At 57.0% G+C, this 57,671-nt stretch carries 38 protein-coding genes; 22 read left to right on the top strand and 16 right to left on the bottom strand.

The features are described from left to right. The first annotated feature begins 382 nt into the window (after positions 1-382). From MWC30_RS13545 to MWC30_RS13565, 5 genes are all read left to right on the top strand, one after another. Entirely contained in the window at positions 383-2,263 is a 1,881-nt protein-coding gene (locus tag MWC30_RS13545) for a GNAT family N-acetyltransferase (RefSeq protein WP_244084729.1), read from the top strand. Positions 2,264-2,339: 76 nt separating this feature from the next. Then, positions 2,340-3,617, top strand: coding sequence for a radical SAM protein (locus MWC30_RS13550; protein ID WP_244084730.1), 1,278 nt, complete (start codon positions 2,340-2,342; stop codon positions 3,615-3,617). Positions 3,618-3,857: 240 nt separating this feature from the next. After that, a complete protein-coding gene (locus tag MWC30_RS13555; protein WP_244084731.1) occupies positions 3,858-4,313 on the top strand; it encodes a hypothetical protein in 456 nt (151 codons plus the stop codon). Positions 4,314-4,652: 339 nt separating this feature from the next. Continuing rightward, a complete protein-coding gene (locus tag MWC30_RS13560; RefSeq protein WP_244084732.1) occupies positions 4,653-5,282 on the top strand; it encodes a DUF47 domain-containing protein in 630 nt (209 codons plus the stop codon). Further along, positions 5,275-6,285: an inorganic phosphate transporter gene (locus MWC30_RS13565; protein ID WP_244084733.1), complete on the top strand. Its 1,011-nt coding sequence runs from the start codon at positions 5,275-5,277 to the stop codon at positions 6,283-6,285. The genes MWC30_RS13560 and MWC30_RS13565 overlap by 8 nt, the downstream gene beginning before the upstream one ends. 38 nt (positions 6,286-6,323) lie before the next feature. Here MWC30_RS13565 and MWC30_RS13570 read toward each other — a convergent pair whose 3' ends face one another. Together MWC30_RS13570 and MWC30_RS13575 are read right to left on the bottom strand one after the other, a co-directional pair. After that, positions 6,324-9,086 (bottom strand): cation-transporting P-type ATPase, encoded by a 2,763-nt coding sequence (locus MWC30_RS13570; RefSeq protein WP_244084734.1) that lies wholly within the window; start codon positions 9,084-9,086, stop codon positions 6,324-6,326. Between the two features lie 73 nt (positions 9,087-9,159). Then, positions 9,160-9,918: a glucose 1-dehydrogenase gene (locus MWC30_RS13575; RefSeq protein WP_244084735.1), complete on the bottom strand. Its 759-nt coding sequence runs from the start codon at positions 9,916-9,918 to the stop codon at positions 9,160-9,162. A 522-nt stretch (positions 9,919-10,440) separates the two neighbouring features. Between MWC30_RS13575 and MWC30_RS13580 the strand changes: the two genes are divergently transcribed. Next, the gene (locus tag MWC30_RS13580) at positions 10,441-13,359 is read left to right on the top strand and encodes an SUMF1/EgtB/PvdO family nonheme iron enzyme (RefSeq protein ID WP_244084736.1); all 2,919 of its coding nucleotides are present in this window, start codon (positions 10,441-10,443) and stop codon (positions 13,357-13,359) included. Between the two features lie 261 nt (positions 13,360-13,620). Here MWC30_RS13580 and MWC30_RS13585 read toward each other — a convergent pair whose 3' ends face one another. Then, a complete protein-coding gene (locus MWC30_RS13585; protein WP_244084737.1) occupies positions 13,621-15,681 on the bottom strand; it encodes a glycoside hydrolase family 15 protein in 2,061 nt (686 codons plus the stop codon). A gap of 386 nt (positions 15,682-16,067) precedes the next feature. Here MWC30_RS13585 and aspS point away from each other — a divergent pair, with 386 nt between their 5' ends. The 6 genes from aspS to MWC30_RS13615 all read left to right on the top strand — a co-directional run bounded on the left by aspS (position 16,068) and on the right by MWC30_RS13615 (position 25,179). Then, complete coding sequence (gene aspS / locus MWC30_RS13590; protein ID WP_244084738.1) at positions 16,068-18,185, top strand: aspartate--tRNA ligase; 2,118 nt, start codon at positions 16,068-16,070, stop codon at positions 18,183-18,185. Positions 18,186-18,229: 44 nt separating this feature from the next. Beyond that, positions 18,230-19,459: an amidase family protein gene (locus MWC30_RS13595; RefSeq protein ID WP_244084739.1), complete on the top strand. Its 1,230-nt coding sequence runs from the start codon at positions 18,230-18,232 to the stop codon at positions 19,457-19,459. Then, complete coding sequence (gene gatB, locus MWC30_RS13600) at positions 19,456-20,889, top strand: Asp-tRNA(Asn)/Glu-tRNA(Gln) amidotransferase subunit GatB (protein ID WP_244084740.1); 1,434 nt, start codon at positions 19,456-19,458, stop codon at positions 20,887-20,889. The genes MWC30_RS13595 and gatB overlap by 4 nt, the downstream gene beginning before the upstream one ends. A gap of 200 nt (positions 20,890-21,089) precedes the next feature. After that, complete coding sequence (gene hisF / locus MWC30_RS13605) at positions 21,090-21,854, top strand: imidazole glycerol phosphate synthase subunit HisF (RefSeq protein WP_244084741.1); 765 nt, start codon at positions 21,090-21,092, stop codon at positions 21,852-21,854. A gap of 520 nt (positions 21,855-22,374) precedes the next feature. Next, positions 22,375-23,778: an amidophosphoribosyltransferase gene (locus MWC30_RS13610; protein ID WP_244084742.1), complete on the top strand. Its 1,404-nt coding sequence runs from the start codon at positions 22,375-22,377 to the stop codon at positions 23,776-23,778. Positions 23,779-23,847: 69 nt separating this feature from the next. Further along, entirely contained in the window at positions 23,848-25,179 is a 1,332-nt protein-coding gene (locus MWC30_RS13615) for a glutamine synthetase family protein (RefSeq protein ID WP_244084743.1), read from the top strand. Between the two features lie 78 nt (positions 25,180-25,257). Here MWC30_RS13615 and MWC30_RS13620 read toward each other — a convergent pair whose 3' ends face one another. The 12 genes from MWC30_RS13620 to MWC30_RS13675 form a co-directional block, all read right to left on the bottom strand. Continuing rightward, on the bottom strand, positions 25,258-25,782 hold the full coding sequence (locus MWC30_RS13620; RefSeq protein WP_244084744.1) for a ferritin family protein: 525 nt from the start codon (positions 25,780-25,782) through the stop codon (positions 25,258-25,260). Between the two features lie 264 nt (positions 25,783-26,046). Continuing rightward, positions 26,047-26,811, bottom strand: coding sequence for a hypothetical protein (locus tag MWC30_RS13625; protein WP_244084745.1), 765 nt, complete (start codon positions 26,809-26,811; stop codon positions 26,047-26,049). Beyond that, positions 26,808-28,814: a BREX-3 system phosphatase PglZ gene (pglZ, locus tag MWC30_RS13630; protein ID WP_244084746.1), complete on the bottom strand. Its 2,007-nt coding sequence runs from the start codon at positions 28,812-28,814 to the stop codon at positions 26,808-26,810. Before pglZ ends, MWC30_RS13625 begins: the two co-directional genes overlap by 4 nt. Further along, positions 28,807-31,701 carry a DEAD/DEAH box helicase gene (locus MWC30_RS13635; protein WP_368860853.1) on the bottom strand — a complete coding sequence of 965 codons (2,895 nt, stop codon included), beginning with the start codon at positions 31,699-31,701 and terminating at the stop codon, positions 28,807-28,809. Before MWC30_RS13635 ends, pglZ begins: the two co-directional genes overlap by 8 nt. A 51-nt stretch (positions 31,702-31,752) precedes the next feature. Then, positions 31,753-34,983, bottom strand: coding sequence for a DEAD/DEAH box helicase (locus MWC30_RS13640; protein ID WP_244084748.1), 3,231 nt, complete (start codon positions 34,981-34,983; stop codon positions 31,753-31,755). Continuing rightward, positions 34,980-35,756, bottom strand: coding sequence for a hypothetical protein (locus MWC30_RS13645; protein WP_244084749.1), 777 nt, complete (start codon positions 35,754-35,756; stop codon positions 34,980-34,982). Before MWC30_RS13645 ends, MWC30_RS13640 begins: the two co-directional genes overlap by 4 nt. A 13-nt stretch (positions 35,757-35,769) precedes the next feature. Then, the gene (locus MWC30_RS13650; protein ID WP_368860854.1) at positions 35,770-38,469 is read right to left on the bottom strand and encodes a DNA methyltransferase; all 2,700 of its coding nucleotides are present in this window, start codon (positions 38,467-38,469) and stop codon (positions 35,770-35,772) included. 128 nt (positions 38,470-38,597) lie between these two features. Further along, positions 38,598-40,622: an ATP-dependent endonuclease gene (locus MWC30_RS13655; protein ID WP_244084751.1), complete on the bottom strand. Its 2,025-nt coding sequence runs from the start codon at positions 40,620-40,622 to the stop codon at positions 38,598-38,600. Between the two features lie 273 nt (positions 40,623-40,895). Beyond that, entirely contained in the window at positions 40,896-41,942 is a 1,047-nt protein-coding gene (locus tag MWC30_RS13660) for a Fic family protein (protein ID WP_244084752.1), read from the bottom strand. A 3-nt stretch (positions 41,943-41,945) separates the two neighbouring features. Continuing rightward, a complete protein-coding gene (locus MWC30_RS13665; RefSeq protein WP_244084753.1) occupies positions 41,946-45,653 on the bottom strand; it encodes a DUF6079 family protein in 3,708 nt (1,235 codons plus the stop codon). 35 nt (positions 45,654-45,688) lie between these two features. After that, a complete protein-coding gene (gene brxF / locus MWC30_RS13670) occupies positions 45,689-46,165 on the bottom strand; it encodes a BREX-3 system P-loop-containing protein BrxF (RefSeq protein ID WP_244084754.1) in 477 nt (158 codons plus the stop codon). After that, complete coding sequence (locus MWC30_RS13675; protein WP_244084755.1) at positions 46,165-46,371, bottom strand: helix-turn-helix domain-containing protein; 207 nt, start codon at positions 46,369-46,371, stop codon at positions 46,165-46,167. Before MWC30_RS13675 ends, brxF begins: the two co-directional genes overlap by 1 nt. Positions 46,372-46,810: 439 nt before the next feature. On the opposite strand from MWC30_RS13675, the gene MWC30_RS13680 reads away from it, so the two are divergent. The 5 genes from MWC30_RS13680 to tpx all read left to right on the top strand — a co-directional run bounded on the left by MWC30_RS13680 (position 46,811) and on the right by tpx (position 50,767). Further along, positions 46,811-47,401: a hypothetical protein gene (locus MWC30_RS13680; protein ID WP_244084756.1), complete on the top strand. Its 591-nt coding sequence runs from the start codon at positions 46,811-46,813 to the stop codon at positions 47,399-47,401. 47 nt (positions 47,402-47,448) lie between these two features. After that, complete coding sequence (locus MWC30_RS13685) at positions 47,449-47,883, top strand: pyridoxamine 5'-phosphate oxidase family protein (protein WP_244084757.1); 435 nt, start codon at positions 47,449-47,451, stop codon at positions 47,881-47,883. A gap of 191 nt (positions 47,884-48,074) precedes the next feature. Continuing rightward, positions 48,075-49,136: a methyltransferase domain-containing protein gene (locus MWC30_RS13690; protein WP_244084758.1), complete on the top strand. Its 1,062-nt coding sequence runs from the start codon at positions 48,075-48,077 to the stop codon at positions 49,134-49,136. 318 nt (positions 49,137-49,454) lie between these two features. After that, positions 49,455-49,964, top strand: coding sequence for a ferritin family protein (locus tag MWC30_RS13695; protein ID WP_244084759.1), 510 nt, complete (start codon positions 49,455-49,457; stop codon positions 49,962-49,964). A 287-nt stretch (positions 49,965-50,251) separates the two neighbouring features. Beyond that, positions 50,252-50,767: a thiol peroxidase gene (gene tpx / locus MWC30_RS13700; RefSeq protein ID WP_244084760.1), complete on the top strand. Its 516-nt coding sequence runs from the start codon at positions 50,252-50,254 to the stop codon at positions 50,765-50,767. 351 nt (positions 50,768-51,118) lie between these two features. Here the strand turns inward: tpx and MWC30_RS13705 are convergent, their stop codons facing one another. Beyond that, positions 51,119-51,406, bottom strand: a complete 288-nt coding sequence (locus MWC30_RS13705) for a hypothetical protein (RefSeq protein WP_244084761.1) — start codon at positions 51,404-51,406, stop codon at positions 51,119-51,121. A gap of 320 nt (positions 51,407-51,726) precedes the next feature. On the opposite strand from MWC30_RS13705, the gene MWC30_RS13710 reads away from it, so the two are divergent. The 5 genes from MWC30_RS13710 to MWC30_RS13730 all read left to right on the top strand — a co-directional run bounded on the left by MWC30_RS13710 (position 51,727) and on the right by MWC30_RS13730 (position 57,360). Further along, positions 51,727-53,637 carry an ATP-binding protein gene (locus MWC30_RS13710; protein ID WP_244084762.1) on the top strand — a complete coding sequence of 637 codons (1,911 nt, stop codon included), beginning with the start codon at positions 51,727-51,729 and terminating at the stop codon, positions 53,635-53,637. Continuing rightward, the gene (locus tag MWC30_RS13715; protein ID WP_244084763.1) at positions 53,615-55,057 is read left to right on the top strand and encodes a sigma-54 dependent transcriptional regulator; all 1,443 of its coding nucleotides are present in this window, start codon (positions 53,615-53,617) and stop codon (positions 55,055-55,057) included. Before MWC30_RS13710 ends, MWC30_RS13715 begins: the two co-directional genes overlap by 23 nt. Positions 55,058-55,367: 310 nt before the next feature. Next, entirely contained in the window at positions 55,368-55,718 is a 351-nt protein-coding gene (locus tag MWC30_RS13720; protein WP_244084764.1) for a hypothetical protein, read from the top strand. A gap of 2 nt (positions 55,719-55,720) precedes the next feature. After that, the gene (locus MWC30_RS13725) at positions 55,721-56,023 is read left to right on the top strand and encodes a hypothetical protein (RefSeq protein ID WP_244084765.1); all 303 of its coding nucleotides are present in this window, start codon (positions 55,721-55,723) and stop codon (positions 56,021-56,023) included. Between the two features lie 77 nt (positions 56,024-56,100). Beyond that, positions 56,101-57,360, top strand: a complete 1,260-nt coding sequence (locus MWC30_RS13730; protein WP_244084766.1) for a Glu/Leu/Phe/Val dehydrogenase — start codon at positions 56,101-56,103, stop codon at positions 57,358-57,360. Positions 57,361-57,671 lie beyond the last annotated feature (311 nt).

Below are 57,671 nucleotides of genomic sequence, written 5' to 3' on the forward strand. Positions count from 1 at the left end.
TGTCAAACAGGGCACGGCCAGGCGCAAAATGCCCTCGCATGAACCGTTTTAGAATGGCAGGAGCATTGCTTCCCAGTGCTGGAGTCAAATACCGGTCAACGGGCGTTCGCCAATTTGGACGCCCTAGCATTAAGTTAGGAGTTTCCTAATTGCAATCGATTGTTGTGATGAGTGTTGAAAGTCTGTTGGTTGACTTTGCATAAGGTATTAGCGAGTAAGGGGGGCAGGGGGGTGTTTTTGGGGTTTGCCAAATCTTGACGCCCCCCTGCCCCCTCGAGGGGAGAATTTTTAGAAAGCATCTAAGTAGCGGGTATTGCTAACAACTAAAGCCTAATAGCTGAACGCTCACTGATTTTGAATCAGCCGGGAAAGGTGAGGTTGAATGAAAAAGTGCATCGAATGGCTGGCTGGATACTGTTCCGAGAAGATCGTGCCCGCCGATAAGGCGGTTTCGGCCATCAAAAAGGGCAGCCGCGTTTTCATCAGCACCGGCTGCGGCGAACCGCAGCAGCTCATCCGGGCCATGGTGAGCGATACGAACCTGACGGACATCCTGATCTACCAGATGATCTCCAAGACCCTCGCGGAGTATGTCGACAATGAGTCTTTCCTCCACCGATTTTCCCTGAAGCTCTTTTTCATCAGCTTTGCCATGCGGCAGGCCGCCTTTGAAGGCAAGATCGACTATGTTCCCGCCTACCTTTCGCAAATCCCCGAGCTTTTTGCGAGCAAAACCATCGGACTGGATGTGGCCCTCATCCAGGTGAGTCCCCCGGACGCATTCGGCTACTGCAGTCTGGGGGTTTCCGTGGACATTACCCGTGCCGCCATCGAGAATTCCAGGCTGGTCATTGCCCAGGTCAATCCACAGATGCCCAGGACGTGGGGCGACAGCTTCGTTCATGTCGATGAAATCGATTACCTGGTGGTCCACGAAGAACCCCTCGTGACCAACATCCCTACCATCGCCGAAAGCGAGGTCACTCAACGCATCGGCCACTATGTCTCCCAGTTGATCCCCGATGGGGCTACTCTTCAGATCGGGTTCGGACAGCTTCCCTATGCCATATTGAAATATCTCGACACGAAGAAGGACCTGGGAATACACACCCAGGTGATTACCGACGGTTTTCTGCCTCTTTTCGAAAAGAAGGTTATCACCAACAAGAGAAAGTCCCTGCTGCCGGGCAAAGTCGTGGCCTCCCTCTGCATGGGGTCTCGAAAGCTCTATGACTACGTCAACGACAATCCCATGTTTATGTTCATGAATTCGAGCTTTGTGAACGACCCGGCCGTCATCGCCCGCAACGACAACCTGGTTTCCCTCAGCTCCGCCCTCGAAGTCGACCTCACAGGGCAGGTCTGCTCGGATTCGGTGGGGTACATGTTCTACAGCGGCATGGGGGACCAGGTGGATTTCATTCGGGGCAGCGCCATGTCCAAAGGCGGTTTCTCCATCATCGCGCTGCCCTCGACCGCGCAGGGCGGCAGCGTATCGCGCATTGTCTCGCATCTCAGCGAGGGGGCCGGGGTGGCGACCACCCGTGGCGATGTCAATTTCATTGTCACCGAGTACGGCATTGCCGAGCTGAAGGGGAAAAGCATCTACCAGCGCGTCATGGAACTGGCCGAGATTGCTCACCCCAAATTTCGGGAAGGATTGATCGAGGAAGCCAAAAAGCACCATTATATTTTTGCGGATCAGCTTCCTCCTCACCAGGAAGATCTCATCTTTCTGGAAGATTACAAATCCACCTTTCAGCTGCCCAATGGCAAAGAAATCGATTTTCGTCCACTCCTGCCGTCGGATGAGTTCGAGTTTCGGAATTTTTTCTATTCGCTCCAGGAGGAGACCATCTATTACAGGTTCTTTTATCACAGGAAGCTGTTCTCGCACGAGGTCATCCAGGAGCAATGGGCCGCCGTGGATTATCGCAAGAACATGTCCATCGTCGGAGTTACCTCCAGTGGAGGACATAAGGAGATCATGGCCATCGGCTCCTATGCCATGGCCGAAGAAGGCAGGGCCGAGGTGGCCTTGATGATCCGGGAGGATTTCCAGGGACAGGGGGTTGGGTCCTATCTCGTCCGGGTCCTCCAGCGGATAGCTTCAGAAAATAATTACAGGGGTTTTACCGCCACCGTGCTGGAAGAGAATGCGGGGATGATTCACGTGTTCAAAAAATTATACCCCCATTCTAAAATGCAGCGCATCGGCAATGAAATCCTCATAGACATGGATTTTGAGGACAGTGCGTCCTGACGGCCCATCTCAAAACCCCTCACATTGTGCGCATCTCTGCTGAGAAAAAGATCAAGCTGGAAAGAAGTGTTTGCTCGTGGAAACGTTTGCATTGGACGGTATTCAGATCGCTTTGGGAAAGGAAGGGGCGCGTGCCTATTCCAAGGTGAGCTATCCTCTCCGGTACGGCCGTTTTGCAGAAATCAAGACGCCGGAGCATGTCTTTCAGTTCAACCTCAATGGGGAGTTGAAATTCATCAGCGGCCGGGGCAGGAACTGGCCCAACCCGTCCGAATGGCTGAAACGAACCATAACCGATGACTGGGTCTATTACTCGACGGGCGGCTACGAAGGGGTCTTTGACTGCCTGGGCGAGTATTACGTCCCATGCCTGTCCTACCCCACCAACAATTTCAGCGCCTGCGACCCCTTCCATGACAATGCGGTGCTTTCCGCCATCCAGGCGTGGGAGCTGTTGCCGGAGAGGCTGACGGGGCTCAAGGGCGGTTCCCTCCCCACAGAACTGGGGGAGTTCCTTGAAGTTGTCATTTCCAACTCACCGGGTGAGCTCCATAAGAAGTCGAGGAGAATACGCGAGATCCTCGGCGACGACATCACCGTCCTTCCTCCCGACGCCAGGCATGTGGATTACGACGTCATCCCCCTCCTCATTGCGGATGGATGCCTGTACCGCTGCCGCTTCTGCCGCGTGAAATCGCGCTTTCATTTCAAAGAGCGATCGAGGGAGGATATCCGGAGGCAGGTGAAGGAACTGAAAGACTTTTTCGGCAGGGATATCTCCAACTACAACTCGTTGTTCCTGGGACAGCACGACGCACTGAACGCTTCGGCGGAGCTGGTGGAATTCGCGGCCCGCTACGCATACGATGCTTTTGAACTGGGGAGCTCTCACCTTGAAGGCCCCTGCCTTTTCCTCTTTGGCAGTGTGGATTCCGTCATCAAATCGGACGACTCCGTATTTGAACGCATCAACAGGCTTCCGTTCAGGACGTACATCAATGTAGGGCTTGAATCTTCGGATGCCAAGACGCTGCATCAACTGGGGAAGGGCATTGCAACGGAAGCCGTCGAACGGGCGTTTGGAAGGATCTTGGAGATCAACAATAGATACGAAAAGGTTGAGATGACCTCGAACTTCGTTTTCGGAGACAACCTTCCCGAAGGGCACATGCAATCCTTTTTCAACTTGATGGAAAAGAATTTTTCTCATCCGTTCCACAAAGGGACCATTTACTTTTCACCGTTGATGGATATTAAAAACGGAGGATGGAAAAAGAACATCAAGAGGGAATTCTTCAAGCTGAAGGTTCGAATCCCCGTTCCGTCCTTTTTGTACCTGATTCAAAGGTTGTAGGCGAATCGGGCGTAGACTGTGAGTGTGACACACGGGAAAGACACGCTCAGGAGCGCCCTGTTGCAACAATGGCTCCGCCTGCCACGCCGGCGGAGGGCCCGGATCCCGCACACAAGGAGGATGACCATGGAACAGATCGAATGGCTGACTTCTTTCGAGGACGGCCTGGCCAGGGCCAAAGCGGAAAACAAGATGGTGTTTCTGGATTTCTTCAACCCCAACTGAATCGGGTGCAAACGCATGGACGCAGTTGCGTACCCCGATTCTGCCGTGGTCAAGTTTGTGAGGGAAAACCTTGTTCCCCTGCGCATCCCCGCCGATGATCCCGAACTGGGCCGGCGATTCAAGGTCAAGTGGACCCCGACTTTACTGATTTTGGAGCCCGACGGGACCGAGCAGTACCGCACGCTGGGGTTCTATCCGCCCGAAGAGCTCATCCCCTCTCTGCTGCTGGGAATGGGCAAGGCCTTTTTCAATCGGCCTGATCGCAAGGCGGCCTGCGGCTGTTTTGAGCGCATCATCAGTGGGTTCCCCAACAGTTCCATGGCCCCGGAGGCGATCTATCTGAATGGCGTTTCCAAATACATCGAGAGTCACGAGGTGAGCAACCTGATCGCTATCTACGACCGGCTGGCGGCCGATTATCCCACCAGTCCCTGGCTGATGAGAGCCGACCCGTACCGGTTCCTCAAGTGACAGATGCGAACAGGTGGGTGAATGACGGGGACACTCCTTCAAAACAGGGAGAGTGCCTTGTTGTTCACCCCTTCCGTTGGGGATCGATCTCCCCGGGAATCCTCCAGTCAAAGCAGCCCCATAGGCTCTGTCCTTCCGCATGGGAGCTCTTCGTCGTTTCCATTGTCCGTGATGTTTGCACAGAATGCGTTGAGCATCGGCCGATCGGTGTGGTAATCTAATAAGTCAAATGTGGAATCTTGAAACTGCCTGCCGCCCGGCGAATCCCGTCGCATGGAACAAGCTCGGGGTGCCGCGGCGGCGGTCCCCATCAACCCATTACTGCATCGAGGATAGGCCATGTCTTTCAGCCTTTTCCCAAAGTCACCCAAGTTTTTCGAAATGTTTCGCGAGCAAAACCGCATCATCTTGAATGCCGCAACGGTGCTTCATAAAATGGCGGAGGATTTCGTCGGTTGTGAGGAAGAATGCCAGCTCATCAACATCCTTGAGGCGGAGGGCGACATCATCAGCCGGACCATCCTCCGGGAGTTGTCGACCACCTTCATAACCCCCATTGATCGCGAGGACATTCACGAGATCAATTCCTCCCAGGAAGCCATCCTCAATCACATCCAGTCTGTTTCCAACCGCATCGGCGTCTACGGACTTTCCCGCATTCGCTTCCCCGCAAAGAAGATGATTGGAGACATCAAAGAGATGGTTGCGGGGGTCGGCGTGATGCTGGGGAAGCTGGGCAGCGGCCAGGAAGTCTCTGAAACCGTCGCCCAGATCAAGCAGCTCAAGAAGGAATGTGAAATGCTCCTGCTGAGCGGCCTGGCCGAGCTCTACGACAATCCGTCCCCCGGGGCGGCTGATGTTCTGGACATCATCAAGTGGACCCACATTTACGACCGAATCGACAAGGCCTACAATAAGACATGGCAACTGGCCAAGGCCATCGAAGGGATCGTCCTCAAAAATGCTTGAAATACCTCTGCTCTTGATAGTCGTCATTGTCGTGGCGCTGGCCTTCGACTTTACCAATGGCGCCCATGATACAGCCAATGCCATTGCGACCGTCGTATCGACCAAGGTGCTGTCGCCGGGAGCGGCGGTGATGATGGCGGCCGTGCTGAACCTCGTAGGGGCTCTCCTGGGCAGCCATGTGGCCCAGACAATCGGCAGCGGCATCGTGCACCCGGAAATGATCAAGGGATGCCAGGCACTGACCCTGGCGGCGCTCTTTGGAGCTATTTTCTGGAACATTCTGACGTGGTACCTGGGGTTGCCGTCCTCTTCCTCCCATGCCCTCATCGGCGGTTTGATCGGTGCGACCCTCGCCTACCGGGGAGTGGATGCTCTCAATTTCCATTCCATCGGATACAAGATCCTGGTGCCGCTTTTCCTTTCGCCCCTGGCCGGTTTTCTGGCCGGCTACCTCGTCATGCTGGCCCTCTCCTGGATCTTCCGAAAGGTTCACCCACGCAAGGCCAACAAGGCATTCCGCAAGCTTCAAATCCTGTCCTCGGCCTTCATGGCCACCAGCCACGGCACAAACGATGCCCAGAAAACCATGGGGATCATCACCCTGGCCCTTTTCATCGGGCACCATATCCCCGACACCCGGGTGCCCCTCTGGGTCCAGATAAGCTGCGCCGTCGTCATGGCCATGGGGACAGCCACAGGCGGGTGGAAGATCATCAAGACCATGGGACACAAGATCTTCAACCTTGAAGCGGTACACGGGTTTTCAGCCGAAACCTCGGCAGCCGGTGTCATTTCGGTGGCATCCTCCCTTGGAGCCCCCATCAGCACCACACACGTCATTTCGGCGGCAATTCTGGGGGTGGGGTCTTCCAAGCGGTTGTCAGCCGTGCGATGGGGAGTTGCCAGGCGAATGGGGGTTGCCTGGATCCTGACCATCCCCGCCGCCGCCACGGTGGCTGCATTCTGCTTCGAGCTTTTGAGCCTCATGGGGTTGGCGCGCTGAGAAGAGGCAGGACAGGGACACCAGGCCCCTTTCGATGCTCAGCCCGCTTCAGAGGGACCTTCCATTTCTTCCTGTATGGTGCCGATCCTGGAGGAAAACCGTCTGGCCAGGAATTTTTCCAGGCCCACTGCCCATAGAGACACGAACCCTGCAGCGATAATGCCCATCCACGACTGGAGACCGATGGGCTCCGTGTGGAAGAGACGGTTCATGAAGGGGAGGTACGTGAAGGCGAGCTGCAGGAGCATCATCATTACAATTCCCAACAGAATCCATGGATTGGAGAAGATTCCGATGCTCCAGAATGAACGGTTCAGAGAACGGCAGTTCAACAGATAGAGAGTGGAGATGACGGCGAAGGCATTGACCGCCACGGTGCGTGCCTGAGCGTGGCTGGCCCCGTTCAGCTCTTCCCACTCAAAAAGTCCGAAGGCTGAGGCCATGAGAAGCAGCCCGGCGAGCAACACCCTCCCCACCAGTTCCCGGGAAAGGAGGGGACTCCGGGGATGACGCGGCGGCCGGCGCATGATGCCGCTCTCTCGAGGCTCGAAGGCGAGCATGAGCCCCAATGAACCGGCCGTCGTCATGTTGATCCACAGACTCTGCACGGGAAGGATCGGCAGGGTGATGCCCGCGAAAACGGCGGTCAGGATGACCAGTCCTTGACCCAGGTTGGTGGGAAGCGCCCAGACGATGAATTTTACGAGGTTGTCGAAAACGCAGCGGCCTTCCTCCACGGCAGCTTCAATGGAGGCGAAATTGTCGTCCGTCAATACCATGTCGGCAGCTTCCTTGGAGACTTCGGTTCCGGTAATCCCCATGGCCACGCCGATGTCGGCCTGCTTCAGGGCGGGTGCGTCGTTGACGCCGTCCCCGGTCATGGCCACGACCTCCCTGCGGCTTTGAAGGGCCTTGACCAGCCGAAGCTTTTGCTCCGGCGTGACGCGCGCAAAGACATGGGTGCGTGCTGCGACCTCCGTCAGGGTTGCATCGTTCATTTGAGCCATCTCCTGCCCCGTTCTAACATTGGATTGGGCGGGGAGATGAGACCGGTTTCCCAGGATGCCGATGTCCCCTGCGATGGAAACGGCCGTGAGGGCGTGATCACCGGTGATCATCTTGACGGTGATGCCGGCTTCCTGGCAGGCTCGGACGGCGGTCATGGCCTCCCGGCGCGGGGGGTCGATCATGCCCTGAAGCCCCAGGAAGGTGAGCCCCTCCGCCACCCCGTCGTGTGTCAGGGGCTCCCCCGTATGGGACCAGGCTTTCCGGGCGAAGGCCAGAACACGCATCCCCCGTCCGCTCATTTCATCCACCCGGTGGCGGACCCTCTCGAGATCGAGGGGCGCCAGGTGTCCATCCGCATCCAGGGTATCCCGGCACCGGGCCAGAATGGACTCCACGGATCCCTTCAGGTAAACCATGGGCGGGGCACCGGCCGGTGACTCATGCAGCGTGGCCATGTACTGGTACTCCGATTCGAAGGGAATCACATCGATTCTCGGGTGGAGCTGAGCCTCCCGGGCTTCGTCGAAGCCGTATTTTCTGGCCGATACAATGAGAGCCCCTTCGGTGGGGTCTCCCTGGATTCCCCATCGGTCCTCGTTCAGGATCAGGCGGGAATCGTTGCACAGCAGGCCGGCCCTGAGGCATTCCATGAGGGCCTCGGAGGGGGCCGATGGAGCCGTGTCGTCGGCCGGTTCCAGGGCTCCCGAAGGATCGTATCCCGAACCGCTCACCAGGTATTTGGCGGGGCCCGCCACAATTTCCCGGACCGTCATCTGGTTTTCCGTAAGAGTCCCGGTCTTGTCCGAACAGATGACCGTCGTGCTTCCCAGGGTTTCGACGGTGGGCAGCCGGCGGATGATGGCTCTGCGCCTGGCCATCCGCGAGACCCCCACGGCCAGGATGATGGTGACTGCCGCCGGCAGCCCTTCGGGGATCGAGCCCACGGTCAAAGCCACGGCAGCCATAAAGATTTCTATGGGGGGACCGCCATGGAGAAAGCCGGCAGCGAAAGTCGCTGCGGCCAGCAGCAGGATGGCGACCATGAGGACGCGGCTGAAGGCCTCGATGCGCCGTGTCAGAGGAGTTTCCACGGACTGTACTTCGGCAATGAGCTCCGAGATGCGGCCCATCTCTGTGTGGTTGCCCGTGGCCACGACGGCACCCCTGTCCTGTCCGTAGGTGACAAGGGTCGAAGCGTAGCTCATGTTCCTGCGTTCGGCCAGGACCGTGTCATGGCCGAGAGTGTCCACGCTCTTGGTGACCGGCAGGGATTCACCCGTCAATACCGATTCGTCGACGCGCAGCTCTTTCGTGCTGAAAAGGCGCATGTCGGCGGGAACCTTGTCGCCGGATTGAAGGAGTACGATGTCCCCGGGCACCAGTTCCGATGAGGAAACCTTCTGGATCTCCCCGCTGCGGAGAACCGTCGCTTCCGTCGTCATGGAGCGGGCGAGGGCCTCGATGGCTCGGACCGCCTTGGACTCCTGCACGAATCCGATGAGGGCATTCACCAGCACCACCCCGAGGATGACACTGGCGTCCACCCACTCGGCGACGAACCCCGTGACAATGCCCGCGGCCATGAGGATGTAGACGAGAGGTTGATGAAACTGGAGGAGGAACCTTACGATGGGGCTCCGCCCCTTTTTCTGGGACAGCAAGTTGGGGCCGAAATGCTCCTGGCGGCTCTGGATTTCAAAAAGATCCAAACCCTTGTCCGACTGGGTTCCCAGTAGATCCACTACCTCTTCCGTGGGAAGATGATGCCAGTGCTTGCCGATGATGGATTCCATATGACCCTCTCACCCTCGATCAGGGGTTCCTGGTTTGTGCGTATGGTGCTCCCGGCGCTCTTCGAAGCTCGGGTCAAATGTAAATCATTTTCCGTGTCATTCCACCGTCCACGACAAAATTTGCGCCGGTGATGAAGGATGCCTCTGGAGAAACGAGAAACGACAACATTGCGGCAATGTCCTCCGGTTTCCCCACGCGGCCGGCGGGGTGCTGCGAGTGATCGTCATGAGTGAGCTTCTCCTTCTGCCTCTCCGAGCGCTTCCGCCATTCGCTCACGTCGATCCACCCCGGGCTGATGCAGTTGACCCGAATTTCAGGACCGAGACTGACGGCCAAAGCGTGAGTCAGCGCCACAACACCCCCTTTGGTAGCGGAGTATGCCTCCGTGTCCTTTTCCGACATGAGCGCCCGGGTGGAGGCGATGTTCAGGATGGAGCCCTTTCTCATGCGAAGGGAGGGGGCGGCATACCTGGAGCAGAGAAAAATACCGGTCAGGTTCGTGGCGAGAGCTCGGTTCCATTCCCCCAGGGACAGATCGAGGATGGGCTTTCTCACCATGATCCCGGCATTGTTGACCAGCAGATCCACACCCCCAAACAGCTCCTCTGTCTTCTCCATGGCAGCCTTCACCATACCCTCATCGCCCACATCCGTGCGGATGAACTGCACCCGGCCGAGGGAATGGAGCTCTGTTTCCGTCTCGTTTCCTGCCTCCTCGTCCCATTCCGCAAGGACGACGGCGAAGCCATCCCTCAACAGCCTCTCCGCGATCCCTTTGCCTATTCCCTGGCCGCCTCCAGTGACGACGGCGACTTTTTCTGCTTCAGCCATGGATTTTACTCCTGTTGTGGGAAGAACATTGACGAGAGGGTGCCTGGAAAAGCCCCATGATGGCGGCAGGCATTCTGACTTGAATCACATTCTACATACCCGCCTATCGTTCAGCAAGGAGGCATAATGTTTGCCATTCCAAGTACTTTGAGCTCTGTGGTATAGTTGCTCTCAGGAGCTGGGGTAGGGTGCATTTCATGCACCATCGGTCTTCGGCACTGAGTAACTGTCTAAAAATTCGTTTGCTCGTCACTCCGGCAGTCTCTTTGTATGAAAATGCCGTGGCCAAGGCTTTTCATCGTTCGTTGTGACCGCCCGGTCATGAGGGTTAGCTGGAATCCACCCCAGCGAAAAACCTACATTCCGGCTTAAGTCCGCTGGAATGACGAAACCAGGTGCATGCCAAGAGTGATGGGCTCATTTTTCAGACAGCTTCTGAGTGGTTACCTTCTCAAGCCTCCGGCTTTGCCGGAAGTAGACGATAGCTTTTCATAAAGTCCCCAACCACAAGGGAAACACACCATGGAGACCCAGCGGACGATTAAAGAGGACCGGCATGCGGCGGCGCGTGCTCAGCCCATTCCGTTCAGAATCTTCCTGGCTTCCCCCGGAGATGTTCAGGATGAGCGAGAGCTTGCGAGGAAAGTCATCGAGTATCTTCAGGGTGAGCGGGCTTTTCGGGGCCGTGTCGACCTGGAGTGCATCGCGTGGGACCAGCCCGGTGTGGAAGTGGCCATGGAGGCAACCCTCACACCGCAGGAGGCGATCAAACGAGGCCTTCCCAGGCCGGCTGAATGCGACCTCGTGGTGGTGATCCTTTGGTCCCGCATGGGCACGCCCCTGCCGGCCGAATACAGAAAGCCAGATGGAACACCTTATTTGTCGGGTACTGAATGGGAGTACCTGGACGCCGTCAGGGGAGCAAGGAGCGGCGAGCGGCCTGCCGTGTGGCTTTACCGACGGACTCATGTTCCGGATCTAAACCTTGAGGACCCGGAGTTTGACGACAAGTGCCGTCAGTGGAAAAAGGTCAAGTCTTTCTTCGAAGCGCTTGTGGGCGAAGACGGGTCTCTGACCGGCGGGATCAACACGTACCGGATGCCCGATGAATTCCGAGGGCAATTCGAGCATCATCTGCGTGACCATCTGACGGCAGTCCTTCAGGAATCGTCGGTTGCGGAACGAAAAGTCGCTCTCACCGAGGGGTCGGAGGTGGAACCGAGCCATCGCTGGACCGGCCCGCCTTATCCCGGCCTTGAAGCATTCAAGCCCGAACAGGCGCCCATCTTTTTTGGGCGGGGGGCGGAAGTCGACCAGCTCCTGGAAATCCTTCGAAACAGGGAAATACGGTTCGTGGGTGTCGTGGGTGCATCCGGTTCGGGGAAGTCCTCCCTCGTGGCGGCCGGTCTCATTCCGCGCTTGCGGGCAGGGGCCCTGCCGGGCAGCGCAGCCTGGGTGGACATCACCTTCAAGCCAGGTGAGCGGGGCGGCGATCCCTTTCTCGCCCTCGCTTACGTCCTCAAGGAAGTCCTTGGTACGACCGGCCTGCGGGAGGTGGATCTGGCCCGCGATCTGCGGGCAATGCCGGACTGTTTCGCTTCCTGTGTGGAAGAGTTGCTGAGGGGCCGCCCGCCGTCCGCGGAGCTGTTGCTGGTCATCGACCAGTTCGAGGAGCTCTTCACCCTGGTTTCCGCCGATGACGGTTCAAAATTCCTCGAGCTCATGGCAACGGCCGTGAGAACACTGAAAGTCCGCGTCATCGTTACGATGCGGGCGGAATTCCTGGCCGACGCGATCGGGAGACCGGTTTTAACCGATCTGTTGCGAGGACGCGGCATTTTCACTGTTGCCGCCCCGGGCGTACTGGCCCTCACCGAGATGATTCAGCGCCCCGCCCGGGCTGCGGAATTGGCGCTCGGGGAGGACCTGTGTGAACGGATCCTGAAGGATACCGGGACGGGGTCCGGGGCTTTGGCGTTGATGGCTTTCGCGCTCCACGAGCTCTACGAGCGCGGCAAGGAGGTGGGGCGGCTCACTCTGCAGGACTATGGATCGCTGGGGGGTGTTACAGGCGCCATTGAAGCGCAGGCGGAAAAGGCGATCCAGCCGTTGGTTGAAAGGGACGATCGCGCGCTGCAGAGGCTGTTTCTGGACCTGATAGAGATCAACGACCAGGGGGTTGCGACGCGGCGGAGAGCGCCCCTCGAACAGATTCGCCAAGATCCGTCCAGGGCGAAGCTGGTGGACGCCTTGGTGGATGCCAGGATCCTCGTCACGGACACGGTGCGTGAAAAGCCCACGGTAGAAATTGCGCACGAGGCGGTCTTCAGCGGATGGGGGCGCCTGTCCCGCTGGATTGATGCACACGAGGGGGAGCTCCGGGTCTGCCGCAGCCTGGCCCGTGCCGCGCGGGATTGGCAGGAGGCTGGGGCGCCGCCCTTCGACCATCTTCCGGATCGAGCCACCCTCAAGCAGTACCGCCGGGTCCGCCCCTCCTGCGCTCTGGGTGAGGATGCTGCGGTCGTCACCCGCTTTATGAGTGCGGCGCGGCGGCGTCAAAAGCTGTGGGGTTCTTTCCTGGCGCTGGTGGTGCTTCTTGTCAGCATCCTGGGTGTGCATATCTGGCTGCAAACGCGGGAGATGAATTGGAACGTGCTGCGCATCTGGACCCTGGCAAGGATGGGATTTTACGGGGGGCCGGAGATGGTGGAGGTGCCCGGGGACAGATTCCTGATGGGGGCGTCCGACTGTCCATCTGATGGGCCACCTACCGATAACAGTGGTATTCTTGACCGGGGGTGCCCGCAGCATCCCGTCGCGGTCAAGCCCTTCCAGCTCGGTAAATATGAGGTCACCTTCGACGAGTACTCCGCATTCGTGCTGGATATGGATGGATTTGAACTTCCCCATGATCAGGGCTGGGGGAGCGGTGCGCGGCCTGTCATCGACGTCAGCTGGGACGATGCCAGGGCTTACGCCGAATGGCTCTCCACAGTGACTGGACAGCCCTTTCGCCTGCCGACGGAGGCCGAATGGGAGTATGCGGCGCGGGCGGGTACTACGACTTCCTACTGGTGGGGCGACGAGGTTCGGAAGGGCGGAAAGGCTTGGGCCAACTGCTCTGGTTGCGGCAGTGAGTGGGGCGGCAAGAGAACCGCGCCGGTGGGCTCTTTTCCTGCAAATGGCCTCGGTCTGCACGACATGCACGGCAACGTCTGGGAGTGGGTAGAGGACGACTGGCATGGCAGTTATGAGGGTGCACCGGATGACGGCAGCGCATGGGTGGATCATCCCAGGGGCTCCGACCGGGTGACGCGCGGCGGCAGCTGGTTCAACGATTCGTCCTACTGCCGGTCGGCGCACCGCAGCTACGACTCGCCGGACGCCCGCAACGACAGTGTGGGCTTTCGCCTCTCCAGGTCCGTTGCCCCTAGCCCTTGAGCCCTTGGACCCTTGGCGCAGGCTTTGTCTTGTGCTGCGGAGTGGAGTGCGCTCCAGGCCGCCGAAGCGTAGCCGGCGGCCTGCAACTACCGGAACGGAGCTGGACTTGCGGGCATGGCTTCGATTTTGCGCTCCCATGCGGGCGTCCTCAGGTGTGACGCAATACGTCAGCCAAAAAGAACATACTGCGAACGGTTGAAAGCTTGGCTTCACGAACGACGACCAGTGCAACCTGAGGATGCCGATTTATTACCTTTCGCCCTAAATTTTGCAGCTGCCGTGGATGGAATCGCACGTCTTGTGAAAAAGGCCGTCGATCCAGTCGGCTGCGGGCGGAGAGGGCAGGTGTGCCGCCCGCCCTTCCACCAGGGTGCCTTTCTCGGTCATCCGCCGCAACAGGCGGTGAATGGTCGTGATGTAGGTGGCATGACTCCAGGTGAGAGGCGACACTGAAAGGGGCTTCTCCGTCACGGGGTTCAACTGCTCGGCCAGAACCCCCGAGGGCAGGGCTTTTTCGGTCACCCAGGCGATGAGCTTCCGCGCCTCGGCGAGATCGTCGTCGGAAGCGGCCCTCTCCAGGTAATAGTCGGCCAGCCAGAGGGTGCAGATGAACCAGGGGTTGCCGGGCACATCTTCGCTCACCCGATGATAGGCGTCGTTTTCATAGCGTGCCATGCCTCCCACGGAGGTTGGAATCCAGAGCTTTTCCTTCAAAGCGGTCATGGTTGCGGCGATCTTCGGATCATCGGGATGGTAAAGCCCAAAGGCAAAAAGGCCCCACAGGCTGGAGTCGCAAGCCGCGTCCACTTCCCAGTTGCCATGGGAGTCGCGATAGAGCATGCGGCAGAACCGCTGCAGGTCTTCTCGCCACAGGTGCCGAGAGGCTGCATCCCGAATTTCAGCGGCAACCTTCTGATAATGGTCCGCTCGATCGTTTTCCCCAAAGACTTTGCAGAACAGGGACGCCGCCGTCAGGCCGCCAAACACCGTGCCCACGGTGAAGCTCAGGATCCCTTTGCGCTCCTCCCAAAGATCGTAGGAAGGAGACGGCAGCCCCGTCTCGGGGTCCCGATACCGGCACATGAAGTCTGCGGCCTGCTTGACCAGGGGCCGGTAGAGATCCCTGATCAAGTCCAGGTCACGGTACAGGGAAAAGTGCTGCCAGAGGGCCCAGACCACCAGGGCGGTGGAATCCTCCTGGATCGGCAACTGTGCCTCCCCGGCGTCATACCAGGGATGCCAGGAAGAAGCCAGCGTCCCGTCCGGGTTGAACTTGTGCAGCAGGCAACCTTCAGGCTGAAGCAGCTGCGCAACGAACTGGAAAAAATTGCGGGGAGCGGTGGGGTGGCCGGCCAGGTCCAGCGCATGGGCCACCAGGGCGGCATCGCGCGGCCAGACGTAAGAGTAGGTGTCCCGGTTGTAATGGACGACGTCCGAGTCATTGGCGGCGATGATCCCCCCCTGCCAGTCGACCTGGCTCCTCACCACGATGAGGCTGCGGCGAAAGAGCTCACCGATCTCGTGGGGCAGCTTCTGGAGGGGCGGAGATTCCTTCCGGACCCACAAACGCCAGTAATCTTCGGCGCGTTGGATCAACCCGCGGGGATGTTTGTGCTTCACCAGGGAATTGAGACGCTCCACGTCGAACCAGTTGGAGCCGACAGCGATCCAGAAATAGGCCGTGGCCTCCGACTGAGGCTCCAGGGTCATGTGAACGGCGATGACCGAATCCACCGATCCCTGGGCCATGGGATTGCCGGATAGCCGGCCGTCCTCTGCGTCGCGGAAGGTGCCTTCCATACCCGCCATGCCCTTCTGGCCGACGGCGTATTGGCTCAAACCCTGCGCATCCGGGCCGAATCCACCGGCAAGGAGGTAGCGTGCCCCTTTATAGTGAATGACGGACCCCGTCTTCGGATCGTAACCGGCGGTGTCGCCGATGTCGTTGCCGGAAATACCCAGGTCGAGACTGGAAAAAAGACGCACCTCCCGTTTCCGTGAAGCCGTGTTTTCCACAGTGATTTCCTTTAAGTAGACATTTTCATGGAAATCCACCGCGTCATGGCAACGCAGCCTGATTTCGAGGCCTGGATGATGCAGGGTTACCGCCGTCACCATGGTGTCATCGAGGTAGCCCAGGTGCTTCTGCCAATCCGCTCCGACCCAGGAGAACTGCTCATCCACCCAGATCCCCAGGCGGCAGAACCGGCCCAGGACATGGTTCTCCTGGCCGACGTGCGGATAGTAGAGCTCCCGCATGGAGTAGTCTCGATCGAAACAAATCATGAGTCTGCCGTTGCTGATGGGGATGTCTCTGGGCATGATGGCTCATCCTTGTCTTGAAAGGCCCTGGGATTTCATGGGGATCATCGGTGATCGGTTGTGACGACGATTCTACACACACGGGAACGACCCCGCAAGAGAGCATAAGATTTGTTGTTCTAAAGTGATTACGTGCGATAACCCTCCCTCAGCAGCGATCCACGCTTTCATTTTGTTTTAGTTTCACTTATATTCTCCTACTTGTATTAGTTTTACTACCTGGAAATGCCATGGAGATTGCCTGCACATGGGAAGGCTTCCCCCACGACAGGGGGAGGTGCCTCCATGTCGTGGGCTTGAAACGGAGCCTGTGGCAGCGCCCGCCGGACCATCGTGCCGCGGGAGGCTGCCGAAATCGGTAGCTTCAATAGAAGGGCAGACAGAGCATGATGCAGAATGGGCGATGGGATTGTGGCAACGTGAGCATGGCGGATGCGGGCAAAGAGATCCACCTGGCCGGCTGGGTGGATGCTCTGAGGGACCACGGCGAAGTGCTGTTCATGCACCTGCGGGACCGTTCGGGGATTGTGCAGGTGGTTTTCAGCCCGGAGTTTACGCCTCCGGAGGTTTGTGAACGGGCGAGGGCTCTCCGGAGCGAATACTGCGTGGCGTTGAACGGCCGCGTCGCCGAACGTGCCCCGGGGACGGAAAACCCGCACATCGAGACGGGCACCCTGGAAGTCCTGGTTCAGGACCTGTCCATCTTGAGCCGTGCCGCAGCCCTGCCGTTCGGCATTTCGGAAAAGGCCATGGTGGCCGGGGGTGCCGGGGGAGGAGTTGACTCCGTCGCGGAAGAGCTGCGGCTCCAGTATCGCTACCTGGACCTGCGCCGGCCGAGCATGCAGCAGAACCTTGCCAAACGCTACCGCATCATCAAGACCGCCCGCGACTTCCTGGACGAAAAGGGATTTCTCGAGATCGAGACCCCGCTCCTCACCAAGAGCACGCCCGAAGGGGCTCGCGACTACCTGGTGCCCAGCCGCCACTATCCCAAACACTTTTATGCGCTCCCCCAGTCGCCGCAGCTTTTCAAGCAGCTGCTCATGGTGGCGGGGTTCGAACGGTACTTCCAGGTGGTGCGGTGCTTTCGCGATGAAGACCTGCGCCCCAACCGGCAGCCGGAATTCACACAGCTGGACCTGGAAGCGTCCTTCATCGATGAAGAATTCATCTACGAGCTGGTGGAGGAGCTCGTGTCCCGGATGTTCGCCGTGGGGGGCGTCACCCTGCCGCGGCCTTTTCCCCGCATGACCCACCGGGATGCCATGGACTTCTACGGCACCGACCGCCCCGACACGCGCTTCGCTCTCCGATTTGTCGAAGCCACGGATATCTTCGCCGACACACAATACAGCATCTTCAAGCAGATCCTTCAGCGCGGCGGGCGCATCAAGGGGATCAATGTCCGGGGCCAGTCGGAAAAGCTCAGCAAAAATGTCCTCCAGAACGAGTATGCCAAGGAGATCGTGCCCTCCTTCGGGGCCAAGGGAATGACCTGGATGCGGGTGATGGACGGCGGCTTGGAATCCAATATCGTGCAGTTCTTCAGCGAACAGGAAAGGCATGCCGTCCTGGAGCGCTTCGGGGCGCAGGATGGCGATGTCATCCTCATGATCGCCGATTCATCCTACGAACTGGTGGTGTCGGCCCTTGGGCAGCTGCGGCTGCACCTTGCCGAAAGGCTGGGGCTCGTGCCGAGCGGTGTCTTCGCGCCTCTGTGGGTCACCGATTTTCCATTGTTCGAAGCCACCGAGGACGGTGTGACCTCCAACCATCATCCCTTCACCGCTCCCCACCGCGAAGATTTCAACCCCTCCGACCGGGAGGGGCTCCTCGATCTGCGCTCCCGCGCCTATGACGTGGTGGTGAACGGTGAGGAGCTGGGCGGTGGCAGCATCCGCATCAACTCCAAAGAGCTGCAGATGAAGATTTTCCAGGCGCTGGGGCTCTCCCGCGAGGAGATCGAGGAGAAATTCGGCTTTTTTGTCCGGGCACTGGACTACGGTGCGCCGCCTCACGGAGGCCTGGCCCTCGGCATGGACCGCGTGGCTTCCATGATTCTCGGCACCTCCTCCATTCGCGAAGTCACCGCTTTTCCCAAGAACCGCAGCGCCTACTGCCCCCTCACTCAGGCGCCTTCGGAAGTCAGCCTGGCACAGCTTGAAGAGCTGGGGCTGCTGCAGTTGGGAGAAGCCAAGCCGATTCCCGGGGTCCAGGAGCAGCAGGAGCTCATCGAAACACTGTCCTGGGTTTCTCGCATTGGACTGGAGACCGATGAACGGCCTGCTATCCTTTCCGCCCTGGCGGATGCCAGGAAATTGGCGGAAATCGTCGAGAGCAGGGCGGGCCGGGAGGAGCCGCTCTTTGCGCCTCTTCCGGTGGCCAACCGCATGCGGGAAAAAGGCCCGGCCGTCAACTCGCCCCTGGCCGCCGGCGGTGAGCTGCTGAAGAATGCTCCTGCCGTGAAGGGGAATTACTTCAAAGTGGCGAGCATCCTGGATTAGTACGGGACTAATGAAGATAACGAGCGTGTGAGGGAGTGCATCGCGTGGATTCAAAAATTTTTTCCTATATCGACCCATCTCCGCCGGCCCCTGCCGATGGTGGGGCGCTGTCGGGTAAAAGGGCAGCCGTTCAGAGCAGTATTTCGGTCAAAGGGTGGCCCACCGAGGCGGGCTCCCGTGCGTTGGAAGGGTTTATCGCCCTGGAAGATGCCACCGTTGTCGAGCGCCTGAGAGCGGCGGGCGCAATCCTGGCGGGGAATACCCATACCGGCGAGCTGGGGTTCGGCCTGGCTGGAGATACTGCGTCCCAGGCACTCAAGAACGGCCTGGTCGATGTGACCCTCATGACGGATACTCTCGGTGAAGGGCGCGTGGCGGCGGCTTCAGCCGGGGTTTTCGGATTCAAGCCGAGCTACGGCAGAGTGTCCCGCTTCGGGCTGGTGGGCCTGGTTCCCTCCATGGATTGCTGCAGCATCCTGGGGAAGAGCCTCGATGATTTGGCTGCCTTCCTGGAAGCTGTCGAGGGGCATGACGACCGCGATCCGTCCATGGGCGACACCCCTCTGGAAGCTTTCAGGATGGGGCGGGGCTCGAGCCCCGGGAGTGAGAGGTCGAGCCTTTCAGCGGGCGTCGTTGTCCAAAGCCTCGAATCCCTAAACGCCGGCGGACGCAAGGTCTTCGAAGAAGCCCTTCGGAGAGTGGAGAAAGCCGGCATCGCGCTGCGTGAAGTGCAATGTGAGGATTTCGACCTTTTCCGCATTGTCCACAATGTGATCGGGTCCGTGGAAGCGTCGTCCAGCTGCGGAAAATTTGATGGGGTCCGATATGGTCACTGCGCGGCCGGCGCAAAAAACTGGAACGAAATGTACCTGCGGTCCCGGGGTGAGTCGTTCGGGCGGGTCTTGAAGGCTTATCTCTTCCAGGGGGCTTATTTCCAGTTTGAAAATTACCCGGCTTTCGAGCGGGCGTGCAGCCTGCGCGCAAAACTTGCCCAAGCCGGCAGGAAATGGCTCGATGGGGTGGACATGATGATTCTGCCCACGCGATGCGCAGCCGCCCACGACCGTCCGGCGGAAACGGTGGAGCAGGTCTATGACATATTCCCTCTCACCCTCCCGGCCAATGTCACGGGCCAGCCCGCCCTGACGCTCCCCGGTTTCCTGCCGACTTCGGCCGGCGACCTGGGTCTGCAGCTGGTGGGCCCCGCCGGGGGTGACAGGCTGCTCCTGGAAGCCGCCGGGCGGTTGTATCCACGGACGGAGGAAGCCAGATGACGACGGATCATGAAGCGGTAATAGGGCTTGAAATACACGTTCAATTGAATTGCCCGACGAAAATGTTCTGCGACTGTCCCAACCGGGCCGGGGACGAGCCCAATCAAAACACCTGCCCCATTTGCCTCTGGCTGCCGGGCAACCTCCCGCGGTTCAGCCGGGAAGCTCTGGAAAAGGCAACCCTGGCGTGCCTGGCCCTCAACTGCGACATTCAAAAGGAAAGCGCCTTTGACCAGAAGGTCTACTATTATCCCGATCTGCCCAAGGGATACCAGCTGTCGCAGTTTCATCACCCTCTTGCCAAAAACGGGTGGCTGAACATCACCGATGCGGACGGCGGCACCAAAAAGATCCGCATCCAAAAAATCCACATGGAGGAAGATGTCGCGCGCCTGGTTCACGAAAAGGAAGGCAGGACGTCCGTGAGCCTGGTGGATTTCAACCGGGCCGGGGCGCCGCTGGTGGAAATCGTGACTCAGCCCGACGTGAGAACCCCTCACCAGGCCATGGAATTTCTGCGGTGCCTCAGAAGCCAGCTGCGCTACTCGGGGAGCTCCGATTGCAGCATGGAGCAGGGAACCATGCGCGTGGACGCCAATGTCTCCCTTCGCCCCCGGGGAAGCGACCAGATGAACACCAAGGTCGAAATCAAGAACATGAATTCCATCCGCCATGTCGGCGACGCCATTGCCTACGAGATCACCCGCCAGGCAAACAGCTTGAAGGCGGGCGAGCCCATCGTGCTCCATACCCGCCTCTGGGATCCCGACAATCGGGTGACGACGGCCATGCGGGGAAAATTCGAAGGACCCTGCGTTCCCGATCCCTCCGTGCCGCGGATTGTCGTCGACGATGCCTGGCTCGAGGAGATGCGGCGCGCTCTTCCCGAAATGCCGGACAAGAAGGCGGCGCGCTTTATGGAGCAGTATGGATTGACCGCTGAAGAAGCCTCCATGATGAGCGCCGAGCGCGAATTGTCCGAATATTTCGAGGCGGTGGTCGAGCACAAGACTTCTCCGCGGCTGGCCGCCCAATGGATCTCCGGGCAGCTGCTGCCCCTGTTGAAAGAACGCAATGCGGTGCTCCCGGAAAGCGCCGTGACCCCGGAGTGTTTTGCAGGCCTTCTGCTCATGCTGGCACGGGAAGAAATCAATGCCAACGCGGCCAAGGAGGTTTTGAAGAGGCTCCAGGAAAGCGGCGACACCCCTGAAGAGATTGTTGCCCAGTGCGGTTTTCGCCAGGTTTCCGAGGCCGGCGAGCTGGAAGCCCTCGTGGACCGGGTGCTGGCGGAAAATCCATCCGCAGTGGAGAATTTCCGGAAGGGAGCCTCCAAAGCCATGGGCTTTCTCATGGGGCAGGCCATGCAGGCATCGGGAGGGAAAGCCAATCCGCGGCTTCTGAAGGAAATCATGACACGGAAGCTTCAGTGACACATGCTTTTCCGTGGCGCCGGAGACAACGACCCTGCACAAAATATGCGCATTGAGGATTGAAAACTTCATTTTTGTAGGAGCGGCATCCTGCCGCGACAGTAAGCCGGTCGCGGCAGGATGCCGCTCCTACAAAAAGCAGGGAACCATCAGATCGAAGGTTTTGCACCTCATCGAGTATCGATTCCACAGGAGGTTTCATGGAAGCCGTCAAGATCATGCCATGCCTGGATATGAAGAATGGTCGCGTCGTCAAGGGGATCAATTTCGTCAACCTGAAGGACGCCGGCGACCCCGTGGAGAACGCCGCCTTCTACGAGAAGGAGGGGGCCGACGAACTGGCCATGCTCGATATCGCCGCAACGGTGGAAGACCGCAAGACCATGCTGGAGTGGGTGAAGAACGTGTCTTCAGTCATCAAGATTCCCCTCACGGTGGGGGGAGGCATTGCCTCCCTGGAGGATATCGAGAAGGTCCTCGGCGCCGGCGCCCACAAGGTGTCCATGAACAGTGCCGCCGTCAAGAACCCCGACCTTGTGCGGGAGGCGGCCCGGGCTTTCGGTTCCGGAAAGGTGACCGTGGCGGTGGACGGCAAGCGGAATGCGTCCATGCCTTCGGGGTTTGAACTGGTCATCGCCGGCGGCACGAAACCCGTGGGGAAGGACGCCGTGGTGTGGGCCAGAGAATGCCAGGAGCTCGGAGCGGGAGCCATTCTGCCCACGAGCATGGACGGTGACGGCACTCAAGCCGGTTATGACCTGGAATTCACCAGGGCCATCTCCGATGCCGTGACCCTGCCCGTCATTGCTTCCGGGGGAGCGGGACAGCTGGAGCACTTCTACGAGGGAGTGGTGAAGGGCGGCGCGCAGATTTTGCTGGCTGCATCGGTTTTCCACTTTCGCATCTTCAGTATCCGGCAGGTGAAGGAATATCTCCAGGAAAAGGGAATCAAGGTACATCTTTGATATTCCGTGAAGGGGGCCTCTTTCCACAGCTCCGGATTCCTTGCTGGAGTGTGGGTCGCCATGGGGATGGGGCTCCTTTCTCGTGCCCCATCTTCAGCCTGAAAAGATGAGAAACCCTCGTGCCGTCTTGGTCCAGCATGGCAGCCAATCGTCATGCCCGGTCTGTCAACGGCTTGCGCCCATGCAAGCACAGCCTTCAACTCCTGAAATTTCCGTGCGATCGGCTTCTGTAAAAAAGCATCTTCCTGTGTACTGAATTCCCATGAAATGTTAGTGTGAATTGTTTCATAATCTTGGCGGTATCCATTTCACCGGGCGCTGGGAAGAGAATGGCTTCATCCTGCCGATCCCATCGTCCGTCCCGTCTGAAGGCTGCGGCAACAGACGATGGGGTTGCTCACGGAAGGATGCCGATTCGCCGGTTTGTTGCCTTCAGCCTTACATTCAGCATGAAGTTTACAGAGGGCATTTCGGGGCAGCGCGATGGTGTTTTTACCCTTCTTTCCATGAAAGGGAATCAATGGGTGGTCTGTTCGGTATTGCATCCACAAACGACTGTGTTTCCGATCTTTTCTATGGGACGGATTATCACTCCCACCTGGGGACCCGGCGCGGCGGAATGGCCGTCCGCAATTCCCAGGGCATCCACCGCTCCATTCACAACATCGAAAACAGCTACTTCCGATCCAAGTTCGAGCCCGAACTGACGAGCTTTCGGGGGAATTGCGGCATTGGGGCCATCAGTGATACGGATCCTCAGCCGCTCATCATCAGCTCCCATCTGGGCACCTTCGGCATCGTTACGGTGGGCAAGATCAACAACCTGGAATCGCTTGTGCGCGAGGCCTTCGAGCGGCGGCGCTCCTTTTCAGACACGACGGGGGGGGTGGTCAGTCCCACGGAAATGGTGGCCAATCTCATCTGCGAAGAGGAGGATTTTGAATCGGGAATCCAAAGCGCACAGGCAGCCATCCAGGGGTCCTGCTCCCTCCTCATTTTAACGGATAAGGGAATCTATGCCGCCCGGGACCGTTTAGGGCGGACCCCCCTCGTGATAGGCCGGCGTGACGATGCGCTGGCCGTGAGCTCGGAATCCTGCTCTTTCCCCAACCTGGGCTTTCAAACCGAACGATTCCTCGGACCGGGCGAAGTAGTTTGCCTGACGGGGGAAGGATGGGAGCAACGCCTGGAGGCGGGACCCCGTATGCAGGTATGTGCATTTCTTTGGGTATATTACGGATATCCTGCTTCCGAGTATGAAGGGATCAATGTGGAGTTTGCCCGGAATGCCTGTGGTGCCGCCCTGGCCCGCCATGACTCCGTCGACGTCGATTACGTGGCCGGCATTCCGGATTCGGGCATCGGGCATGCCCTGGGATATTCCAACGAACGGAAGCTCCCTTACTGCCGCCCCTTCGTGAAATACACGCCCACCTGGCCGCGCAGCTTCATGCCCCAGAGTCAGCATCTGCGGGACCTGGTGGCCAGGATGAAGCTGATTCCCGTTCGGAAGCTGATCGAAGGGAAAAGGTTGTTGTTCTGTGAAGATTCCATCGTCCGCGGGACGCAGCTGAAGGACAGCATCAAAATTCTCTTTGACTGTGGCGCCAGGGAAGTCCACATGCGCCCTGCGTGCCCGGTCCTCCTGTTCCCCTGCGAGTTCCTCAACTTTTCCACCTCCCGGTCCACCCTGGACCTGGTGGGGCGCAAGGTCATCCAGGAGCTGGAAGGCTCGGAAGATACGGATTTGCATGCCTACGCCGTGCATGGGTCGGAAAAGCACCTGGCCATGACGGACCGCATCCGGCAGCGGCTTCGCCTGACGACCTTGAAGTATCAACGCCTGGACGACCTGGTGGCTGCCATCGGGCTGCCCAAAGAGAAACTGTGCACCCATTGTTGGGACTGCTCCAGTACCTTCTGATCCGTTCGCAAATTCGAGCCAATCATTCCGTATTTATATGAGCCTTTCCATGACATGAGGAGAACGACGATGCTATCGTGCAAGACGGTGGAAGATGTGTTGAAATTTACAAAGGACAACGATGTCGCTTCGGTGCAGTTCTGGTTCACAGACGTTCTGGGACAGCTGAAGAGCTTTTCTGTCACGCCCGATGAGCTTCCCCTGGCATTCACGGAGGGTATGGGCTTCGACGGCTCCTCCATAGAGGGTTTTGCACGCATTGAAGAAAGCGATATGGTGGCCGTCCCAGACCCCACCACCTTTCAGCTCCTCCCGTGGAGGCCCAGGGAACGACCTGTTGGGCGGTTGTTTTGCGACGTATGCACGCCTGATGGAGTCCCTTACGAAGGGGACCCCAGGTACGCCCTCAAGCGAATGCTGAAGAGAGTCAGCGAGAAGGGCTACACCTGCTACATCGGTCCCGAGCTGGAGTACTTCTATTTCAAATCCGACGCGGCCCCGGAAGTCCTGGACCGGGCGGGCTATTTCGATACGACTCCCCTCGATCGCGGGGCAGATTTGAGGCGCAGCACCATCTTCGCACTGCAGCAGATGGGAATCGACGTGGAGTACAGTCACCATGAGGTGGCGCCGAGCCAGCATGAAATCGACCTGCGCTACGATGAAGCCCTGCGGATGGCCGACATCACCCAGACCTATCGCATCGCCGTGCGGGAGACCGCCCGGCAGCATGGAGCGTACGCCACCTTCATGCCCAAGCCCCTCTTCGGGCAGAACGGGAGCGGGATGCACGTCCATCAGTCCCTCTTCCAGGGCGACCGCAATGCCTTCTTCGATCCGTCCGAGCCGTTTCATCTCTCGAAGATAGCGAGGTGCTATATTGCTGGAATCCTCAAGCACGCGCGGGAGATCGTCGCCATTACCAACCAGTGGGTGAATTCCTACAAACGTCTGGTGCCGGGGTATGAGGCCCCGGTCTACATTGCGTGGGCCCGCCGCAACCGGTCCACCATGGTGCGCGTGCCCATGTACAAGCCCGGCAAGGAGAAGGCCACCCGCATCGAATTCCGGGCACCCGATCCTGCCTGCAACCCGTACCTGGCCTTCGCCGTCATGCTGGGTGCCGGTCTGGCCGGTATCGAGAACAATTATGAACTGCCCGACCCCGTGGAAGAGGATATCTACGGGATGAAGGGCGCCGACAGGGATTCCAGGGGCATTGGGTCCCTTCCGGGAAGCCTGCACGAAGCCATACTGGAGTGTGAAAAGAGTGATCTCGTGCGGGAGACCATCGGGGGGCATATTTTCCACAAGTTCATCGAAAACAAGAAAATCGAGTGGGAAATGTACCGGATTCAGGTCAGCTCTTACGAGTTGGAGCGGTATTTGCCCATGTTTTGAGGTTGCCCCGGCTTGCGGCCACCGGCACTCAGTGGCTGCAAGCCTGTGAGGAATTTTGGGATGCGGGCAGAGAGACTGTCAGGGCCAGTTCAGGAGGCACTCTTTGGCATCCGCCGAGCATTTTCTCAACTGAATGGAGAGGCGCTTGACATGACTCTGCTCCTCCTTGATGAGGAGGTCGACAAAGTCCCGGGCCTTCCCCTCGCAGGTGGCTTCGAGCATGCTCAGGTAAAAGATCACGGAATCCTTTTCGCACTGCAGGGCGAGCTGGATCGCGTCCGAGACGGTTTTTGCTTCGCTCAGCCGGGCGTTTAAATCTTTGAGATCACTGAAAACATGATTTTTGGCCATGTCTGCGATGTAGGCTTCCAGTTCGTTGTCCGTATCTCTCACGTTGGGGCTGGTCAACTCCTTAGGCAGCTCTGCCTTGAACGCCTCGAAATGCTTCTTGTGCTCCCGTTCCTCCTGGGCCAGCACGGAAAAAAGCTGCTTGACCTCCGGGTCGGTGATGAGTGTCTGGGCTTTCTCGTAAAAGGCGATCCCGTTGGCCTCTATGTTGATGGCTACCTGAAAAATCTCACCTGCGTTGAAGCAAAACAACATGGCACTCTCCTCCTTCATGGATGTCTTGGAAACGCTGAAGCTCCATACTTGGGCTGAAGCGTAGTGTCGCCTACCTGTTCTCCAACTTTCAAGCTCTTTTTAGTCAAGGTAGCGCATTCGCCGGAGGTGTCAATGAAACAGCCCGGGGAATTTGGGCAGGAGGCGGATAGCTTTCTCAAAAGCACTGTGCAAACACTAAATCGAGGGGGCTCCGGTCTTTTGAAGCAGAGTCTATCTGCTGGCAACCGAGGCGATCCCCTCATGTCAGTTTCTTTCTCCTGATTTTTCCAGCATGATCAGATCATCATCCAACCCGTGCTTCAATAGCTCCATGTGGGGCGAAAGAGACGCGAGGTGGTCCGCGGATATGTGCGCCAGACGGAAGGGGAAAAGGCTGGGACTGTCGAGCAGGTCCCTCAGCGGGGCCGATCCGTTGGCTCGTGAATGTAAGGATGCCTCAACAAGCCATGCGATCAGCGGGGGGCTGTCAACGGTCACTGGGGGAGCTGCGCTGTAGATCCCTTTCGCATCAGTCTTCTTGAGCACGCCCCAGTCCAGGAACGAGCGTAGAACGCGACGGGCAGCGCGGGAGACCGTTTCTCGTTCGCCGTACTGCTCGCGGACGCGACGCTGGACATGTGCCGCGGCGGCGGAGCCTTGGAGCCTCAGGAGACGACCGACCTGGGTGGCTACGTCCGCCCAGAAGGGATAGACGGCCATGACCATTCCCCAATGCACGGGCATGTGGTCGGATCGAGAAACATGCTTGAGCAGATCGAGACCGCTCGCGCGCAGGGACTCTAGCTCGGCCGGTGCCGTGAACCAAACTTTGAAAAGGATGGTGATGATCTTCTCACGATTGCCGCGGACTGCCTGCCCGCCGATGGAAACCTTGTCCCGTAAAAGCTCCTGAAGGGCATCGTTGACAGCGGTTTTGTCGTTCCCGGAGAGGACAAGGTTAGCGGTCTGTTCAAGCCATTCCAGGCGCACACGTTGGCTGAATCCGATCTGATTGGTTCGACGATTCATTCAGCTTTCCTATCGATTTGTACCAGAGGAACGATGAGCTCCTCGAGAGAAATGCCCCCGTGACCGACAGTGCGCTGCTTGTTGTGAATAAATGCCTGTCTGGCCGGGGCGAGGAGAGCGAGGTAATCGTTCGGGAGACCGATGGGGTCCCATGCCAGCGTGCCCGGAAAACGTTCTTTCACATTAGCGCGAAGCACAGCGTCGGGGTATACGCGGACTCGCTCACCGCGCAGGTCCGCCACAGCCCCTTCCATGGGACGGCCGCAGCCTTCGGCTTCGATATTGCCATGGTCGGAGGTCAAGTAGATTCGAAACCCATGATCCAAGAGCAGATCAAGGAGCGAGCTTAAGTAAGGCTGCTGAGCCCATTGGCGCACCTGATTGTGCATGCCGGCCGTGCCCATTTCCATCCCGTGCATGATCTTGTCGACCTTATCGATCACCAGGCCGGCGATCCTCGCCTTGGGATGAGAAAGCGCTTCCGAAACACTCTCCAGACTACCGTCACCCAATCCCTTGAGGTAGACGATCTCACTCGATGTGAAGCCTTGATCCGCCCAGAATTGCGTCCACAGCGCCGGTTCCTTGTCGGTGATCTGGATGCTGTTGGGAAAGAAGATGGGTGCCTTTCCGGCAAAGGCGGCCTGGCGCGAGACGGATGTGAGAGAAGGAATCCATGCAAAGACCGCCTGCTCCCGGAAGCGGAAACCGGACTGCCGTGAGGCCAGCCCTTCACGGACTACCAGCCACTGGTCCAGGGCAAGGCCGTCCACCAGGAGCAGCGCGACTTTGACGCCACGGCTTTCTGCCACCTGGCGGGAAAGGAATCGCGGGAGGTGATGCAGCATGACCGGAGGTACGGGCGGGAGGTTGACAAGACCGGCGTACCGTTTCAAGAGCCAGGTGCGGAATCCCGTGTCCACTTGTTCCTGCAATGTCTTGATATGCTCGCTCGTTTTCGCGGAAACGGTTCCGTCCTCTCCGTTCGCCAGTACCATCAGCTCCGCCCATATGCGGGCGAAGTGAAGCCACTCCACGTGCCTTGCATCCTCTGCGGGAATGGATGGCTGAAGGCCTTCGACGAGCTTGCTCAAGCGACGAGACCGGTCCGAGGCGGGATCGGTTTGCACACCGACGCTTACCCATGTATTGGAAAGAGTATCTGCATGCTCATGAGATACGGAATGAAGCAGTCCATCGAGAAAGAGGTTATCGACGTAAACACGGATGTCATGATGCTCGAAGGGAAGATCGACGGGTCCCTTTATGCTCAGTCCATAGGGCTCTTTCCGTTCGCGAAAATTCGAATCCTCTTTGGCAGCCAAGCGATCAAGGAAGATAGGCCAACGTTCCTGGAGAAAGCCGAAAAATGCTTCCCTGTCCGGAATAAGGGTTTCAAGTGGCCAATCGTCGAAGGTATTGTTCTGGCGCAGGAGCTGAATGAACCGTTCGTCGAGGATGGCGGGGATTCGCTGACCACGGTAATGACGGCGCAATAGTACCCTCAGCAGATCAGACGGCTGCTTGATAAGCTCAGGAGCGATTTCGAAGACATGCAGGAGGACGAATCCCTTGGTGGCGTTATCGCCAAGTTGGCCGGGGGTATGCCGCTTTTGAGCCTGGTACAAAGCATCCATGTCCCCACGGTCCAAAGCGGTTACGACCGGATAGCTGAGGTTCGGGAAGATGTCCCCGAGGTTGAAGGAGAGCTTGCGGCTTGCCTGAAGAAGGTCATACGGCAACGCACCGAGATCGCTTGCCTGGGAATGCAAAACGACCACCAGGTCCGTATCCTCACCCCGGTCCCAACGGGAACGGAACTTCGATTCATAGGCGTAACGGAACGCGATGTGGTCCTCGAAGGGGATCAACTCAAACCCCCGTTCACGAACGCCTTCGAGAATTATCTCCTCGAGCAGCAAACCGTCCGGGTCCGCCACCAGAGTGAGCCGAGCGACCTTCGGGGTAAATTCTTTCAGGATTTGATCGCGCCAGCTACTCATCTCCAGCCCCCTCCACGCGAATCATGAGCAAGGCCACCATCTCGGGACAGACATGAGCTCTTTTGTCGAGTTGTTGCTGAAAGGTTTTCTCCTCTTGAGCGAGAAGGGCAAGGCGGTAATTGCGCACTTGCGGCAGGCCGATTCGTTCGATGGTCTTACGTCGGGCCGCGAAGGCGTAGTCCGCTTTCTCCCGCTCACGAGCGATTCTGGCTCGGTGTTCCTGTACGAGTGCCTCGTAGATGGGCTTCCCGTGCTCTTCCGCAGCCCTGTGCATCTGCGAGTGGACGGACTGGGACACCTGAGCGTCGAGAATGGAGCGGACTTTCGGGCTTGCCATGAGGAGCTGGTCCCAGACATGTCTTGCCGTCGGCATGAACACCCTGCCATCGTCAGCAAGGAATAAAGGCATAATCCTTCGGCGATTCCATTCCATGGTTGTTATGGCGATCCGCCACAGGGACCAGACACCATTGATTTCTTTGGGGACGCCAGGAAGGGATACGATTGGAACCGGCTGACCGGGTGCGAAGCGGGGAAGTCGCATGGCCAGACCGCGAATCTTCGGCTCTTCCAGGGTGAGGTGCCGGGCGGTGGGAAACCTCTCGGCCTCCTTGCCCGTAAAGACCACGTTCGTGTAAATCTCACCATCGGGCCAGGTGATGTTCCAGCCTTGGCCTGCCTTCTCGGCCTGACCACCGTGCGCTTTCAGGTAGTTCACGGTCATCCGCTCAACCCAATAGGGCAAGGGATGGGTCAGGAGTCGCTGAGCTTCGCCTGGCTCAAGGTCTTCCGTCGCTCCGAGTACCGAGGCGGTCGTACGGGCTTCGCGCACCTGGTCTTGCAGCCGGACGATTACGCTGTCCACGGATTCTTCCACCTTTTCCGGGTTGAGGATCGCCTCCAGGTACATTTCATCGAACATTCGACCGGCCTGGGCCGAATCCAGCACGTCACCGGTCTTGTCGATCCCGAATTCCTCGAAGATGATGGCGAGCTTCTGTTCCAGAACCTCCCGGACCCGGTGTTCGACCGAGTCTTCAAAAACGAAGTTGACAGCGCGCACGGTGTGGGGCTGCCCGATACGATCCACGCGGCCGATCCGCTGTTCGAGCCGCATCGGGTTCCAGGGGATATCGTAGTTGATCACCACGTGGCAGAATTGCAGGTTCAGGCCCTCCCCACCCGCGTCGGTTGAGATAAGAATGCGGACTTCATGGGCGAATGCTTCCTGCGCTCTCTTGCGCTCCTCCATGTCCATGGAGCCATTCAGGCAGACCACCGAAAAGCCACGTTCGGTCAAGAAGCGCTGCAGCATCTCCTGTGTTGGAACGAACTCGGTGAAGACCAGCGCCTTGAGCTCCGGATCACCTTCTTCGGATTGGAGACGGTAGAGCCAGTCGAGCAGCGCCTCGGCCTTGGCATCCGGCCCTGACTGCTCACATCGGGCCGCGGCATCGAGCAACAGCTTGACCTCCGCGCGCTCGTTCTTGAGAGCTTTGAGACGGATGCCGAGCAGCATATCGATCTGCTCCTGGCCGTCCAGGTCCTCCCATTCCTCCTCGGATGGGAGAGGAAACATGGTCAGTTGCTCCTGGGGAGTGGCGAGTGCATCGAGGCGTCTTTCAAGTGTTGTGCGGATGGCGCTTGTACTGGACACCACCAGACGTTGCATCAGAATCATCAGGAAGCCGATGTAGCTTCGTTTCTCCCGCATTGCCTGATTGTAGCCCTCGCGAACATATTCCGTGACGGCTTCATACAGAAGTTGCTGATCGCGGTGGCGCTCTCCCCAGGAGACCGGACCGATCTCGGTGCGCCGGGGTTTGAACAACGGCTTTCCCTCAGCGTCGATGGCGCGGCGCTTTTCGGTGCGGATTACGTGCGGCTGGACCCTCTCGCGGGTCACACTGCCTACGTCGGGAAACTCCTGAGCGTCGATCAGGGACATCAGCCGGTGGAAGGCGTCCGTCTTCCCCTGGTGCGGCGTGGCCGAAAGAAGCAAGAAATATGGCGCAGCCTCGGAAAGCCCTTGACCGAGTTTGAATCTTGCCACCTGGTCGGTGCTTCCCCCCAGCCGATGGGCCTCGTCCACGATGACCAGGTCCCAACCGGCCGATACCAGATCTTCGAACCGCTCGCGATTGTATTCGTGCACTTGGCCTTTGGTCCACCCACGGCGCTTGTCCATGGGTTTAACCGAGTCCATCGGCACAACCACTTGGGAGAACATCTGCCAGGGATTTGAGATTGGTGATTTTTGATTTGAGATTGCAGATTGCTGATCTAAAATCGCTGCGGTGTTGTCTTCAAATCTAAAATCCTGCAATCTAAAATCATCAATGCCCGCGATCCGCCTCAGTGTCTTGATGTCCTCGGGGAGAACAAGCTGGAAGGTTTCACCAAAGTGAAAGCGCATCTCGCTGACCCACTGACTCACCAACCCCTTCGGAGCGATGACGAGCGTCCGCTTGACCAGCCCGCGCAGCTTCAGCTCCCGCAGAATGAGACCGGCTTCAATGGTCTTGCCCAGGCCGACTTCGTCCGCCAGGAGATAGCGCACCCGGTCGTTGGCGATGGCGCGGGACAGGGCCCGAATCTGGTGCGGAAGCGGGATGACGGAGGACTCGATGGGTGCTAGGAGAACGTCCTGAGTCAGGGCGTCGGCCACGCGCGCGGCAGCAGCTATGTAGGCGATGTTTTCCGGCGAGCTGGTATGAGCGCGCTCAATGGGCTTGAGCCGGGAGGCAGGGATGCGGACCACGGAGTCGCGCCCGGGCAGCCACACTCGGTATGTCGTCTCACCCCAGAGCGTCTGGGCTTCGATGACCTGACAAAGCTGCCTATAGTCAAGGCTGAAATACCATGCGCCTTGTGTGAAGGTGTCCATCATTTCTGTCTTGTGGCTCCGAATCTATTTCTTCCTGGTCCCGCATAAAATCTATAAGAGTTGATTGCCGGTGATGATGCGCCACACATCCCGCATCCTTTTTCCGTCCATAGGCAAGCTGGATTCGTTGGCTACTTCCTGCCACGTTTCAGATGAGGTTCGTTCAAGCCATACCCTCGCTTTTTGGAGCCGTGGTGCTGGCTCGGTTTCTTTTGCTTCAGTTGTAAACCTTTTGCCCATCGCCACACTTATCGAGCGAGGTACACCCAGGCTTCGCATGAGAACCGCTTCGATGGTGGGGACACCGAAGTAGATCATGGACGGCACAGAACGAATTGCGGCCTTAGCTTCCTCCGACAGCTTCTCATCTGCAAGTTGACTCATTGACTGAAGAGCTCCAATCCCCCATGAGCCTTGATGAGTGAGAGTCTGGTAGACTGTACGGCAGCATTCCGTAAGCCGTTTTTGGATATCTGCGACATTTCCAAAGTGCTGATCGGCAATTTCCCGCAACGTCTTGCCAGAGACCCACATTTGTAGCATGGAAGCGATGAATCTCTTATCTCCGCCACCAATAGTCGGGATGTTCAACTCTGGCACCTTGAGCAAGGCGCCGACAAGGTCCTTCATTCCTTCCCCCCCCGATTGGAAAAGGCGGCTTGGACTCCACTCATCAACTGGCAGACTGAAGGACTCTTTGTCGTGGAGCAGATCTATGATGCTCTCCGGCGAAAATCCAGTGCTGTCCACCAGGCTCAAAACTCCGGTGGGAAGCTTGCTAAGTTGTTCGGCGTATATCCGGGTGGATTCGATCAACTGCTCGGCCAACTCAGGTTGATGTTCACTCAGCCGATAGTAGGCGTAGGTACGTTTGAGCAACTTTTCAGTGTCCGTAAGGAACTGCGCATAATCGCCAACCTTCCGGTAGCTGTGGGCCAAATATTGGACAAAGCTTGACCACTTGGCATCGTTTTTTAACAAACGCCGCAAGTCCAGGTCCCAACCTCGTTCAACCGTATCTTCAATCATCTGTTCTAGCGCAGAAGCCAATTCGACCACCTTGTCGTTCACATAGGCTTCCAAAGAAGCATCATCTGGCTGTTGCGATGCAAAAACGACCAACCCAAGCGTATCTTGGAATAGGCGCCCTGCCCGGCCAGCGATGTTCCAGAACTCATCAGGACGAAGCTTGCCTTTGATAAAAGTCTCGCCAATCCGAATCGGTTTGAAGTGAGTTGACAGAATAACGCTTGAAATGGGGAAGTTTACCCCTTGCGCCACCGTTGTTGTGGCCACCAGTGCAGCTAATTCACCCTCCTCGGTCAACCACTCCAACAGGGTGCGCACCTCAGGTGAAATCCCCGCGTGATGAACCGCCAACCCTTTCCCCAGGAAGGCATATAGTGCAAAGTCCTCCCCGTATTCTGCTTTCACGAATTCCTTGACCAACGTAAGTCTGTCACTTTGCTTGTCCGGGAGTATAGCAGCCAGCTTCCCAGCAAGGTTCCAGCAATCGGTGGGAGAATACGCCAGCACGATGGAACTTCCACGGGAAGCAAGAGCTTCAGCGACGAGTGCAGAGACTCCGAGTTTCGACGACTTAGCTTGCGTCAATGTAATGTCACGGCTTCGTTCGCGGTCAATGGTTACACGTTCGTCAAAGGCAATGGGTATGCGATGCGGCCGACTTACATGTAGGGGCTTCACCTCGAGTCCCCATACCTTCCCCCGGCCCTTTGGATACGCGAGGGCGATCATCTGATCGTTGGGCTGCCAGTTGATCGCAAGTGAAGGGGTTACACTCTTCGAACGCTCGTCATCCAGCCAGGTGGCGAGCTCTTCCGCGTTTGGTATAAATGGAGTCAGAAGTAAGAAGTGAGTGTCCGGTGATTCACGATTGATGGTGGCGAGCACGAGCTCACTCCGGAGTCCACGCTCTCCGTCGCCCAGATTGTGTGCTTCGTCCAGCACCACCAAGCCAAGCGGTCGCCCTCCTTGGTCAGCCGCTCCGTTGCGGATCAACAGGTCGAGTTTCTCCGGCGTTGTCACGAGTACATCGAAACTACCAGGAGCAGACAGTAGCTCCTCTTCCAACGCATCCAATTCATAAGCAGGCGTCGCCTGTTCGACCTTGAAACCTAAAGGCCCGAGGTCTCGCCGGAGGCGAACCGTAACTTGGTTGACAAGAGCCCGTGTCGGTACCAGATATGCAATCCATGCGTTAGCGACGTTCACTTTCGTCTGGATGATGCGGAATTCCGCCAAAAGGGTTTTGCCGCTGGAGGTTGGCATCTCGACCACCACTGCCCGATTGCCAGTATGCATGACATCTTGGATGGCATCGCGTTGGGGTGGTAACAATTCAAATAACGGGCGTGTCTGTAGTTCATCGGTCAGCGCCCGCTTAAAATCCGTCATCTTGCTGTTGTAGCCAGCCAATTGGTGCCAAATAGTGGAGCGGATCAGCACTCTCGCAGCCATGCTGATCCACCTCAGGAGCAGAGCCAGTTCAATGATTCCAGCAGAATCCGCCGCTTTGACGGCACGCGAGAGATGAAAATCCACGTCATCCAGCGCTGTACGAGGCGTTCCTCTGCCGACAAATACGCCCAGCATTTCGACGGCTTTCGCCAATTGATAAAAGGCCACCAGCTCGATGGCTGCAACCTGCCGCAGTCCATTCTCCTGTTGTAGGTAGTCCCGTTCGTAAAGCTGTTGGCTTTCGCGAAGCGCGGCAATCGCACGAGCTACGGCACGGAGGTCATCCCAGTTCTTCTTGCGCACCACTCGCAGGAATGCGTCCGCCACGCGAAAGAGAACCAACTTAGGCCATCCTGCTGTATCAGCGCTCACCTCCGGCACTGGCCAGGTATTCTCATTGAGATAACGCCGGATGTCTGCACTCCGATCTCCCAATACCCCGACAGCAGCAAGACGAATGGCACCTTTAACGCGCTCATCCTCGGTTTCTCCCAACGGCAACACCCGTCTAATGTCAAAGGCCAACGAGCAGTAATCACGAAACTCGATACCTTCTTTTGAGCGGACGTCTCGACGCCAAGCAGACGCTAAATCAAGGCAGCGCAGTTCGATCAAATGCAGGGACTCTTCTAAAGTCCTTGCCGTTTCCGATGGCAGCGACATGAACGCTGATGGTTCACGATCTGCGATGCGTTTCAGCACTGTCTTCGCTAGCAGCACTTTGGCATTGTAAGCTGTTCTATCCAGTGCTTCCCGTCCGCCTGTTTTCGCAATGAGGATGTCCGTAGGGAATGCGGTCATGGGGTTGCCTCCCTACCGTAGATGATGTCAACCCATTCGTCTTTATGAAAAGGTAGATAAAAGCCTAGCAGATGAATTTCCGCTCCCCCAGGTTGGTGATCGATTCCGGCGCAAATGTTCGTAAGGTCTGTTTCGACTGGAGCACGCTTCCCGCTTACCAGCACGCCGACAAGCCACAGGTCACCCTCGGAGTAGCGTTTCAAGGCTTCGTTAAAGGCATCTTCCCAATCGGTGCCGCGCATCCGTACCAACAACCAACTGATAAGTTGTTGCCGATCTGCAGGTCGATGCCGCAACTGGATCATCTGGTTGCGAAGACAGTCGTCGGTAGAATTAACGACTTGCGGGGGCACGCGATTCTCGGAAGAGGACTTCACTTGGCCAAAGACAAAACGTGGGGTGGCATAGCGTTGGATCCCTACCAGATCAGGACCCGGCAAGCTGGCTTTGCGGGTTCGCTTGTCAAATCCCGTCGGCCATGGGAACATGGCTTCGTGTGCATCCTCCAGGGCGATTTCAGCAAATGCTTCTCCGATTTCCCAATCCTTGGCTTCAGGCGAAGCCTCAACCTGCGCAACTAGTCCACGCAGATCGAACCCTGTCGTTTCCAATTCGATCAGGTGCTGCCTGAGTTCTTCTGTTCCGTCCGACTCCGCAATTTTGGCAAATACGCGACGTATGAAGTACTGGCGACATTCTTCTTCAGACGCTGCAACGAAACCAGATACCTGAATATGGCTTCTTTCCGTTTGATACTGTAGTTTCCAATTCATCGTGGGATCCACCTTAGTCATCTCCCTTGCGGGTGATTGCCTGGTCGTACCACATAAGCAGCTTGGGGTCCTCCTGAAGGACGGTTTCAGGGATTTTGCCGGCCACGGTGACGATGGTGGGATAATCTCGCTCTTGCCAGGCTTTCTTGAAGCCGGCGCGGACGGCTTCAAGGCGGAAGACTTTGAGCCGTCGCTGCTTTGACTCTCGGTACTCGTCGAACTCGCGCAGCAAAGCTCGCTCGCGTAGTTTTTCCAGGTCGCCTGCCTTGTTGGGATCGGGCACGTACCAGCGGTCTTTGGCCTTTGCGCATAGAATCGGATCGTCTTTGGGAAGGTTGCGCAGCTCTCTGAAATTGGTGGACAGATAGCTGTGGATCTGAGTGGGTACATCGTTCTTGCCGTCGTAGCGCAGGAAGTTTTGCGCCAGGAGATCCGAAAGCTCCAGGGGTTTTTCGTACTTGTGCCAGCCACCGATCTCCTTGAGGAATTGCGGGTGGAGCTCCTGGAAGGTCTGTGGTTTTTTCGTGAGCTGTTGTTTGAGCCACTGGATCGCCGAGGATTCGTCTTTTACCCAAATTTCAAGCTGGAGCATCTCTTTGACGGTCAAACGTTTTTTGTCGTACTCGGCCGCCTGTTCCGGCAGGAAATACATGCCGTCGCGCTCGGGAAAGCGTTGAGCCAGTCCCTGGTAGAGCTCCGCAGCGGATAGCGGCACTGTCACGCCGCGCTGAACATGGAAAGCAACCATGCGATCAAAGAGAAGGTAGCTCTGACGCTCGGCGATGACCTCAGCCTGGCCGTCCTTGGAGACGAAAACCGGGAGTTGCTTCAGGTGAGTTCGGATGAAATCCCAGACGCCCTCTTCGGTTCCGGCAGTCAGCTTGAAACGTTCTTCGAGCCCACCGTTTGGTTTGTAGGCGGAGATGACCAGGTCCTGTTTGACGGCCGTACTGGTCACCTGCCGATATGATCCCTGCTGCTTGTCCATGGTTCGGACGTCAGCCACGACGAATCCTGCCGCCAGCATGGCTTCCTGGATAGCGTTCCAGACGGCGTTTCGGGAGTTGTGGAACACCACCGTCATCCACCGGCCGGGTTTGAGAACGCGGCAGTATTCCGCAAAACACCGCTGCATAAGGTGCTGATACTCGGGCAAGCCCTTTTTCTTGAACTTGTCTACGATTGCCTCAGGTACGGCATCAGTGAAGACTCGGTGCCAGGATTCAATTAGGAAGTTCAGGTCAGCATAGTAAATGTTTTCGCCAAAAGGCGGGTCGGTAAAGATATAGTCAATACTTGCGTCCGGTAGACTCAATGAAGCTGCAGTACCAGTGGTGACGATCGCATCGCTAGCAGCAGAAGGTCGATTCTGAAAGACTTTGCCAAGGCGTTTCATCTTTCCATCTAGGTTGTACTGGGGCGAAACCTCCGAAATCTGTGATGCAACATAATAGACGCCCGTCAACTGACGGTTGGTTTGTGAAAATGCCGTCGGAAGATATCTGTTGAGCACAGCCATGCCCCATATGGCCTGTTCCACAAAAAACAATAACATGTGACGGATGCGTACGTCCGGATGGGCCTTTGCCTTGCGCCAGAGGGCTGCTAATGACTGAGCAGCACGAGGGAGGAAAAAATGATGGATGTGCGTGAAGCCCTTCGGCTCTATCCGTGAACCGTGGTACATTTGTTCGAGGGGAAATCGGTTTGACGGTATTTCACTCGGCAACGGCATCTGTGCAATACGGTCAAGCAGTTCCAGATCAGCATCGTCCGGCATCTTTTCATAACGCTCACCATTATCATTATAGGAGATGAGCGAGGGCCGAAACTTCACGTGTTTCCAGGTGCCGCCAGTGATGGGATCTGCGCGCGACTCGAATACCCGCTCAAGATTGTCCTTAGTCAGTTTCGCACTACAGTGAGGACAGGGGAAAGAACCTCTGACCCGCTTTGTCTCCTTATTAAGAGCTTCATCGAGGAAGACCACCTCGTCCGAACAGTCGGGGCATGTGAAGACTTCGCTCCAGACTGTATATTCGATCCGGCCCTTTGTTTTGCCGTCAGTATGAAGGGTCTCATACATCCAGGCAAGCTCCTGCTCCACTTCGGCTAGGAGTTTCTTTCCGGCCTTGGCAAATGCTTGGACGTCGAACGGCAGATTGTAGTTGGCGGCAATAAAGGTGGCCGCCGGGGCCAGATCGTTCAACACCACGCGACGGGCGCCCCACTTCGGTTTATCGAGCCCCTGTTTGGCCCATTCGGTCTCCAGCCGAAATCGGTATTCCGCCGGAGCGGCCCCACACCACTGGGCTGCGACACCGGTCATTCCCGAGCCACAGAAGCCGTCCAGAATGACGTCCCCAGGCTCCGTGTAGTGGAGGATCGATGGCACGATGGCCAGGTGTGGCACCTTGGTGTGATAGGAGTGGGCCTTGTAGAGAGGGTCGGTCTTTCCCTCGCTTACATCCACGGCAAACGGGTTACGGCTGTAAGGCACGGACGGATCATATGGCGTCCCGCAACAACGAATGAAGTCATCCAGGAATGGGTTGGGGCATGCGGTGTAGTACGGAGGGTCGGACAAAGACAGGATGTCCTCATCTGAGCCGATGGGAAAGCCCTCGATCTTTCGAAACTCCGGGTCCTTTAGCTTCTCACGCAGTTTCTCCAGGAAGTATTGTCGGCGCTCTTGGTCGTTCGGAAACGTCATGCCCAAGCATTGGACAGGCTTATTATATTCAGCCGCTATCTTCTCCTGATAGGATTTTTCGAACAAAATCCTTTGATCATCGCCAGCAGAAAGGTGATCAGAAGAAGTAGATTTCGTTTTCTGTCTGTTCATCGGTTCGTTTCTTCCTCTTCAACAGCAGCGGATGAGCATGTCCCGGCTCTGAGGCAACTCTGCTTCCAGGTTATGGCCACAGCCTTTTCAATAATTGCCTTCAGACTCGGAGGGACAACAGGCGGTTTGCGCTCGGTGAGTTTGCGAGCGATATATCGAGCAATGAGCGGTTTGCCGGTATCATCGCTTATCCCAAGCTCTTTTCTGGCTTCTCGTGCCAGAGTTTCGGCATCCGGGATTTCCTGCTCAAGGTCAGTTTCCCATTTCTTTGGAAAACAGGCTATACAATCGGAAACAAACAGAGTCTGGGGTGCATCCCCCTGCGATTCGCCAGCCAAAGCCAATAGTTCTTTGGATTTATTGATGATATTCTTGTCCGGACTGCCGTCGTCATAATCAAAGAGAATATAACAAGGGATGTGGAGTTCATTGAATATCCTGAAAAGACGATCCATCGGACCTTTCCCACCACATTCCACAACGCTGATGCCTTGAGGATCAAAGGCGCAGCTTGGAAGTGCATCGGCGTAGATCGGCAAACTGTATTCTTCTGTGAGACCTTCGACGAGGATAATTTTGGACGCGAAGAAACCTTCGTTGCGCCGGGGATTATAGGCATGGGAATACAGATCGCGCATGGATTCAGGAGTGACTTTGCCTTTCAGACGGGAAACCCGTGTTTCAAGATCATCTATCATCCTCGTTATTGGCAGTTGCCACGCCATGCTTGACCTTGTTTTCTTTCCATTATTTTCCTCGAAACGGCTTTCCAGCCGGATGATTTCATCGAAATAGGCCACATCCACAAGAAGAGATGAATGAGTTGAGAAGAGCACTTGATCGCCGCCTTCTGCGACCTTTCTGAAAACGCGTCGTATGGTGCGCTGCGCCTGGGGGTGCATGTAAAGCTCTGGCTCTTCCACGGCCAGAATCAAATTGCGGGTCCGTCCCTCTGGAGAACAAGTCATGTGCTCCGCATAGCGCCTCAAAATGGTGAAAATAACAGCCCGCTGCAGGCCGTGACCTTTGTTCTCGACGGCGTTCCTGAAACCGTCATCAACGAACAGTTTCGGCGCGCTGAGAAGGACCTCAAGTGTTGGCGTCTCAAATTCGATCTCTAAATCGCATTCTGCGAAGAAATCGTTCAGCAACGTGTTGAGCTGCTTCTCCGTTTCGGCAATCAAGGGTACTCGCTCATTGCCTCCCATTCGGTTCATTTGTTTTGCGACTTCGCCAAGGATGCCTTCAATCTTCGTTTTCTTCTCTTGAGTCACGGTGTCAAGGATTGCGTACAGCAATTTTCCGAAGGGACTGCTCTTCGTGCCCTTGGACTCTTCGGTCACATCGCGGACTGCGGGAACCAGAACGAAGAACGGCAGGGTTCCTTTCAGAACGTTGGCATACCCTTTGGGATTGTCGATCCATGCGTCCTTCATCGGAATCTTGTCAAAGTGTTCAGAGACGAATGCCTTGGCTTTCACTTTCCAGTCTTCAACAGCAGGCTTCTTGATAGCACTATCCCATGAATCACCAAAACTGACGCCACCGACAACCAGTTGATCCTTATTCTTCCACCATTCGGCGATATTCTTTCCATTGATGTTGGCTTCCTGGAGCCATTCCGGTTCCGGAATCGGCTTCTTGTAGTGCTGTCCTACCGTGATCTTATCCTCGCCCCTTTCCGAATCGGATTCCGATTCATCGCTTTTGCCGCCTAGTCTCGCGGAACGGGCCATGTGGAACGTTCCGTCCTCTTTCAAATAAGCGGCCAGGGCTTCCTGTTCCTTCTCGGTAAGATCTGAGAAGATGGCTTCCACGCGGATTTCAAGGTTGGTGTCTTTGTTCCAGAAGGCTTCCTCGTTCAAAGACTTGGTGCTCGGGTTGAAGAGGAAATCCAAGGCACGAAGAACCGATGATTTACCAGCGTTGTTCGCACCAACTAGCGCGTGCATGTCGCCGATTTCTAGAGTAATGTCACGACATGACCGGAAGTTTTGTATGCAAAGGTGAGAGAGCTTCATTGAATTGTCCTTTTGTCACGATTTGGGCACAGACCAGACCAGATCGGCTCGGCGTCAAAGCCGAAATGGTAAATGATCCGGTCATTCCCAGTCAGATCACAAATCGTCGCCCCCCAGAAAAAGCCACCCAAGATCCCGTTAAAGCATTCTTAGACAATCAACTCACCCCAAATATGATCATCCCAGCAGGTCTGATCATATTAAAGTATTCGTGATCACATTTCCATAAACATGATCAATCGGCCGAAAATGATCATATTAATGCGATCATGATCACGTTTTCCGCCAAATGGCATCGCGCCCTCCCTTGACGCATGCGATCTGTCCGGCCTCGCGGAGATCTCGAAGGGCGCGATTGATCGTGGGGCGGCTGACTCCTGGACAGACACGCTCGATGTCAGCCACCCGAAACTCCTCCGGCAAGCGTCCAATGGTGTCAAAAACCAATTCTTTCTTGGCCCCGTGGGCAGTGGTCAGCTCGCCGGTTCGACGCTCGAATTCACGATAGGCGCCAAGGAGCATCACGCCCAAGAAATATTCCCACCATGGCAGCAAGGTGTGTGTGCCATCGTGCCAGCCCTGAGAGGATTTGTAGAGGGCGTCGTAGTATCCTTCACGCTGATTTTCGATCAAGTGCTCAAGACTGATGTACCGGCCGACCTCGAAACCGGCATGGTAAAGAAGGAGCAGTGTCAGCAGCCTCGCCATCCTGCCGTTTCCGTCGGTGAATGGATGGATGCATAGGAAATCGAATACATAGGCTGGGATGAGCAGAAGAGGATCAATTTCTCCCTGGTCCCATTTTTCCCGGAAAAGGGTATGGAGCCGCTCCATGGCTTCGGGCGTCTGATGCGCGGGAACCGGCCTGAAACGGACAATTTTGGTTCCATCCGCCCCGGTTTCGGTAATCTCGTTGTCCGTCATTTTCCAGCGTCCCCCTTCTTGGGCGACGAATTGATAGAGATCACGATGGAGTTGAAGAACAATACCGACCGTAAACGGCATATTGGCATGGTTGGCATGAATCGTCGCAAGGGCATCACGGTATCCGGCGATCTCCTGTTCGGATCGATTCCTTGGCGTGGTCTTGTGCTCCACAAGCTTCTTGATCCGTTCGGCCGGTGCTTCAATTCCCTCGATACGGTTGGATGATTCGGTACTCTGGATAATGGAGACCTGGCGCAACGATTCGAGTATTTGAGGCGTCTGCTCCTTGAAAAGTGCTTCCTTTCCTCGGTATTCGCCCAACAATCGGATGGTCCGCAGGAACGAATGAGGTATCGGCTGCCTTTCCAGAAACTCGGATTCGAACGATTTCACGGTTTACTCCACAACAATCCGAACCCTCCCGGGTTCTTTTCCTTTGGTGAGTTGGTCCAGGTATTCCTCGAACCGCTTTTTCATCTCCGCCGGGGTGGCCGGGGAGCCCCCCGAGAGCAGCGCGGCGCGCAGGTCCTCGATCTTGACCGAGACCTTGGTGAGTCCGGATAGAACATCCTTGAGCGCATGGATGAAGTCCTGGCTCAGGTCGTCGGGTAGGGCCCCCTTCTTGATGAAATCCTCTATCAGCTTGCGCGGCTCGGGCTTGAGAAGGCCTAGATTGGTCTTGGTGGTCGGGTCCGCGAGATTGGTCAGCAGCGTTTGCGTCCATCCCTCAATCAGCTTGTCGAGCTCGCCGTCAAAGTCGTCGAGCATGGTTGCCGCAGGGGGGCCTGGCGGCTCGGCTACCGGCTTGAATTTACAGTGTGGACAGAAGGGCGAGGCGTCCAACTCCTGCTCCGTCATTTCGAAACAGCTCTTTAGTGCTGCCAGGCGGTTCTGGAAGTCTAACAAGTGTTGGCGCGGCATGAGGTCGATAATGGAGAGCTTCTGCAGATCCTTGAGTCGCTCATCGCCCATGAGCCTGGCCTTGCGCTTGTCATCGTTCACTCCCAGCCGTGCCTTGACGTGCATGCTGATGTACGTCTGCAGATAGGCTTTCTTGAGATCGTTAAGCTTGTGCTGGGTTTGCTGGTGGAAGCCCGCCGCACCGCGCTTGACTGGATCGCCCATCCGGTCGAGGACCTCGTCACGCACAGCCTTCATCTTCTCAATCCACTCGTGGTCGGTGGGTAGAACCGCCTCGGCTGTGGAAAGATATGAGGCTGCGGACCCGAGGTCGCCCACCAGCTCCTGCAGCAGCTCAATCTCCCCCAACGCATGGAGCCCACTGCGATGGCCGGTGATCTCCTGAGCATCATAGCGCAAGTTCTTGAGCTTTCCGGGCGTGGTGTATGCCTGCAAGGACTCGAGAAAGGCCTTGGTACGATCGAGCTTGGCGCGCAGCTTCACGATTTCATCCTCGGGCAGCAGGCCGCGGCCCCAGAAAAACAGGCCGGTCTGCAAGTTTTGCTGCGTGAGCACAAGCCGTTCCACGGCTTCGGTGATGGCCTTCTGCAGTTGTTGGACCGGTCCATCATTCCCCTGGGTGACCAGCTGGGCCATGCCCGGTGTAAGACCGAGCAACTCGAAGAGCGTTTTGAGTGCAGGCAAATTCCAGTCCTTGGGCCGTTCGACGTGCTTAAACTGGGTGAGCTCGTCAATGCCGGTTCCGGCCAGTTGCGGCAGGCCGGTGGCGTCGAACTTCTTGCCGGGAATGGCCAGGACCAGCTCGCCGGCGTAAACCAGAGCGGCCAGTACGACCACGGCCCATTCAGGCTCCAACCGGAGTATCTGTGGGGCAAGATACTCGATTCCAAAAACTTCCTGGATCAGCTCGGAGCGGTTGACCACCTGGCCATGGCCCTTCTTCTTCACAAGGGCGAGGATATGTTTGGCGTACTTCGACCGGTACGGGTCCAACCTATCGCCATCGAGAAGCTCGAGTCCGTTCAGCACCGCGGTTGCCTGCCTGGTTGGTTTCTGTCCGGAAATGGTGCGGAGCGCATCCTGCGCGGCCTGGGCCCGGGAGGCGCCAAAGATGAGAACTGAAAAAAACGGGTATTCAGGGGCCTGGTCGCTGAAGTGAGGACCAAGGCAGATGCCAGCCACGGTGTTCACCACGTCACGAAAGTTGATACGCTCCTGGGAGCTTGACTTGCCTTTGGTCCACTCTGCAATGGTCTTGGCTCGGCCCTGGTAGGTGACTTCGAAGACACTGGTCATGTTCTTCTGGAGCCATTGAACCAGGTTGCGCAGGAAGCTCGACGCTTTGGATTCATAAGTAGACTTGGCCTGACCGGAAGAAGTGGACGCGAGGTCCAGAGCTGCGGCATAGCTGCCCAGAGCCATGCGGAATTCCTCGTCCATGCTTGCCAGACGCAAGAACAGTTCATCAGATTTCTTTTCGTCCTTGAAATGCGGTGTGTCGAAGGGCTGGATGAAGTAAAGGTAAAAGTCTCGCGGCGGCACTGCGGTAGATCGTTCGTTCGGCGCGCCGAAAAAGAGATATCCCTGGCGTGCGGCCTTGCGCTCCAGCCACTCGATTTCGTGCTGCCAAATCTTGTACCCGGTCACATAGGTCTGGTCGGTACACTCCATTACTCGCCGAAGCGCATCATAGTAGTAGCGATCCAGTTGCGAAGAATCCAGGCTCTCGGCCCGTTTCTCAATCAACGCGTCGAAGTCGTCGGTCTTTTTGAGGTCCAGATAATACTGACGGTTATCCGGATTGGAGGAGATGAATTGTCCACTCACGGTTTTATGAATTTCCCGCAGGACGGTCTCAACCTGGGAGAGCAGATCGTCGGCGGGATCGCCCCCCAGCTCCTCGATGCCGGGCTGGAATAGGCACAGAGCATCCCGCAGTTCTTCAGCCGTCGCGCCGAGAGTCGCGTATATGTCGCCCGTGGTGAGCCGGTGGACCGATAGAGCATGGATCAGTCGCAACGACATGGGCTTGTAGGCTGGGCGTGTCAAGGCCTGCTGTATGCGTGACTCCAATACCTGACTGCAATCGATCACGGCCTTGATGTCCGGCACCGCTCGAAAAGACGGGTTCTCGCGCAGGGTCGTCCAGTATCCGTCGTAAGCGATAAGCCCTGGGATGTCGTCGGGCACGTTCTTCTCGACAAGCTTTTTCATGGACAGAGACAGGGTCTTGAGCACCTCGCGCTTTTCCACGGCGGTCACCCGTTCGAAGGTATCGATGTAATCCGGATGCACAGGGAAGAGGCGCACGAACTCGTCCATCCGCTCGTTCATGCGGTCGTAGAACTTGGTGAAGGGCGTGAGGTACTCGCGGATTTTAGCCTGCTGCTCGGCGGTCTTTTTGAGCAGGCGCTCGGCGACCACGAACTTGACGTTCTTGCGGGCAATGAGGATTTGCTCAAAGCGGTCCTTCACCCGGCGGACGCTGTCGGCCACAAAGGCGAAACGGGGGCTGTCGAAGATGGCTTCCTGCACGCCGGCGATGAAGCGGAACCGCAGGTCCTTGCAGACCTCGCCGATTTCGCGGAGAAAGTTCAGGTCGAGGATCAGCTCCTGGTCTTTTCGGCTCCTAAGAAAATCCAGCAGTTCATCCACCAGGAGAAGCAACCCCTGGTTTGGGTATTTCTTGTGGAAGGCAGCCATCAGATTCTCGAAAGCCACTTTGTGATTCGGCAACTTGTCCTGCGGAGGGAACTGGTAGTCCACTCCCCATCGAGCCAAAGCCTCTTCGAGCTGCATGCAGATGAAATCCCGGAACGGCATGGTGGTCGCTCCGAGCTCGGTTCGGATGACTTTGAATCGGCCGGCTATACGAGAAAAGGCTTTCGCGACGGACTGGTTCGAAAGACCGTCCGCCAGTGCCTCACTTTCCGCAATCGAAGATATTACCGACATGAGGTGTGATTTACCGGTACCGTAGTTGCCGACGACGAGTAATCCCTTATTATCGGTCGGCTGTTCGAACTGCAGCATCGGGATGGCGATAGCGGTCAGCCGGTCGGCCATTTCCTCCGAGACCACATAAGTTTTTACGTGCTCGTGGGCTCGGTCGGTTTGGTCGGCGTGAATGAGCTGTATGGTTGATTCGATTGGCTCGAATTGAATCAGATCTCCGTATTTCACAGCAATTGCCCCCCAAGCGGATTTGTTCCTTGTCTTCATGCCGAGGCCTCCGGGCTGACTACCAGGAAATCCCGTAGCGGATATCGTTTGTATTCGGGGTGATCGGGCTTCGCATAGACCATGTGCTCACCGTCAATGGAGCCGCCCCAGGCCGCAACCACCGTCTTGTTCCGGGAGAGCCCCTGCAACAGTCGAAGCGGGTCCTGTTTGAGCGAGACATCGAACAGCACTTCAATGTTGTCGAGAAGGACCACATCGGCCTGGGCCGCATCCACTACATCGGAGAGGATGCGCGGCAACTGAAGCACCCGCTGACGCTCAGTGAGGTCAAGCATCCGGCGGGACAGCTCGAGATTGACATTGAACAGCGGAGCGTTCGTGCGTTTGTGAACCTCCTGAAGCACGGCGGTCTTTCCCATCCCGGCCGGGGCCACCAGCATGATGAGGCGGTGATACAGCTTGGCAGCCTGCTCGATGCTTCGTATGCTTCTTTCCGCGAGCGGCTCTCCCATTACGGATCACCCCCTGAATCCGCCTCGCTGGATCGAGTTTCATCGAGCCATCGGTCAATGCCTTCTTTTCGGAAACGCCAGTGCCGACCGATCTTCTGGGAGGGAATCTTGCCTTCCCGAACGAGCTTGTAGAGTGTAGATTGTGGGATCTTCAAGTAGGCCGCCAACTCTTTGATGGTCAGTACATCATCTGGTTTTTCATCCATCGGGCGCACCTCCCCAGGGTCAAGACATTGTTGAACCGAAATACATCATATTGATGTTGCAATTTACAGTTACTGACAATTGTTGTCGAACGTTTATCAGAATTTTCTCGCGCGGTGGGTGCAATGGCGTAAACTTCATATACGTCGGTAACAGGCTGGTTAAAGGTTTGCAGACAGTGGATGATGCGGCGTCTGCGAATCCTCAGGTTTTTCGCAGCCCATGGCGATAATTAGGTCAAGACCGTCGGGCTCTGGGACGGGAAGGTTCGACAGCCCTCCCACGAAGGGCTTGAGGTTCTCCATGGGTTGTCCTATAGTCGGGCTCCCCGTGGTAGTCTTCCGGTACCAGCCCGGACGGCCGGTACCGGGAGGTTTCATGGGGAATGTGGCGGGGTGATGTCCCCGTGGAGGAGTGATTTTAGAGTGGGAGGCCGAAGGAATGCTCCGTTCTGCTGCTGTTTTGCTCTTGCTGTGCGTCATGTCGGCTGCTTCCGGCTGTGCGACGGTCCCTGCCCGAAATCCTCAGGCGGAGGCCAAGGCGAGTGAGGCCAACCAGGCTCTGGATGTCTTGAATGCGGATCTGGCGAATTTCTACCCTGACGCAGAGGCTCTCCTCCAGCGGGTGAGACTCCTCCAGCAGCAGCCGGGCTGGGATGAGATGGAAGTGGTGATTCGCGGCACACCGGCCATTCTGGCATATGTAGAAGGGGGGGAAGCGGTGGATTTCGAGAGCATTCCCGAAACGGCTGCCTGGTCCCGCAAGTGGGAGAGACCCTGGAAGAGCCTCTTTTCCGATTACCTGGGGCTGGTGGATCGCTGCAGCATTATGGAGGCACGCCGTACGGCTCTGCTGGAGCGGCTGTTCGTGGTCCAGGCCAAGTACATCGGGGCCACCACCATGGAGCTTTCCAAGGGGCGATATGAACAGGCCCAATCGCTCTATTCCAGGGTCGAGATGCTGACCGGTACGGAGACGGAGCTGAAAGCGTACCAGCTCAATACCATTGGACTTTATGACGTTCGCCCCTGACTAGGGACGCAGCCGTTTTCAGAAACGGGAACACGAGGGGTAAAACCATGCTCCAGAAGATGAAGGCCTTCCTCAAGGAACGAGACCTATGCGTGCTGGCGACCTGCGCGGGCGGCAAGCCTCATTGCTCCCTCATGGCTTATATCACTGATGAAGCGATTGAAACCGTATTCATGGCGACGCTCAGGGATACGCAAAAATTCAAGAATTTATCGGACAATCCCCAGGTAAGCTTCCTCGTCGACGACCGGGGAAGCGAGGGGCGTACAAGGGTTGAAACCCAGGCGCTGACGGTTTCGGGAACCTTTGAGCCGATGGAGGACCCTGTGGAGCGTGGAGCTGTCCTCGCCCGGATGGCTGATAAGCACCCGCACCTGGACGGCCTTCTGAAGCACCCGGAGGCAGAAGTTCTCCGTATTCGCCTGGAATCCTTCCTGCTGCTCCGTGGCGCTTTGGACGCTCATTTCGAGAAGGTTCGCTGAGCCGCCCAGTTGCCTGTAAAAAAAGAAGTATTCTTCAGCTGCTGTCGAGTTGACAAACGTTCCCCTGATATTAATTTTTCTTTAAGTTTTAAGAGAGAGGAAAAAGAGCTTGTTAAACCTGCCCAGAGACTGGGGCACGAGCCGGGTTTACACATGGTGTGACCCGGCTTTTTTATTCCAGGAGGATTGAAATGAATGCAGCAGCAGGATGCCAGGCAAGCACCCCGTCCCCGTATGACCTTTTTGCCCAAGGAGCTTTTACTCGAAAGGACGAAACCGATGACAGGGAGTTTTATGCTCGCGACCGCTTCGTGCAGCACCTCGACAGTGTTGCCCTGTCGACGGTGGAGAAACTGGTGGGGGAGCTCATCAACGAAGAAAATCCCGTCATACTGGACCTGATGGCGGGTTGGGATTCGCACATCCCTTCCACCCTCAAGCCCGGTAAGGTCGTGGGCTTGGGATTGAACGAAAATGAGCTTTCCGGCAACAGGGCCCTTGGCGAATTCGTGGTTCACGACCTCAACGTCGATCCACGACTGCCTTTTGCCGACAACACTTTCGATGCGGTCGTCAATACCGTGTCCGTGGACTACATGACCCGGCCCTTTGAAATATTCGGTGAAGTGGGGCGCATCCTCAAGCCGGGCGGGCTTTTTCTGGTCATCTTTTCCAACCGCATGTTTCCGGGGAAGGCCACTCGCGTCTGGCAGGAAGCCAGTGAGCAGGAACGGGTGGTCATAGTGGAGCAGTTTTTCAAGTATTCCGATGCCTTCGAATCTCCAAGCTTTTTCACGTCCAAGGGGAGGCCGCGTCCCAAGGATGACAAATATGCACACCTTGGAATCCCCAGCGACCCCATTTATGCCGTCTATGCCGATAAGAAAGGGGCGCCAGCCGGGAAGAAGCCGCGTCCCGACGTTTGTGTCTATTCCGGACAGGAATGCTCGGATGAGGAGTTGGAGCGTCGGAAGAAGGCCGTCAAGGACACGCTGCTTTGCCCCTATTGCGGCGAGAAGATGAAGAAATGGACTGTTCCGGTCTCACCTTTCAGCACGTGGGACCTCGAATATGCGTATCTTTGCTTCAACGACCAGTGTGGCTATCTGCTGCGGGGCTGGGAATCCATGAGCAAGCAGGGGAACCGGGGCTATTCCTACCGGCTGATGTATGATCCCCTGCGCGACTACTGCATGCCTCTGCCCGTACCGACCCTGAACGCCCTCAAAGAGGGCATTGTCGAGGACGAATGAGCGTCGAATGATTGCAGGGAGTATGCACCAAAGGGTTGGCATTTGAACGCCCGGAGTTTATGGTATGTAGCGAAGCACAACTCGATACAGTAGAGTGTCCGCAATTCGAGTCGTCATGCAGCAGTTTTTTAGCCGGAATCCTCAAAGAAACTGGATGCCGGCTTAAAAACTGCCGGCATGACAAGTGGCGAAAAGGACATTGTGTTCTGTGTCAGTGTACTGGGGAAAAGGGCTGAGGAGTCCCTTCGCTTGCATCCTTTGAGGATGGAGCCGTTGGACGGGCTTCAATGTGTTGACCATCGATAGAAAAGGAATGCTATGGTGACCAATCAGGATTTGATCAAAATTTTTGAATATGCTCTCAACCAGGAAAGGACGGGAAAAAGCTTTTTTGAAGTTTCCCTCCAGCGTATGGCCAATGGGGCAGCGGTGAATGCCTTCAAGCGGCTGATACAGGAGGAAGAGAAGCATATCGTATTCATTTCGAAGATCCTGGAAAACCTCCACAACAAGCAGTCCTTCACGACAGCGGGTCTGGGGGTGGAGGCCATGGAGCCCACCAACTACTTCGACGAACGGGCGAAATCGGAATTCCTGCAGGAATGCGTGGAGGGGTCCATGGTGCCCGATGTGACGGTGTTCAACACGGCCTGGCTCATCGAAAAAGACCTCAGCGAATATTACGAAAAAATGGCCGCCCGGACGGAAGGAGAGGCGAAAAATGCCTTGGGCATGCTCTCCAATTGGGAAAAGGGTCATGAAAAATTTTTCCGGGAATACCGTGACAAATTATCCGAAGTCTATTCGCGCATGCCGTGGGGCGGTTGATGACCTGTAAAGGTGGCTGATGGACGGAGGGTCCCCCTGCAGCGGTGCTGACATCAGGGGTAGGGTGCATTCTATGCACCATCCGCACTGAAGAAATGCTTGTGTCAACAATGGTGCGTAAAACGCACCCTACAACTATGGCCCGGCGTATTGACAGGAGGGATGCCCATGCGTAGTTTCGCTGCGTGAGGTGCCGACCCGTATGGATCGATGGGACGTTCCAAAGTGGGAAAGATCTTCGTGTAAGTGGTCGGAGAATCCGAATCGTCTATCTCAAAGGAGGCAATATGGCAGATCGCGCAGGCGCCGTAACCATGAAGGGAGCCCCTCTCACTCTGACCGGTAATGAAGTGAAAGTGGGAGCCAAGGCTCCGGATTTTGAAGTCGTCGACACTGGACTCGCCCCCGTCAAATTGTCTTCTTACCTGGGCAAGGTGGTTGTCATTTCGGCGGTTCCATCCCTGGATACCCCCGTGTGCGATATAGAGACCCGACGTTTCAACGCCGAGGCCGCCAACCTGAGCAAAGATGTGGTGGTGCTGACCATCAGTATGGACCTCCCTTTCGCCCAAAAGCGCTGGTGTGGTGCTGCCGGCGTGGAGCACGTCGTCACCCTCTCCGACCATCGCGATGCGGCCTTTGGCCAGGCTTATGGTGTGCTCATCAAGGAATTGCGACTCCTGGCCCGTGCGGTGTTTGTGGTGGCCAAGGCCGGCACCCTCCGCTATGCGGAGCTCGTCAAGGAGCTCACTCATGAGCCCGATTACGATGCGGTTCTGAAGGCGGTGGCGGGTTGCCTGTAGAGAGATGCTGAGCCTTGAAAGCTCGCCGCAGTCCTCACCAGTGATGGAAGCTGCGCATTCGATCGACAGGGGCTTTCGCTCCGTCCCGTGACGGAGCGAAAGCTTTTTTCTTTAAAGTGCTTGACGGGGGAGTGTCTGCGATGAAAGATATTTGCAGGAAATTTATATGGATGGGTGCTGTGCTGGTGCTGGCTTTATCGGGTTGCACAGGGATGGCCCCCGTGAAAGGACAGAGTCAGGACTTCCAACAGCAGGTTGATTGTGGGGGAGATGTTCCGAGCCCTTATCCCCCTTACTGCCATCCCCGCAGATGATTTCGGGCCATGCACCGGAATTTCCCGTCAGGCCCGTCTAATCGTATTCCAGGCTGAGCCCGATGTTGGTGACGAGAACGGGCGTGGTGCTCATTTCCTTCAAATGTTCGGCCAGGAGGAAATTTCTCAGCTTTTCCCCGATTTCTTCCAGGCTGTGACTCTCCAGGAATTCCTCCGCGATGAGGGCATAATGGGTGCTGTCTCCCTGGCTGATGGTGAACCGGTGTATCCCATCCGAGGCTTCACGGCCGCCCTCTACGGCAAATCCTGAAAATTCCGACTCCAAATACTGCCGCACTGCGGCTTTCTTTGCTTCTGTGGACATCCCTGGACTCCCTTGCTCGTGGTGAGGCACGAGCGCCCTTTGTGCCGCCGCGAATGGCGGCATGTTGCGGTGCTCCTTGCCCATCGTCATCGGTTTTTATTAAAATAACACACTTGCCTGGCAGGGATCTACGGAACCTCGCCATGACGTGAAGCCGACCAGGCGTTTCCCTCCTCTGCTGACGGAGCGTGAGACTTGAAATTTTTGGAAAGCCGTCCAGAAGCTCGTTCTTTGAAGTTCTCCAAAAATTCACCTGGGAGAGAATCCAACCCGTTTCGATTTTCCCATTGGTGAAAGCTGGAAGGATAGAATACAGCTCCATGAAGTCCAGGCATACACAGAAGGCTGAAGCCGCAGAGAGGCTCCTGCCTTTACTCAACAACATGCAGGTCAAATTGATGCTGCTTTTCTTCGTGTTTGCCCTGGTGCCTTTCTGTGCCGTGGGGATACTTTCCATCCGCACGGCCGAGGATCTTGTCCTGAACATGGCTGCCAACCAGGTGGAGCATGTGGTGGTGGACAAGACCGCTCTGCTGGAGAGATGGGTTTCCGAGCGCAAGGCCGACCTCGAGGTCATCACCGGCTCATCGGTCCTGAGATCCATGGATCCTCGGCAGATGGCGTCCTACCTGGAATTGGTCCGGAATAAATACAAAGTTTATGATGAAATCTCTGTCGTGTCCCGCAGCGGAGCGGTCATCCATCGCAGTTCCGGCCGAGACGCACGATTCAAGCTGGAGGAAGAGGGGGCGCCCTTCGAGATCGACGGATTCTACATGTCCGACATTCGGTTGAGCCCGAATCACAGGGACTCCTACTTTTGGATCGCTGCACCGCTGTTTGGTCCCTCCGGCACGGTGGAGGGCACTGTCCGGGCATCCGTCGGGACCGGCACCATTCTTTCCGTCATTTTGAGGGTATCCTTGGGCGAGACAGGGGAATGCTACCTCGTGAATGGGGACGGTACCTTCCTCGCACACAAGGATCCCGGTCGAATCCTGACGGAAAATATTGCTCAATCGGAAAGCTATAAGAATATTTTCGGAACGAAGGCACGGGGGGTGATCTATACCGATTACAGGGGCATCGAGGTGATCGGAGCTTCGAGAATGGTGGGCGGAACGGATTGGGCGCTGGTGGTGGAGCAGGACCGAGCAGAAGCTTTCCGGACCGTCGACGGAATCAGGCGTCACATTTTCATGGTCATCGTCTTCTCCCTGTGTGGTACGCTCCTCTCCGCCTGGCTCCTGTCCCGCCATGTGGCCACTCCCATCCGAAAGCTCGGTCAAGCGGCCAATGCCCTTGCCAGGGGGGAGTTCGAAAAGGTAAACATCGTGAGGAGTGATCGAGGGGATGAGGTCGGGATCCTTTCCCGTGCCTTTGGGGAAATGGCCCGACAACTGGAGGATCGTCAGCACACGCTGGAGGAAAAAGTCATCCGGCGGGAAGTGGAGCTCCATGCGACGGATGTGCGGCTCAAGGCGACTGAGGAGGCCGCTGCCCGTTCCCAGCAGCTGGCTTCACTGGGGCAGCTTGCAGCCGGTGTCGCCCATGAGATCAGGACCCCCCTCACATCCCTCAAGATGTTCTTGGAGGCCATCGAAAGCGAGCTGGAGATTGCGGAAGAATATGAGGAAGACTTCCGGGTCGCCGCACGGCAGATCGCGCGCATGGAGGCCACCATCCATCGGTTCCTCGACTTTGCCAGGCCTGAGGATCCCGTCCTGACGGAAGTGGATGTGAGAGATCTCATCGAGGATGCGCTCCTGGTGGTGGGGCCGAGGGCGAAGCAGCAGGAAACGGTTCTGCAGACCCATATAGAGGAGGATCTGCCTCCGATTCGGGCTGATCGAAAGCAGCTGGGGGAGGCATTGCTGAACCTCATGGTGAACGGTCTCGAAGCCATGGGCTCCCGTGGCCTGGTGACAGTCACCGCCTGCCGGGAAGCCGTCTCATGGGAGAGTGGGGCGCGGGAATGCGTGCGCATCGATGTCGCGGATACCGGGACGGGGATCAGTGAAGCCATCCGGCCTCAGCTCTTCGATCCCTTTTTTACGACCAAGGCAACGGGCACCGGGCTGGGGCTTTCCACCGTCCAGAGCTCTCTCCAGCGGCTTGGGGGAAAAGTCAGCGTGGAGAGCATCGTCGGCCGGGGATCGACCTTTTCTCTGTTTATCCCCATCGAGCATGAAGGAATGCCTGGAGAAGATGGAAAAAATACTGGTAGTTGACGATGACGAGGGGCTGGTTCACTTTCTGTCGCGCTTCTTTTCCGGGCAGGAATATGACGTGTATGCGTGCGGCAGCGGCACGGCGGCTCTTGAAAAGGTTCAAAAGGAAGCCTTCGACCTCATTCTCCTCGATTACAAGATGCCCGGTCTGAACGGGCTCGACACCCTCAGAGAAATCCGAAGGCTCCAGGTCAAAACCCCCGTGATCGTCATGACCGCCTACGGTACGATGGATACCGCCATCGAAGCCATGAAGCTCGGGGCCTACGATTATCTGCTCAAGCCTTTTGAACGCAATGAACTGGAGCGGCTCGCCCGGGATGCCCTGGAAGTGAACCGTCTCATGAAGGAAGTCGTGAGCTTCCCGTCTTCGAGTGGGAGGCCTTCCACCGTGCCCAAGGGTGAAGTCAAAATCATCGGCAATCACAGGCGGATGCAGGAGGTCTACAAACTCATCGGGCAGGTCGCCGCCAGGGATGTCACCGTCCTCATCACGGGAGAATCCGGGACGGGGAAGGAGCTGGTGGCGCGGGCCATCTACCACCACAGCTCCAGGAAGGATAAACCGTTTCTTGCGGTCAACTGCGCCGCCATTCCCGAGACGTTGTTCGAAAGCGAGCTCTTCGGCCATGAGCGGGGGGCCTTCACGGGTGCCGAACGGACCCACATCGGCAAATTCGAGCGATGCCACGGCGGGACGCTCTTCTTCGACGAGATCGGGGAGATGCCCTTGTCCACTCAGGCCAAGCTCCTGCGTGCCCTCCAGTATGGAGAGCTGGAAAGAGTCGGGGGCTCGCAGACTTTGAAGGTCGATGTGCGTATCATTGCGGCGACCCACAAGAACCTGGAAAACGCTGTCGAAGAGGGCCGGTTTCGAGAAGATCTCTACTGGAGGCTCAAAATCATCTCGATCCAGCTGCCGCCCCTCCGCGAGCGCGGGGAAGACATCCCCGCCCTGGTGGAATATTTCGTGAGGCGCTTTGGGGAGGAATACCAGGCGCCCATTCGGCGCATCGATGACGGCGCCCTGGCAAAGCTCCAGTCCCATGCCTGGCCCGGGAACGTGCGGGAGCTGGAAAATACCATGCGGCGCGCGATTCTTCTGTCTTCGGGGGATGTCATCCTGGAGGAGCACATCAAGTTTGATTCCGGCCAGCACGACATGCCGCGGGAAGCCATGGGTGAGCCATGCTGGGCCAGGATCGAGAAGGCCCTGGATGCCATCATTCCAGACCTCATCGAGGTCTGCCATAACAAGATCCATGAGAGCATCATCGATCGGGTGGAAAAAACGCTTATCGCCAGGGTCCTTCAGCAGTGCGGGCATAACCAGGTCAAAGCCGCGCGGGTGCTGGGCGTGAGTCGAAACACCCTCCGGCATCGTATGAAAAAATATGCCCTCCCCTCCTCCCCCGATTGAAGGCGCTTCCGTTCTCCCTGCCTCCATTTGCACCACCCCTGTTCAAAAGATGAACAGATATTAAAATGGCTATTGATTTCAAAATGTTGTATCCAAATCTTCTCCAAGAGCCGCTGGTTAGATGCGCGTCATCCAGCAGGCACCACGCCGCCCATCCCATGCTCCTTTAAGCCATTTTGTATAAAAAACAATTGAATCAATGAGTTGGTGTTCGAAGGGCGCAGCAGTCCTCCAGGCATACTTGTTGCCATTGTTCAGGAAGAGTTGAGTGCCTGCAGGAAAGTTCCTTAACCGCATTGGAAATCTCAGTATGAATGATCGATCTGAAGTTGATGTCGTAGGCTGGGTGGCTCGATCCACGGATGGAGTGGACAGGGAGATCCGGCGGGCCAACGCAAGATTGAGGCACTTCAGGGGGGTTGCCGTCAGCGTCATGGATGATGCCTACAGGCTCTGGGGAGAGATCTGGGATGCACTCCAGGGGGCGGATTCGTGTGAGGAGATCCTGGAGGGGCGGAATGGCTCCTGGGGGGGCACGCCGGATGGCGAACGTGGCCTTCTCCTGGAAAAACTTCATCTCCTTGGCATCCAGATCGATTACGCCAGAAGGCTTTGCGATGGCTCCATCGGGGCTACATCTCACGAGGAAGGAGATCACTGATCATGGCGAAGCAGTTTACGGTCATTTCAGGAAACAGGCCGGCTGAAGCACGCACGATTCTACTGCCTGAAGACAAATTCAAACATTTCAGAAATGTCATGGGGGTTGTTCTGCAGGACGCTCAGAAGACATGGGGGGATCTGTGGGACGAACTTCAGGGAGAAGTCGTCGATAGCGTCATGGTTCGCCCCGATGCGGAGCATGGTTTCAAGCCCAAGAGCGGTTGGCCGGAATTCTTGGAGAAAATGTGGATATTGAAGCATCAGCTCGACTATGCCAAACGGTTTTCAGAAGATCGGATGTAGTCGGGGGGATACGTGTCGAATGGTCGTGTCTGGTGAGATGAAAGGCCCATGTGGCTGCAACGGGAGGAAAGCGGAACATGTCAGACGGCAACAATCATAGCAACCCATTTAAAATCGCTCAAAAACAGATCCAGGACTGCGCGGACATTCTCAAGTTGAGCCGGAGCACCAGTGATGTGCTCCTGCACCCTATGCGGGAATTCCATGTGAATTTCCCGGTGCGCATGGATGACGGGACCACGAAGGTCTTCCAGGGATTTCGCGTGCAGTACAATGACGCCAAGGGCCCGACGAAAGGCGGCATCCGGTTTCATCCCGAAGAAACCATCGATACGGTGCGGGCTCTCGGCGCCTGGATGACCTGGAAATGCGCCCTGCTGGACCTGCCCCTGGGAGGGGGAAAAGGGGGCGTCATCTGCAACCCCAAGGAGCTCTCGAACTTCGAGCTCGAACGCATCAGCCGTGGCTACATCAAAGCCATCGGTCCCTTCATCGGTCCGGACAAGGACATTCCCGCGCCGGATGTCTACACCAATCCCCAGATCATGGCCTGGATGGTCGATGAGTATTCGTCCATCGTCGGCAAGAACCAGTTCGGGGTCATTACGGGCAAGCCTCTGCCTCTGGGGGGCTCTCCCGGGCGTGGCGATGCCACGGCACGGGGTGGAATGTATACCCTCCGCGAGGCCGCCAAAAAGGTAGGGCTCGACCTCAGCAAGGCCACCGTGGCGATCCAGGGATACGGCAATGCCGGGTGCTATGCGGCGAGCCTGGCGGAATCCATGTTCGGTTCGAAGATCGTGGCGGTTTGCGACTCCAAAGGGGCTGTCTGCTGCACCAACGGCATCTGTGTGCCGGATGTGAACGCCCACAAGGACAAAACCTCCTCCGTCGTGGCGTGCAAAGGCACGGAAGCCATGACCAATGACGAGCTCCTGGCCCTCGATGTGGATGTTCTCGTCCTGGCTGCCCTGGAAAGCACCATCACGGAGCGGAATGTGGACAAGGTCAGGGCCAAAATCATTGTCGAGCTGGCCAATGGACCGACGACGCCGGAGGCGGATGAGGTGCTGTACAAAAAGGGCATCCATGTCATCCCGGATTTCCTCTGCAATGCAGGTGGAGTGACCGTTTCCTATTTTGAAATGGTACAGAATGCCTGCATGTACTATTGGGAGGAAAAGGAAATCCATGAGAAGCTGGACCGGAAAATGACCCGGGCTTACCATGAAGTCTTCGACACCTCCGAGAAATATAAAATCAATATGCGTAAGGCCGCATATGCCGTGGCCGTTTCCAGGGTCGTGGAAGCCATGAAGCTGCGCGGCTGGGTTTAGCCGCAAAAAGCCCTGGCAAGGAGAATGTGGCCCGGGAGCGGGTGAGTGCCGGGAGCCGGGAGCTTTCCGCCTGCCCTTCTCTCAGGACTGACAGAGAGCAAAAATCATCCATCCAAGCGTAGGCGAGCCGCCGGGATCGTGGAGAAACTCCACCCTCCCGGCGGTTTTCTTTTTATGGTAAAGTACTTCACCAGGTAGGGTGCATTTCATGCACCATCTCCACGGGAGGGGGGAATGCGCTGTTCCATGGGATGAAAACTTTCGCCAGGCTGCACTATCACGACAACGAGAAATTGTTGTCCTGCGTAGGG

It is taken from the genome of Desulforhabdus sp. TSK (assembly GCF_022836495.1).
Lineage (GTDB): Bacteria > Desulfobacterota > Syntrophobacteria > Syntrophobacterales > Syntrophobacteraceae > Desulforhabdus.

Excerpts from the sequence above, each read along its gene's own strand:
- MWC30_RS13545 (WP_244084729.1), top strand. The coding sequence starts at position 383 with ATGAAAAAGTGCATCGAATGGCTGGCTGGATACTGTTCCGAGAAGATC.
- MWC30_RS13555 (WP_244084731.1), top strand. The coding sequence starts at position 3,858 with ATGGACGCAGTTGCGTACCCCGATTCTGCCGTGGTCAAGTTTGTGAGG.
- MWC30_RS13560 (WP_244084732.1), top strand. The coding sequence starts at position 4,653 with ATGTCTTTCAGCCTTTTCCCAAAGTCACCCAAGTTTTTCGAAATGTTT.
- MWC30_RS13565 (WP_244084733.1), top strand. The coding sequence starts at position 5,275 with ATGCTTGAAATACCTCTGCTCTTGATAGTCGTCATTGTCGTGGCGCTG.
- MWC30_RS13570 (WP_244084734.1), bottom strand. The coding sequence starts at position 9,086 with ATGGAATCCATCATCGGCAAGCACTGGCATCATCTTCCCACGGAAGAG.
- MWC30_RS13575 (WP_244084735.1), bottom strand. The coding sequence starts at position 9,918 with ATGGCTGAAGCAGAAAAAGTCGCCGTCGTCACTGGAGGCGGCCAGGGA.
- MWC30_RS13580 (WP_244084736.1), top strand. The coding sequence starts at position 10,441 with ATGGAGACCCAGCGGACGATTAAAGAGGACCGGCATGCGGCGGCGCGT.
- MWC30_RS13585 (WP_244084737.1), bottom strand. The coding sequence starts at position 15,681 with ATGCCCAGAGACATCCCCATCAGCAACGGCAGACTCATGATTTGTTTC.
- aspS (WP_244084738.1), top strand. The coding sequence starts at position 16,068 with ATGATGCAGAATGGGCGATGGGATTGTGGCAACGTGAGCATGGCGGAT.
- gatB (WP_244084740.1), top strand. The coding sequence starts at position 19,456 with ATGACGACGGATCATGAAGCGGTAATAGGGCTTGAAATACACGTTCAA.
- hisF (WP_244084741.1), top strand. The coding sequence starts at position 21,090 with ATGGAAGCCGTCAAGATCATGCCATGCCTGGATATGAAGAATGGTCGC.
- MWC30_RS13610 (WP_244084742.1), top strand. The coding sequence starts at position 22,375 with ATGGGTGGTCTGTTCGGTATTGCATCCACAAACGACTGTGTTTCCGAT.
- MWC30_RS13615 (WP_244084743.1), top strand. The coding sequence starts at position 23,848 with ATGCTATCGTGCAAGACGGTGGAAGATGTGTTGAAATTTACAAAGGAC.
- MWC30_RS13620 (WP_244084744.1), bottom strand. The coding sequence starts at position 25,782 with ATGTTGTTTTGCTTCAACGCAGGTGAGATTTTTCAGGTAGCCATCAAC.
- MWC30_RS13625 (WP_244084745.1), bottom strand. The coding sequence starts at position 26,811 with ATGAATCGTCGAACCAATCAGATCGGATTCAGCCAACGTGTGCGCCTG.
- pglZ (WP_244084746.1), bottom strand. The coding sequence starts at position 28,814 with ATGAGTAGCTGGCGCGATCAAATCCTGAAAGAATTTACCCCGAAGGTC.
- MWC30_RS13635 (WP_368860853.1), bottom strand. The coding sequence starts at position 31,701 with ATGGACACCTTCACACAAGGCGCATGGTATTTCAGCCTTGACTATAGG.
- MWC30_RS13640 (WP_244084748.1), bottom strand. The coding sequence starts at position 34,983 with ATGACCGCATTCCCTACGGACATCCTCATTGCGAAAACAGGCGGACGG.
- MWC30_RS13645 (WP_244084749.1), bottom strand. The coding sequence starts at position 35,756 with ATGAATTGGAAACTACAGTATCAAACGGAAAGAAGCCATATTCAGGTA.
- MWC30_RS13650 (WP_368860854.1), bottom strand. The coding sequence starts at position 38,469 with ATGACGTTTCCGAACGACCAAGAGCGCCGACAATACTTCCTGGAGAAA.
- MWC30_RS13655 (WP_244084751.1), bottom strand. The coding sequence starts at position 40,622 with ATGAAGCTCTCTCACCTTTGCATACAAAACTTCCGGTCATGTCGTGAC.
- brxF (WP_244084754.1), bottom strand. The coding sequence starts at position 46,165 with ATGGGAGAGCCGCTCGCGGAAAGAAGCATACGAAGCATCGAGCAGGCT.
- MWC30_RS13675 (WP_244084755.1), bottom strand. The coding sequence starts at position 46,371 with ATGGATGAAAAACCAGATGATGTACTGACCATCAAAGAGTTGGCGGCC.
- MWC30_RS13680 (WP_244084756.1), top strand. The coding sequence starts at position 46,811 with ATGCTCCGTTCTGCTGCTGTTTTGCTCTTGCTGTGCGTCATGTCGGCT.
- MWC30_RS13685 (WP_244084757.1), top strand. The coding sequence starts at position 47,449 with ATGCTCCAGAAGATGAAGGCCTTCCTCAAGGAACGAGACCTATGCGTG.
- MWC30_RS13690 (WP_244084758.1), top strand. The coding sequence starts at position 48,075 with ATGAATGCAGCAGCAGGATGCCAGGCAAGCACCCCGTCCCCGTATGAC.
- MWC30_RS13695 (WP_244084759.1), top strand. The coding sequence starts at position 49,455 with ATGGTGACCAATCAGGATTTGATCAAAATTTTTGAATATGCTCTCAAC.
- tpx (WP_244084760.1), top strand. The coding sequence starts at position 50,252 with ATGGCAGATCGCGCAGGCGCCGTAACCATGAAGGGAGCCCCTCTCACT.
- MWC30_RS13705 (WP_244084761.1), bottom strand. The coding sequence starts at position 51,406 with ATGTCCACAGAAGCAAAGAAAGCCGCAGTGCGGCAGTATTTGGAGTCG.
- MWC30_RS13710 (WP_244084762.1), top strand. The coding sequence starts at position 51,727 with ATGAAGTCCAGGCATACACAGAAGGCTGAAGCCGCAGAGAGGCTCCTG.
- MWC30_RS13715 (WP_244084763.1), top strand. The coding sequence starts at position 53,615 with ATGGAAAAAATACTGGTAGTTGACGATGACGAGGGGCTGGTTCACTTT.
- MWC30_RS13720 (WP_244084764.1), top strand. The coding sequence starts at position 55,368 with ATGAATGATCGATCTGAAGTTGATGTCGTAGGCTGGGTGGCTCGATCC.
- MWC30_RS13725 (WP_244084765.1), top strand. The coding sequence starts at position 55,721 with ATGGCGAAGCAGTTTACGGTCATTTCAGGAAACAGGCCGGCTGAAGCA.
- MWC30_RS13730 (WP_244084766.1), top strand. The coding sequence starts at position 56,101 with ATGTCAGACGGCAACAATCATAGCAACCCATTTAAAATCGCTCAAAAA.